The following is a 49,595-nucleotide window of genomic DNA, read 5'->3' as shown; positions in this document are numbered from 1 at the left end:
CGGTTACATTCCGAACCCGGAAGCTAAGCCTTTCAGCGCCGATGGTACTGCATGGGGGACCGTGTGGGAGAGTAGGACGCCGCCGAACAAATTTTGATGAAATGCCCTGGTGGGAACTCCGGTTCCTGCCAGGGCATTTCTGCGTTCCCGGACCTTTTTCTCTATGCGAGCCGCTCCAGTTGGTCGCGGGTCACCCGCCCCAGCAGCGGCGCACCGCGCACCAGCCGTGCCACCTCGTCCACCGCGTAGACCCCGAGCCGGCGGGCCTCGCTGCCCTGCGCGCCCGCGATGTGCGGGGTGACCAGTACATTCCGTAGCTGGAGCAGGCGATGTCCGGCGGGCAGTGGTTCGGGGTCGGTGACGTCGAGAAAGGCGTCCAGGCGGCCCGAGGCGCATTCGCGGGTGAGGGCTTCCGTGTCGATGAGCGAGCCGCGTGCCGTATTGACGACCGTGCCGCCGTCGGGGATGAGGGCGAGGTGTTCCGCGTCCAACAGATGGTGTGTCTCGGGCAATTGCGGGGCGTGCACGCTGACGATGCCGGACTCTCGGCACAGGTCCGCCAGACCGACGGATTTCGCACCCAGGCTCGCCGCCTCGGTCTCGGAGACGTACGGGTCGTGCAGGAGGAGTTGATATCCGACGCAGGAGGCGCGGAGTCGGGCCATGACGCGGCGGCCTATGCGGGAGGCGCCGATGATGCCGATGGTGCGGCCGTCGGAGCCCTGGCGATCGCGGAAGGCGGGCCATCCGGACTCGTAGGACGCCGCTGTCGAGAGGGCCTTCTTCGTGGCCAAGGTGATGGCGGCGAGGCTGAAGTCGACGACCGGGCCGGCATTGGCGCCGGCGGCGGAGGAGACGGCGATGCCGCGCTCCCACACCCCCGCGGTCACCAATTCCTTTATCGATCCGGCCGCATGGACGACTGCCCGCAGCCGGGGCGCGCTTTCCAGCACGTCTTCCGTCAGGGTGGGGCATCCCCAGCCGGTGATGAGGATATCGGCGCCTTCCAGGGCCGCACGGGCCTGTGGTGTGTCGAGTGGTCCGACGAGTGTGCCGAGGACCGGAGCGGCGAGCTCCGCGAGCCTGGCCCGTAGATCCGGGGGGAGGACCGCCGCGGCTTCGTCCGCCCCCATGGCTATGACTACGACCATCCCCCGTATACCGTTCACGCGCTCTCCCATGCCCCTGCGGCAATCCGGGAAAACTGATTTGCCCTGGCCATGGGCGCAGGTTGACCATCAGCAGATGGAGCATCTGATCCGAACCGTGCGGCCCGACGAGTGGGAGAAGGTCAAGGAGTTGCGCCTGATCGCGCTCTGCGATCCGGTCGCGCCTATCGCCTTTCTCAGTACCTACGACGAGGCCGTCGCCCAGCCGGACGAGTTCTGGCAGAGCCGGGCGCTTTCGACGTCCTTCATAGCCGAAGGGCCCGACGGCACATGGGCGGGAAACGTGACCGTCCTGGTGGAACGGCCCGGTGCCGACGGCGTTTTCGGCGCTCCCGCGGTCGTGCCGCAGACGCATCTGGTCGGGGTCTTCGTTCGCCCTGAGCACCGTGGGACGGGGCTGACGGAGGCTCTCTTCCGGGCGGCGCTCGACTGGTCGTGGGAACTCTCGGAGCCCCGTATCGCTCGCGCTCGGCTCTATGTGCACGAACGGAACGCGCGTGCCCAGGGGTTGTACCGGAAGCTCGGCTTCGAGCGGACGGGTGTCACCGTGCCGATGGAGGGCGATCCGTCCTCGCTGGAGTACGAGATGGCGATCGCCCGGCCCGCTGTCTGACGCCGTAGGGCGGATGGGTGCGTGGCCGTGTCAGGGGCTCGTCCGCAAGGGGCGGCCCCAGCGGGCGCGTGCCTGTTCCTCCGAGCGCAGGAGGGCGAAGGCCGGCAGGCCCAAGGACTCGCCCTCCGCCAGGAGGCCGGGCAGGGAGGGCGCCGGCGCCACTGCCGCGACGTCGTCAAGGACGAACGTCAGTGGTGGGTCGAGCCGACCGGCAGATGACCCTCCGGCCATGCCCCGGCCGAGCTCGACCACGCTTGCGACGAGTGCGGTCAGCAGGGGCATCGCACCCGGGCGGGTGCGAGGATCCTCAATCGCCTCACCCACCACGTACAGGGTTCCCCCTTCTGCGATGAATGATTCCCACGCGAGCGCATCGGCTCGATTGGGATTGCAGGCGTCCCGAATATGGATGGACGAAAGGGAATTGAGAGCTCGACTCGTCAATTCCTGGGCCATATCGCGACGTTCCGGGTGGCCCGTCAGGGCCGACTCCAGTTCACCCGCCGCTCCGCCGGCCGCCTTGGGGTGCGTGCGGAGGATCCGTACGGGCTCGTGCGCCCCCGTTCCCTGGGCCCAGCGGTGCACTTGGCGGAACGGGCGGCCGTCCACGGCCGCCGCGTGCAGCCAGCAGCGCAGCATGGTCTCCGCGGTGTCGGCCGTCGCCGAGTCAAGGGCGCTCAGCGGGCGCACGGGCGCGAGCAGCGCGGCCGCGCGCGTGGCCGCCGTGTCGCGGACCTCGCAGCCGGTGGTGGGGGACCAGCGGAGGCGGCCGGGGGTGTCGAGGAGGTGGCTCGGATCGAAGACGTGGACCGGGCCGAGCTTGGCGCGGGAGTCCTTGGTGTCGGCCCACAGCCCCGGGTCGCTGGTGGTCACCAGCACGGGCCCGGCCGCCTCGAGGATCGCGCGCGCCGCCGCACCGCGCCGGTCGGTGCTGTGGACGACGCGGGACGGCGGGGCGTCCGCTGCCGGAGCGGGAGGTTCCGCGGGGTGCTGTAGCCGTTCCGTGGGCTGAGGCGGCACGACGGCCGGAGCCGGTGCGGGCTCGACTGCCGCCGGGGAAGCGGCCTGAGGGCTCGCAGGTGCCTCTGCCGGGGCCGGTGTGACCGTCTGTGTCCCCGCCGTCGCCTCCGCCCGCCGTCGCGCCCGTACGGCCCGCCAGCGGGTCCACGTGCCGAGCACGAAGACGCCCAGCACGACGAGTGCCAGCAACTCGCCGATGAGGAGCCCCCAGAAGAGCCCGTAGCCCGAGAGCGCGGCCGGAGGGGTGTCCGGCCAGGCGGCCGCGAGGTCGTGCGGCTCGGTGGCCAGGTGGCGCAGGGCCACGGGCGTACGGTCCAGGCTGACGCCGTCCGGCCAGTCGCCGTGAGCGGCCAGGCCGGCGAGGCCCGTGGTCACCCACACCAGCAGTGTCAGGCCGAGCAATAACGCGATGACACCGACCAACAGGCCGTCCGGAATGCCGCGTTCGGGTCTGCGCTCGCCGGTGGGGCGGGATCCGCTCATCGGTCAGGCCACCGTCGACTCGGAGCCGTACGCCCCGTCGGCCAGCTGGGCCTCCATGGCCGCGGCCGCGCGTTCGGCGGCCGCCGCCTCCGCCGCGAGTTCGCGGGCCAGGTAGTCCTCGCCGTTCTCGGTCATCGCGCGGTCGGTGAAGACCAGCGGCCGCTCGGCGTCGGTGATCAGGTGCTTGACCACCTGGACATTGCCGTTGACGTCCCACACGGCGATGCCGGGCGTCAGCGTGGGGATGATCTCGACGGCCCACCGTGGCAGGCCGAGGACCCTGCCGGTGGCGCGGGCCTCGTCGGCCTTCTGCGCGTAGATCGTGCGGGTCGAGGCCATCTTCAGGATCGCGGCGGCCTCCCGCGCGGCCGCGCCGTCGACCACGTCCGACAGGTGGTGCACCACCGCCACGAACGACAGGCCGAGCCGTCGGCCGAACTTCAGCAGGCGCTGGAACAGCTGGGCCACGAAGGGCGAGTTGATGATGTGCCAGGCCTCTTCGACCAGGAAGATGCGCTTCTTGCGGTCCGGGCGGATCCAGGTGTGCTCCAGCCACACGCCCACGATGGCCATCAGGATGGGCATGGCGATGGAGTTGCGGTCGATGTGCGAGAGGTCGAAGACGATCAGCGGTGCGTCGAGGTCGATGCCCGCCGTCGTCGGCCCGTCGAACATGCCGCGGAGGTCACCGTCGACCAGCCGGTCCAGCACGAGCGCGACGTCCAGGCCCCACGCGCGCACATCGTCTATGTCGACATTCATCGACTCCGCGGACTCCGCCTCCGGGTGGCGCAGTTGCTCGACGATGTCGGTCAGCACGGGTTGACGGTCGAGGATCGTCTCGTTGACGTAAGCGTGCGCCACCTTGAGCGCGAAACCGGACCGCTCGTCCAGGCCGCGGCCCAGGGCCACTTCGATGATCGTGCGCAGCAGGGCGAGCTGTCCGGTCGTGGTGATCGAGGGGTCCAGCGGGTTCAGCCGGATGCCGCCGTTGAGGGCGGCCGTCGGGTCGAGCCGGATGGGCGTTATCCCCAGCTGCTGGGCGATGAGGTTCCACTCGCCGACGCCGTCCTCGCCCTGTGCGTCGAGGACGACGACCTGGCGGTCGCGGAAGCGGAGCTGGCGCAGGACGTACGTCTTCTCCAGCGCCGACTTGCCGTTGCCGGACTCGCCGAGCACCAGCCAGTGCGGGGCCGGCAGCTGCTGTCCGTACAGCTGGAAGGGGTCGTAGATATAGCCCTTGCCGGAGTACACCTCACGGCCGATGACGACGCCGGAGTCACCGAGCCCCGGGGCGGCGGTCGGCAGATAGACGGCCTGGGCCTGCCCGGTGGAGGTCCGCACGGGCAGCCGGGTGGTCTCCACCTTCCCGAACAGGAAGCTGGTGAACGCCTCGGTGAGTGCGGCCAGTGGGTCGAGCACGGCGGTTGCCCCTATCGTCGGATGCCGGTCGCGAACGGCAGCGTGTTGACGAAGGCCCGGTGGTGCTCGCGGTCGCACGAATTGCGCGGAGCGCGAGAACGGGCCTGCGCAGCACTGCTGTTTCCCGTCGGCTGAGCGCCAGCGGCAAGTGCCTCGGTGAGTGCGGCCAGTGGGTCGAGCACGGCGGTTGCCCCTATCGTCGGATGCCGGTCGCGAACGGCAGCGTGTTGACGAAAGCGCGGTGGTGCTCGCGGTCGCACCACTCCAGCTTGAGGTAGCTCTTGCCTGCCGACGCTCTTATCGTCCGCTTGTCGCGCGCGAGTGCCTCCGGTGAGCGCGATGACACGGTGATGTATCCGACGAGGTTGACGCCCGCCGCGCCGCTCGCGAGGTCCTCGCCGCGCTGGTCGACGCGGGAGTGGTGGGCGACGTCGCGCGGGTCGACGACCCGGTTCATCTTGGCGGCGCGCGAGGCGTCCGCGTCGTCGTTCGTCTTCTCCGTCAGCATCCGCTCGATGGCCACGTCCGTCGGCTCCAGGTCCATGCAGACGGCGACGGTCCGGATGACGTCCGGGGTGTGCACCAGCAGGGGCGCGAGGAAGTTGACGCCCACCGGCGTCATCGGCCATTCCTTCACCCAGGCGGTGGAGTGACACCAGGGTGCCCGGGTTGACGACTCGCGCGTCTTCGCCTGGAGGTACGTCGGCTCCATGGCGTCCAGTTCGGCGGGCCACGCGTTGCGCTGCGTCATCGCCTGGATGTGGTCGATGGGGTGGTCCGGGTCGTACATCGAGTGCACCAGTGATGCCAGCCGCCCCTGGCCGAGCGGCTGGCGCACCCGGATGTCCGCCTCGGCGAGGCGGGCGCAGATGTCCGTGAGTTCGCGCGCCATGACGACGGCGAGCCCGCCGTCCCGGTCCAGCCGCCGCGCGCCGCCCTCGTGCCGGGAGGCGCGCGCGATGGTCTGTGCCTCGGCGGCCAGGTCGCGGGTGTAGTGCATGCAGGCGACGAGATAGGCGCGGTGCTGCTCGGAGGAGGTCGAGACCATCGACTGCAGCTGGTCGTAGGAGTCCTTGAGCCACTTGGGAGACTTCTCGTCGCCCCGGCGCTCGACGTCCTTGGCGTGCGCGTCGGGGTCGGCGGGCAGCGTACGGGCCAGCATCTGGATGCGTGTCACATAGCCGTCGCCGTTCGCCACGTGCTTGAGCAGCGTGCCGAACCGGTCGACCAGCGCCTCCTGGTCCTCCGAGTCGCGCAGCCCGACGCCCGGTCCCTCGATCTCGATCGCTGCGGTGACCGTCCGGCGGTCGGCGTGCAGCAGCACGGCGATCTCGTCCGGCCCGAACGGCGCCGCAAGCCAGCTGATCCGCCCGATCCCCGGCGGCGGCCCGACCTCGACCTCGCGCCCGTCCAGGCGCGTACCGGCCTCGGCGGCGGAGGAGCGGTAGGTGGCGCCGCGGCGCAGCGTGCGCTTGTACGTGCGGTTGATCTCGAACCACTTGTAGAACGTGCGCTGTTTGTACGGGACGTACACGGCCGACAGCGCGAGCGCCGGGAAGCCGCTGAGCGTGAGGATCCGCAGCGGGAGGATGGGCACCAGGAGGCCGCACATCATGCCGAGGAACGCGCCGGCGATGATCAGGGCGATCTCGCCGGTCTCCCGGTTCTTCCCGACGACCGCGTTGGGACGGGCGCGGCCGATCAGATACGTACGGCGGGCCGCGATCGGCTGGGACTGTGCCTGGATCGTCAACTCCGCTCACCTCCTGGGGCATTGCTGCGGTTCTGCGCGCGAGGCGCCGGTACGGCGGAAGGGGCGCTTCCGTTGCCGGTCTTACCGCCTTCCGGGCGGGCGGGCGCGCGGGTGCTGTGGGCGGCGACGCCGCCGGAGACGGAGTTGCCGGGGCGGGCCTGGGCGCCGCCGTTGCCGCCGCCCCCGCCGTTGCCGCGGGTGCTGTGCGTGGTGATGCCCTGCTTGACCAGCGCGGCGGGTGAGGAGATCACGGCGGCCGCCTGCCGGGAGGCCGCGTCCTTGCTGGCGTTGCGCGTGTGGACGATCTCGTCACCGAAGCCGGGGACGAACCGGTAGATCATCGCGCTGGCGAAGATGGCGAGGATGATGATGGCGAGCCCGGAGACGACCGCCGAGAAGGAGTTCGGGCCCTTTCCGGAGGACAGGGCTCCGGCCAGCCCCAGCACCACGACGATGATCGGTTTCACCAGGATCACCGCGATCATGATGCCCGCCCAGCGGCGCACGTGGCCCCACATGTTCTTGTCGACCAGACCGGCGTAGACGGCGGTGCCGAGCAGGGCGCCGACGTAGAGCAGGGCGGCCCGGATCACCAGCTCCAGCCAGAGCACGCCGGCGGCGAGCACGGACACGAGCGAGACCACGATCAGCATGATCGGGCCGCCGCCGATGTGGTCGCCCTTCTGGAGCGCGTCGGCGAAGGCGCCGAAGAAGGTGTCGTTGTTCGAGCCGCTGCCGGTGGCGATGACATCGGTGACGGCGTCGGTGGCCGATACGAGGGTGTAGAGGATCAACGGCGTGAACGCGGAAGCGAGCACCGTCAGCCACAGGAACCCCACGGCCTCCGTGAACGCCTCCGTGAACGGCACGCCGCGCACGGCTCGCTTGGCGACGGCCAGCAGCCAGAGGACCAGCGTGAGGATGCTGGACGCGGCGAAGACGACGGCGTACTGCTGGAGGAAGGTGGCGTTGGTGAAGTCGACATTGCCGGTGGCGTGCACGGCGCCGGACAGCTTCTTGATGATCCAGGAGGCGGCGTCGGCGCAGCCCTTGGCGAGGGAGCTGAGGGGGTCTGCGGAGGATTGGGGGTCGGGGGTGGTGGACCCGCCGTCCTGCTTGCCGCCCTCGCAGTATTGCTTCGCCATGCCCGAGATCAGGTCGCACGGGCTCTTGCTGTGGCTGGCGCCGGGGGAGGGCAGTGTCGAAGGGGCGGTCGACGGCGGCGTGGAAGGTGGGGTGGACGGGTTCGGGGCCGAGGGCGAAGGCGGAGCTGCCGTCGCCCTCGCAGCGAGGGTGAACAGGGCCACTTGGGCGGAGACCAGCACAGCCGTGACGGAGAGGCCGCGAAGGCGACGGCTACCTGGCATAAGTGAACCCTCCGTACCCGTTGACCGCGTTCGTGATCTCCTCGGCTCCCGCGGCGGGCACGTCACCGCTTACGGGAGCCGGGCCCTGCTTCTGATCGGATGACGCGATCTTCCAGTCGCTGCCCACCCAGCGGAGCTTCTGGGTCATGGTGAACCACGTCTGGGTGACCGGCTTGGTCGATCCCTGGCCGGCCAGGCCCACCAGACCCGTGCACCAGACCGCGACCGTCGCCTCGTCGTCGCTGTACGCGGTGGCCTTCGTGCCGACGGGGACCGTACGGGACACGAAGGTCAGCCCCTTGGGCGCCGAACCATCGGCGCTCAGACCGACGTTCTTGAAGAAGTCGGCGCTGTACGCCTTGTCCAGGTCCCGCTGGAGAGCGGGCGCCGCGTCGGGGGTGTGGATGCTGTCGACGATCGCGTGGCGGGTGTCCGTCTTGAACATTCCGTCGCCGCCGAGCGCGACCGCGTAATTCGAAGCCGCCGACTGCGCCCCCTGCTCCGTACGCGCGAACCCCGACGCGATCCCCGTCGCCCCGTCCTTGCCCGTCACGGGTTTCACGCCGGTGGGAGCCGTCGGCTGGGCGCTCGCCTTGCCGCCCGCCGAGTCCGAGTCGTCCGACGAGGAGCCGCCGCCTCTGTTCGCGAAGGCGATCGCCGCGATGAGGAGGACGACGACGCCGACGACGGTGATCAGGTTCCGGCTGGAGAGGCCGCCGCCACGGCCGCCCCTGCCACGGCCGCCGCCGCGCGGGCGCCGGTTCGGGCCGTACGGGTCGCCCTCGTCGCCCTCCGGGAGGCGGGTGCGCGTCAGGTGGCGGTCGTAGTCGGCGCCTTCGCCGTACTCGCCGCCCGGACGGCCGGGGTCCTGGCCGTAGCCGTCGTCACCGAGACTCATCGCGCGCACGTCCCCTCATACGTCTTCGCCGCTGTGGCACCCGCATATGACGGTAGCGGCGCGAAGCGATTCTGGGGGGAGGAGTACGAGGGGGTGTGAGGGGGCATCAGGTGGCAGCCTCGGTGCGGGGGGACTCGGGGACGAGAGGGTCTGCGCGGGGGTGATGCGCGGCGGGACTCATGGGATCGGTGGGCCGGTTGGGGCTGACGGTGATGAGGTGGCCGGAGGGTGGGGCCGGTTCGTCAAGAGGGCCGCGCGGTACGGCCGGATCGCGTGGGTCAGATGGCCATGCCGTAGACAATGGTGAAGAGAGTGCCGAGCGAGCCGATGATGAATACGCCGGTGAGTCCGGCCACGATCAGCCCCTTGCCCTGTTCGGCGCTGAAGGTGTCCCGCAGGGCCGTCGCCCCGATGCGCTGTTTCGCCGCGCCCCAGATCGCGATGGCGAGGCAGAGCAGGATGGCCGCGGCCATCACGACCTCGACCAGAACGCGCGCCTCGTTGCCCAGGCTGCCGAACGGCCCCCATTTCGGGGCAATTCCGCCAATGATGGTGTTGATGTCACCCTTGTCGCCGGCCGCCAAAAACATTTGTAACTCACCGCCCCTTATGGGTAGTTGTCAACTCCTCCACCGCCTGGCAAAGGTCAGGACCTATCTTCGCCGAAGATGCCGCTCCGGCATGTCGACTTGGCGCCATTTTTTGCCGGAACCCGTACGCGTTCACCGATGCCGGTGCGACCCGCGGCGCGAGGCGTTGTCAGTGGGGAGCTCTATGGTGACTCTATGTATCACGCGTGTGGACGGCGAGCAATGATCGGCGAGGTGGGGGCCCATGCGGATGTTCGAGCGGCGGTGCGTTCGGTCGGTACGCTGGAGCCCGCGCCGCCTGGTTGACCACCGGGCCTCGTGGCTGTGGGGCCTGATCGCCGTGTGCGTCGCCCTCACCGCCTGTGTCCGGCGCTCCGGGGGCGTCGAGAACAAGGGTGGTACGGGTGCTGGTAGCCGATCGGTACCGGCTGGGAGAGCTCCTCGGCCGCGGCGGCATGGGCGAAGTCTGGGAAGCCCGGGACGAAGTGCTCGGCCGTCAGGTCGCGGTGAAGCTGCTGCTGGGCGACGGGGCCGACGAGTCGGCGGCGTCGCGGTTCCGGCTGGAGGCGCAGACGGCCGCCCGCCTGAATCACCCCCAAGTGGTCGGGGTGTACGACTTCGGGGCCTGGGACGGGCGTTTCTATCTGGTCATGGAGCTGGTCCGGGGCCCGAGCCTGGCCCAGGAGCTCGCCGCGCGCGGCACCCTGGATCCCGCCCGCGTCGCCCGCATCGCCGCCCAGGCGGCCTCCGGGCTGGCGGCCGCGCACCGGCAGGGAGTCGTCCACCGGGACGTCAAGCCCGGCAATCTGATGCTCGACGCCGACGACACGCTGAAGATCGGCGACTTCGGCATCGCCCGCTTCGTGGACGAGACGTCCACGGCCCTGACCAGGGTCGGCCAGATCGTCGGCACGAGCACCTACCTCGCCCCCGAGCGCGCGCTCGGCCGGATGGCCGGGCCCGCCTCCGATGTGTACGCGCTGGGCTGTGTGCTCTATCAGCTCCTCGCGGGGCAGCCGCCGTTCTGGGCGGACAGCCCGACGGCGCTGCTCTATCTCCACGTCGACGCGGCGCCCGTGCCGCCGGGCCGGCACCGGGCCGATCTGCCGCCCGCCTTCGAGTCCTTCCTGCTGCGCATGCTGGCCAAGCAGCCGGAGGAGCGGCCTTCGGCGGAGGAGGTGGCGGAGTGGTTCGCGGGAGCGGCGTGGCACGGCGCCCCTGCGGCTGCCCCTGCGGCTGCCCCTGCGGCTGCCCCTGCGGCTGCGCCGCGGCCGGTCGCCGCGCCGCCGCCCCCGATGCCGGTCGCCGCCGCCCCCGTACGACCGTCGGCGCCCGCACCCGCACCCGCACCCGCGCCCGCACCCGCGCCCGCGGCTCCGGCTCCCGCGACGACGCGGCGTGGCCGCAAGGACGTACGGAAACCGAAGGTGTTGGTCATCGCGTCGGCCGGGGCGGCGGCGTTCGTGGTGGCGGCCGTGATCGGCGCCTGGGCGTTCGGTTCCGGCGGAGAAGGGGGCACGCCGCCACAGGGCCCGGGCCCGGGTGTCCAGCAGGTCCTCCCGGCGGACGTGACCGCTTCGCCCTCGGGCGAGGCGCACAAGGGCGGCCACGGCAAGAAGAAGCCGCGCCACGGCGGCGAATCCGACGACTGACGGGCCGGCCGTCCCCGCCGGAGCGCCGGGGCGTGGAGCGCGCCCGCTCCACGCCCTCGCCTACTCCACGCCTTCCACGAAGTGGTCGAACTCGCCCGCCTTGACGCCCAGGACGAAGGCGTCCCACTTCGCGTCGGTGGTCACCACCACCTCGTCCGGCCGGTGGTTCTCCCGGATGTAGACATTCCCGTCGTCACCGAATGCGACCTCCAGATATTCCGTTTCGTCACCCTCGGTCGCCGGAATCCAGTTGAGCTCTGCCACGGTGCCCCCTCAAGGGATGTACGGCTGAATGCCGTTGCTCACGATAGGGGAATGCCGGGCCGCTCGCCGTGCCGTCCTGCCCCTCCGTTCGATTTCTGTCGCCCGCTGTATACGCTGCCCTGAAAGGGGAGGGAGGGGCACAGTGGCGTTGACGGATGAGATTGGCGCGATTCATGCGGTGCGGGGGCGGCCGACCGCGCTGATCGGCGAGTTCCGGCGTACCGCGGTCCTCGTGCCGCTGGACGGACAGGGCGGGCTGTGGACCGCGGAGTTCGGCGGGGTGCTGTGGATCCACGCTTTCACGGACGAGGACGCGCTGGCCCGGTTCGCCGTGGCCCGGGGCGAGGCGGCGCGCGACTGGGAGTACCGGTCGGTGCTCGGCGCCCGGCTGCTGGACGTGGTCGTCCCCGCCGTCGGCGAACCGACGGGCGTGGCACTGGACGTGGGCGGCGAGCGGCCCATGATGTTCCCGCCGGTGGCGGGCATCGTGCCTGACCACGCGGCCGTCGACGGGGGAATACGGCGGCCGGGGGTGCGTCGCGGTGAGTGACGGCATAGACGCCCCCAAGGACGCGCTCGACAACATCACCAAGGGGCTCAACGGCGCCATCGAGGAGTTGAAGAAGTCCGGCGGCTCGCCCGGGGAGGCGGCCACCGGCCGCGGCTTCTCCGAGCTGACCCTCTCCGGCCTGGAGGCCGGGCACCAGGGCCTGGCGGACGCGTTCAAGACGTTCTGCCACCGCTGGGAGTGGGGCGTGCGGGCGCTGGTGCACGACGGCAGCCAGTTCGCGCAGCGCGTGGGGCTGGCCGCGGGCTACTACCACGAGGGCGACGCGTACATCTCGAATACCTTCAAGGTGACGGTCAACGCCGCCATGGGTAATCCGCACATGACCGAGGAGCAGGCGGAGAAGCAGTCCTGGGGGCAGACGCTCAAGGACAACCCATTCAACGACATCGCTCACGCCGACTACAGCGCGGAGTCCTTCAAGCAGGCCGGTCACCACACCGACGAGACGCTGACGCGGACCATCGCGGACCTCAAGGGCGGGGCACCGCAGACCGGAGAGCGTCACTGATGGCCGTCTGGGACGGTCTCGGCGACAAGATCGAGCACGCCGTCGACGCGGGTAAGAGGAATCTCGGCGAGGCCGTCGAATGGGGCGGCCACAAGCTGGGCGACGGCCTGGACGGCCTCGGGCTCCACCGTGCCGCCCACGCCGTCGACGACTGGTCCGACAGGACGGCTTCCGGCTTGGGCGCGGAGGTCGGTGAGAAGCAGCTGGGCGAGACCGACGATCCCAAGGCTCTCGTCCACGGCGACGCGAAACGCATCGAGGCCACGGCGGGCCACCTGCGGAGCTTCCGTACCGCCTTCGACACCGCGCACACCGGATTGCAGAAGGTCGATCCCTCGCGGTGGAAGGGCGAGGGATCGGACAACTTCGCGCGGAAATTCGCCGAGCACGCCCCGAAGTGGGCTCATGCGGCCGACTCCTGTCAGGACGCGGCGAGCGCCCTGTCCGCGTACGCGCACACCGTGACCTGGGCGCAGGCCCAGGCCGCGGAGGCCGTACGCCTCTACAAGAAGGGCAAGGACGCCGCCCAGAAGGCCAGGGACGACTACAACGAGAAAGCCGACGCGTACAACGCCAAGGTGAAGGCCGGCCAGGACCCGGGCCCGGTGCCGCCCCCGTGCACGGACCCGGGCCGGGCCGACCGTGAGGAGGCGCAGCGGGTCCTCACGGAGGCCCGCAAACAGCGCAACACCGCGGCCGCCGAAGCGCAGAAGAAGATCGGCAAAGCGGTCGAACTCGCGCCGAAACTGCCGAAGTTCTCCGACCGGTTCGCCGGTGATGCCAAGGACCTCTTCGACGGCGGTCAGGTCGAGGCGATGCACCTCCTGGGCGGCGCCGTCCGCTCGGTGACCGATATGACGCGGTTCGCCCGTACCCTCAACCCGCTCGACCCGTACAACCTCACCCACCCCGCCGCGTATATCGACGGCGTCGTCCAGACCGACGCCGGCCTTCTCTCGCTCGCCGCCCACCCCGGCCGCATCCCCGGCACGCTCCTCGGCGACGGCTGGGGCTCGGATCCCTCCGAGGCCCTGGGCCGTCTCGCGGGCAACATCACGATGGCCGTGGCGACGGGCGGTGGCAGCACCGCGGCCAACGCTGGCGAGCGGATGGCGATCGGGGCCGCGCGGCGCGGAGCGGCGGACGCCGCCGAGGCGGGAGCGGGGCAGGGCGCGAGGAGCGCCGCACGTGAGGCGGTGGAAGCCGAGCCGCAGCAGGCCAGCGTCGCGCCGGAGCAGAGGTGCGCGGGCGGCGACCCCATCGACATGGCCACCGGCCGGATGTTCCTGCCGCAGACCGATGTGTCCCTGCCCGCGGCCGGGCTGCCGCTGCTGTTCGAGCGGCGGGCGGAGTCGGGCTATCGCGCGGGCCGGTGGTTCGGTCCCTCGTGGTCGAGCACCGTCGACGAGCGCCTGGAGATCGACTCCGCGGGCGTGGTGTACGTGCGGGCCGACGGCATGCTGCTGAGCTATCCGCATCCGGTGCCGGGCGTTCCGACGCTCCCCGCCGAAGGCCCCCGGTGGCCGCTGGCGAACGCCGAGGACGGCGGCTACGTCATCACCGACCCGGCGTCCGGCCGGACGTGGCATTTCACTTCGTACAGCGACGGGCTCGCCCTGCTCCAGCAGGTCTCCGACCGCGCGGGCCACTGGATCACTTTCGAGTACGACCCCGACGGCACGCCTCTGGCCCTCGTCCACGACGGCGGCTACCGCGTCCGTCTCACCACCGCCTCCGGGCGTGTCACCGCGCTCCACCTGGTGACCGAAGGCGCGGAGACGGAGCTGATCCGCTACGGCTACACCGGTGGAAACCTGACGGAAGTCATCAACTCCTCAGGCCTGCCGCTGCGGTTCGATTACGACGAGCACGGCCGCATCACCGCGTGGACCGACCGCAATGCCAGCCGATACGTCTACGCGTACGACGACCGGGACCGCTGTGTCTTCCAGACCGGCGCCGAGGGTCATATGCGCTTCGCGCTGGAGTACGGCGAGCGCGACCCCGGCACGGGACTGCGGGTCACGTCCCTGACCGACTCTCTGGGGCACACGACGCGCTACGTCGTCGACGACGCTTCCCACGTCGTCGCCGAGATCGACCCGACCGGCGCCGCCACCCGCTCCCGCCGCGACCGGTACCATCGGCTGCTCTCCCACACGGATGCCCTCGACCGGACGACTGAGTTCCGTTACGACGAGGCGGGGCGGCTCCTCTCGGTGACCCGCCCGGACGGCCGCGTCGCGGCGGTCTCGTACGACGAGGCCGGGCACCCGGTGACCGTGACGGATGTGGACGGTTCCGTCCGGCACCAGACCTTCGACTCCGCCGGCCGCCGGACCTCCGCGACCGACCCTTCGGGCGCGGTCACCCACTACACGTACGACGAGGCCGGCCACCTGGCGGCGGTCACCGATGCCCTGGGCCACACGACCCGGATCACTTGCGACGCGGCGGGACTGCCCATCGAGGTGACGGACCCGCTCGGCGGGGTGACCACCTATCGCCGGGATGCCTTCGGCCGCGTGACGACCGTCATCGATCCGCTCAGCGCGACGACCCGCCTGGCGTGGACGGTGGAGGGCAGACTCGCGCGCCGTATCGCGGCGGACGGCGCGGAGGAGAGGTGGACGTACGACGGCGAGGGCAACTGCGTCACGCACACTGACGCCCTGGGCGGCGTCACCCGTTTCGAATACACCCACTTCGACCGCCTGGCGGCCCGGACGGGCCCGGACGGGGTGCGGTACGAGTTCACCCACGACTCACGCCTCCAGCTGACGGCCGTCACCAATCCGCAAGGGCTGACCTGGAGTTACGAGTTCGATCCGGCGGGACGGCTCGCGTCCGAGACCGACTTCGACGGCCGGACGCTACGGTACGCGCACGACGCGGCGGGACGGCTCGTCTCGCGTACGGATCCGCTGGGGCGGAACGTCGCGTACGAGCGTGACGTGCTGGGACGGGTGGTGACGAAGAACGCCGATGGCGCCGTGACGACGTACGCCCATGACGCCGCCGGCCGGCTCCTGGAGGCGGTGGGTCCGGACGCGACGCTCGTGTACGGCCGGGACCGGCTCGGGCGGATCAAGTCCGAGACCTGCGACGGCCGTACGCTGACCTTCGCCTACGACGAGCTCGGCCGCCGTACGAAGCGGGTCACTCCGACGGGCGCGGTCAGCACGTGGGCGTACGACGCCGCGGGCCGCCGCACGTCCATGAGCGCGTCCGGCCACGTCATCACGATGGAACACGACGCCGTGGGCCGCGAGATCGCCCGCCACTTCGGCGACGGGCTCACTCTGGCGCAGGCGTGGGACCCGGCAGGCCGGCTGAGTGCCCAGTCGCTGCCCGGGGCCGTGTCCCGTACGTACTCCTACCGCCGCGACGGGGCCGTCACCTCGATCGACGACCGCACGTTCGCACTGGATGCGGTGGGCCGGGTCACGGCGGTGGACGCTCCTGGCTGGAGCGAGCGGTACGCGTACGACGAGGCCGGCAACCAGACGTCCGCCGACTGGCCGGGCCCCGGCCAGGAGGCGGTGGGCCCCCGCGCGTACACGGGCACGCGCATCACCCGTGCGGGCGGCGTCCGTTACGAACACGACGCGGCGGGCCGGGTCGTCCTCCGCCGCCGCACCCGCTTGTCGCGGAAGCCGGACGTGTGGCGGTACGAGTGGGACGCGGAGGACCGTCTGACGTCGGTGGTCACTCCGGACGGGGCGCGGTGGCGCTATCTGTACGACCCGCTGGGCCGTCGCATCGCGAAACGACGCCTCGGCGCGGCGGGCGCGATTCTCGAAGAGATCCGCTTCACGTGGGACGGGGCGACGCTCGCCGAACAGACCACGATCTCTGCCGAGTTCCCCAACCCGGTCACGTTGACGTGGGACCACGACGGCCTCCACCCGATCGCCCAGACCGAACGAATATCGGCGGCGGACGCGCCTCAACGGGAGGTGGATTCCCGCTTCTTCGCCATCGTCACGGACCTGATCGGCACCCCGACGGAACTCGTCGACGAGTCGGGAGAGGTGACGTGGCGCGCCCGCGCAACTCTCTGGGGCACGACGTCCTGGCCGACGACGAGCACGGCCTACACGCCGCTCCGCTTCCCGGGCCAATACTTCGACCCGGAGACGGGGCTCCACTACAATTTCCACCGGCATTACGACCCGGAGACGGCGCGGTATCTGTCGGCGGATCCTCTGGGGCTGGCGCCGGCGCCTAATCCTGTGGCGTATGTCCACAACCCGGTTAGTTGGGCGGATCCGCTGGGGTTGGCGCCGGGTGGGTGCCCCAAGAAGATCCCGATTTATCGGGGTACCGGTTTCTACAGGGAAAATGGTATTGCGTCAGAAACCGACATGCTGATGAGTCAAGCCGCCCAGGATGCCTACATGGAGACCGGATCTGTTGATGCGGCGCTTCAAGCATCGCGAGAAGCCCACGCTGCGGCGCTAGCAGAGTGGGGCGGTATGGAGGATCTGGTTCAAGCGCATGCAGAATTTGGGACCGAGTTTCAGGATGCGTACGGGTCCAGGTCGATCATGTCTTTCACAACCGACCCCGACCGGGCAAAGTATTTTGCCAACGGCGGAATGGTGTACACGGCGAGAATTAATCCAGGTGACGGTTTTTGGCAAACACTGCCAACATCGACAGAGCAAGAAATTCTGATACCACACATGATCAAGGTGACGCCATGGGCGGGGTAGCGATCGAGGTCGGCAGGCGGAGTGTGACGTACTTCCCTTCCGGGGACCTGATCAACCCGCGAGAGGAAGTCGGAAACTTTGACGAGATGGAGGACCGCCTTCTTGCCGATCACCCGAGGATGCGCCGTTTCCTTATCCGGCTGAGGCCGAACTGGCCTCTCGCATGCTTCTATCTCCACTGGAGCGACGGTACGGATTTGAGTCTGATCGACGCGCGAGTGAGCTCCCGTACAGTCACGGACGAAGACTTCCTGAACGCCGTCGTAGGCGAAGCTCATGGAATGACGTGTCTGGAGTGCAAGGCGCAGCATCGAGTGGTGACGCGCGCTTTTGGGTTTGGAATGTTCTCTGATGAGGCGAGACGAGCACAGTCGCATTCCCATATGGACTACTGTCCCGTTTGCCGGAAACGGTGGGACGCCCGAGTGCTTGAAATTATCAACGGTCGCCAAGGGGGTGCCTGCGAGGCGTAGGCGCGGCAAAGATGAGTAGGGGAAGTTTGTTGCAGAGAATCGGGGACAGTGGACTGGTGCTGTCGGATGTTCCGGCGCCGCGCGACGTCCCCACGGTTCTCGATGCCTGGCGCATCATGGCAAATGTCTCGGCGGAGCCAGTCAAGAGAGTGCGCCAAGCTGCCCCAGACGCTTTGGCGGAAGTGGACTATCAGTGGCTGCGGTACGCCCGTCGAACAGCATTGTTTGCTGATGACCATTCATTGCTGATCACTGTCGCTGGCCCCGGGAGCGCAGAATATGGCTGGTTTCCTGTGCGATGGGTGGAAGGGGCCGAGCTGGCTTCGAACCTGGTCGACCATGGGTCGCCGGAACTCATTGCAATGTCGATGGACGGGCGGCGTATCTGTGGGGTGACGACAGAAGAGTACGACTACTGGGTCATGGTCCACGAGTTCTCCGATCAGCATTGATTGGAATGAATCGGGCTCGGTGGGTCGTTGTCCGGGGACAGGAGGGTGAGGAGTCCTGATGCCGCACCTTCTGGGCCAACTCAGTCGGCGGCGTGTTCCGCAGCGCGGATGACCTCCGCCAGTTCAGGATGGATCAGGACTCGCTGGCGGGTGGCCATTGGCCGCATATACCTCATGTGCACCTAGAGATATTTGAGAACCCGGGCGATAAGAAATCCTTCGTCAATAATCACGTTCCTTTGATTGAGTGATCGCGAGTGAGGCAGGTAAATGATCAGAGTTGGAGTTGTCGGGCGCATCGCTTCAGGGGACGAGCAGGGTAGGTACGTCCTCATCAAGGAGCTTCCGGACGTGCCGCCCAGCTATCTCATTCTCACTGCTGCGGACAGTGACTTCCAGACGGCTGGAGGTGACTCATGGGTCGAAGACGAAGCCTCCTTGCAGCAATTCTTCGACGAGGCCCGATGGGTCGTTGCATGGCGCCAGGAGGGCGAGGAAAAGCAGAGTTAGGGTGCTCTTGTGAAAGGTGAGGCGGGTGAATGTGGAACGGGTGAATGTATCTGCTTTCCATGGGAAGCCCCAGAAATACGTGGCTCAACTGGGCATCAGCACGGAGCAGGTCGAAACTCAATGGGGCGCCCATGAACTAGAGGAATCAAGCCGGAAGAGGTGCGCGGCGCACTGATAGACAAGCCGGGCTGACGTGAGGAAACTCTCGGAAAGGGGAGTCGCGCCGGGCAGGGATGGGGGCTTCGCGAGTACACCGACAGAGGCCATGAGACCGGTCGCATGCTTCGATGGCACCCAGGCGGTGGGCACCACGGAGAGGGAGCATGCTGGCGAGTGAAAGGTTGGGAAGGCGACTTGGGAGGTGTCATCCAATGAATGCAGAACAACGACTTCGCGGATTCTACCGAAATCTCGCTCGTGCGCTCGAACTCTTGGCGGCAGATGCCGAAGAGCAGGTCGCGTATGTATCTGAACTGGGGGTTGGAGTCGACGAATTGGCTCTGGAGTTTGATGACTTGTTTCGCCATGCTCATGGACTTGTGGCATCCGAGCTTATTCCTGGCGCGGTGATTGAAGCGCTCCGGACTGTTGACGTGGAGCTCCGGAACATGACGGATTCTTCCGACTCCCTATGGGAAGAGGACGCTGTCCGAGCAGCACCGGAGTGGCGTTCGCTGAGATCGGCGGCACGTAATGCCGGGATCGATGTCCGATCTATGGGCGTAGAATCCTGATTCGCCGTTCCGGCGGTTAGCTTTGCCTCCTTGGAAGTTCTCCGCAGCTGGCGGGAGAGTGTGTGCGGCCCAAATCTTCACCAACGGTCCAGACAGTCCCTGGCTCAACATCGCTTGGAGCTAGGTGAGGGCGCGGCTTCTCCTGCTCTCCGAGGAGAGGTAATGCTCAGAGGGGCGTGCGGGGTGCTGAGGTCAGCATTAATGGGGGGCCATGGACCAGGGTGAGTTGAGAAGAATGGTCCGGGATGCCGTAGCTGCTGGAGTGCTCGACCCGGCGACAACGATGAAGTTCGGACAGGAATGCTCCGTTGAGAGCGGCCCGGTAGCTACGTCGTCCTTGTTTCATATGTACAGGAGAAGGCTCAGGAAAGCCCGGGACGATGACTCGCTCCAACGGGAGACGTTGAAGCTGGTGGAATTCCTGCAAGGGTATACGGAAGAATTTCTATCCATGATCAGCGTCAGGCCTGCTGCGGGCGGATTTTATTTGATCCTGGCAGATTCGGCCGAGTCGCGGGCGCTGTTCTGGATGAAGATGTTCGACCAGGACTACTAGTTCGGCAACGGCTTGTCGGGCCCGATCTCAAGGCAATCGCCGGCCTTCGTGCGCAGCCGCAGTGCCTCCGAGCCGAAGAACGCCAGCATGCTCTCGATCGGGTCCGGCCGGTCGGCCTCAACGGTCATGGGCGGGGCCCTCCCCGTGCGGACACGTGCGTGCGTCACAACTCGCCGGGATCAAGACCACGGGGTTCATCCGCGCCAAGCGCGAGCTCGCCGCCGCCGGTTACTACCACGAGTGGCGCGTACAGGGGTGCGGCGGGCGGTGGACGACCGAGCAACTCCTCTCCGGCGTGCCGTTGACCGCCGAGGAAGCCGCCGCCGTGCGGGCCGGGCGACCGAGTGCCCAAAATCCGGTGGTCGGTCGGCCGGGGTGCCGGTCCGTCGGCCGTTACCAAGAAGAAGACACGAGGGGGAAGACTCCCCAACCTCCCCAACCTCCCCAACCCGTCCCGCCGGAGCCGGAGCCGGATCGGGATCCGGAGCCCGATCCCGTACCCCCGCCCGCGCCAAAACCCCGAGCCGCGAAGCCCGACCGCCCACCTTGCATACCCCCGCCCTTCGTCGCGCAAGGCGCCCACGCCCTCACCTCCGTCTCCCGCACCGACCGGCAGCTGCGCCTGTCCGGCGTGGACATCGCCCGGCTCGCCCCGCTCGCGGGGGAGTGGTTCCAGCGCGGAGCGGGTCTCGCGGAGGTGCGGGAAGCGCTGACCGGCGGGTTGCCCGATCACGTCCACTCCGCCGCCGGGCTCATCCGGAATCGATTGCTCCGCAAGATGCCGGACGCCCCCACGTTCGCGGAACAACGTGCCGCCGAACAGCGCTTCGCGCCACCACCCGTACAGCCACACGCGCCCGCTCCACCCGCTCATGACACCTCGGGAGCCGTGGCGGCCGCCCGCCGTGGCGCGGCCGCCGTACGAGCCGCGCTGTGTGGCGGGGGGCCCGAGATGGCTCCGGCTTAGCGCTTGCGGCTCGCCCGGCGATGTGGTGCGGAAGTTCCCAGAACACGTATGTGCGTGGCGAGTTGGACAGTAGGGTGATCTGTGCGCACTGCGGTGCGCCTCCCCTCATGGATCGTCCCCGGTCCCCCGCCCTCGGGGCCCGGCCCGAACCTGAGGATGGTTGCCGACCGGGATCTCGGCAGCCGGTCTGAGGGGAGGCGCCCATGGGGCGTCGCGGGAAGCCGAAGCCATCCGTACGGCAGCGCGTCGAGGACCTTCTGGTCCGTATCGCGCGAACGCTGGGGAGGTGGCTCAAGGGCTGACCTGAGCCCCGGAACACGAGGCTCAGGCCGTTAGCCCCTGGCTTTCGGCGTGGGCTCCCGCCTACGGATTCGGCGGCGTCCGTTACGAACACGACGCGGCGGGCCGGGTCACCTGCCGCCGCCGGACGCGCTTGTCGCGCAAGCCGGATGTATGGCGGTACGAGTGGGACGCGGAGGACCGCCTGACGTCGGTGGTCACTCCGGACGGGGCGCGGTGGCGCTATCTGTACGACCCGCTGGGGCGGCGCATCGCGAAGCGGCGCCTCGGTGCGGCGGGCGCGATTCTCGAAGAGATCCGCTTCACGTGGGACGGGGCGACGCTCGCCGAACAGACCACGATCTCTGCCGAGTTCCCCAACCCGGTCACGTTGACGTGGGACCACGACGGCCTCCACCCGATCGCCCAGACCGAACGAATATCGGCGGCGGACGCGCCTCAACGGGAGGTGGATTCCCGCTTCTTCGCCATCGTCACGGACCTGATCGGCACCCCGACGGAACTCGTCGACGAGTCGGGAGAGGTGACGTGGCGCGCCCGCGCAACTCTCTGGGGCACGACGTCCTGGCCGACGACGAGCACGGCCTACACGCCGCTCCGCTTCCCGGGCCAATACTTCGACCCGGAGACGGGGCTCCACTACAATTTCCACCGGCATTACGACCCGGAGACGGCGCGGTATCTGTCGGCGGATCCTCTGGGGCTGGCGCCGGCGCCTAATCCTGTGGCGTATGTCCACAACCCGGTTAGTTGGGCGGATCCGCTGGGGCTGGCGCCGTGCCCGCCCGAGCAGAAGGTTGTGAACCTGCCGGAAGTGGCGGCGCCTAAGCCCCTCAAACCTGCCCAGGCCATGGGAACGTGGGAGGAGTTTCTCGGCGAAGGGCCGTACACAAATCTTCACCCTAGGACTGGCGAGCCGGATCCGAACCGGCTGGTATCAGCTGACGGTCACCGTAGTATCCGCATGGGCGATCACGAGATGAACAGCAAGCCCACGAAATTCCACTTCCACATGGAAACGTGGGACTTCGTGGCACCGACTAATGAGTGGATCGTGGAGAATACCATGGTCAGAGTACCGCTGGGGCTTAAGTAGTGCGTATCGAAATCACGGACGTCCTGGACGTCGAGGCAGGGAAAGTGTGGTTCGCCTGCGCGGCAGGCGAGGCATGGGGTATCTGGAAGGGGGAGGGGGCCCCGAGCGTTGGCAGCCATGATGTCGAATTCGAAATCGATGAGGAGTCCCCCCGTTGGGTGCATTCGCCTCCTGGTCAAGGGGAGATCGTTGCGAATGTATCGGGTGATGCGGGTTGGATTTCAGTCTCAGGGATCGTGGAGAGGGTGGACGACGACTCGATGGTGACCCTGAGGATTCAAACCGACCTGGTAATGATCGAGATGGCGGATGCTGGTGGCGATCTTGCGGAGGGCGAAACCATCACGTTCAAACTGAAGAGTCTCGACCTCTACCCTTACCAGCTATGACAGCGATATGTGAAGGCTGCCTGAGCCTTGGATGACTCCGAGGTTCGCGCTCTTGATGCCGCCGAGGAACGACGTCCACGCCGCTGGCGTGACGAGGAGTGCGGGGCCGTCGGGGTTCTTGCTGTCGCGTATGGGTATGGCGTTCGGTATGTTGTCGGCGATCTCTACGCATTCGCCGCCGTTGTTGCTGCTGTAACTGCTCTTTCGCCAGTTGGCGGCAACCTCCACGCAGTCTCCGCCGTTGGGGCCACTGTAGGTGCTCTTCCTCCAACTGGACGCAACCTCTACGCAATTGCCGCCGTTGGTGCTGTAGCTGCTCTTCTGCCACATCGCGGCGAAGTTGCTTGCACGAGTCATGGTCCTAGCTCCTTCAGATGCGAACGGATCAAGGCGGCGGAGTCTTCGGGGGACAGGGCGACAGCTCGGAGCAGGTCATAGACATACGCTGCTTCGGTCACCTCGGATGTGTCCGCTGTGGTCCGGCCTTGCGAAAATCCGTCCACGTGAAGCACATCCGTCCCTTCGTCGAAGCTCAAGAGTGTGTACGGTCCAGCCATGGCGGCATGTGCGGGCACGGTGCGGGGGATCACCTGGATAACGGTGCGTGGCCTCTGTCCTGCCGCGAGCAGTCTCGCAAACTGCGCCCGCATGACGTCTCGTCCGCCGATGAAGCGGAGGAACGCGTGCTCGTCGATGACGAACCAGCACCGGATGTCGCCTTCAAGCAGGGCCTGCCGGGACATTCGGGCTGCTACCAGGCCATCCAGATTGTCGGGCCTCACGGCTTCGAACATAGCGCGCACATAATCCTCGGTCTGCAACAAGCCCGGGACGATGTGAACCTGAAACGACCGGATGGCCTTCGCCTCCTGCTCCAACTCCACATACCGAACAAACCACTTCGGATACGCGTACCGCATGACGAGCGGATGCAGCCGCCCGAAGTGACCGTCCGTGGCGAACGCCGCGTCGAGGCCCGCCGCCAGTTCCTTCGACGGCACCCTCTTCGCGTGCTCCACGTAGCTGATCATCGCCTGCGTCGAGAGCGCTTCCTTGGCCGTCTTCTCCTGTGACCAGCCGGCCTTCGTGCGCAGCCGCAGTGCCTCCGAGCCGAAGAACGCCAGCATGCTCTCGGTCGGGTCCGGCCGGTCGGCCTCAACGGTCATGAGCGGGGACCCTTCCTGGTGTGGAGGCGCGCGTACGACAACTCTCGTGGCCATACACCGGAGTTGCCCGCCCCGTGAAGGCGGAACACACGAAGGGTCGAACAAAAGGCGGTCGCCTTGACAAGCGGGCGCAACCCTCATATGCGGGTAAACCCCGACCTCGTTACCCATTCGGGTGATGTGGGTCAACTGGCCCTGTCCAGGCCGAAATTGTGCCTTACGGTGACCGCAGACGGGTTGCCTCGCGCCGATGTGAGGCGACCCCTGGCGGTGCTGAGAACACCAATCCAGGGGTCTGCACCCAGTAGGGAATAGGCCCCCACCAAGTGTTCCGACATGCTATCGCTCCCGCACGCTCCTTCACGCAGATTGCCAACGAGATCATTCGCAGCCCGAAGCTCTCTTCGGACGCCGTACGGCTGCTCATCTGGCAGTTGTCCCTGCCGCCCGGCGTCGACCTCCCGTTGTGGCAGGTCGCGGACCGGGCCGGGATCAAGCCCACCCGGTTCATCCGCGCGAAGCGCGAGCTCGCCGCCGCCGGGTACTACCACGAGTGGCGCGAGCAGGGGCCGGGCGGGCGGTGGGCCACCGAGCAGCTCGTCTCCGGCGTGCCGCTGACCGCCGAGGAAGCCGCCGCCGTGCGGGCCGGGCAGCCGGGTCCTGGGATTCCGGTCGTCGGTGAGCCGGGTGGCCGGTCCGTCGGCCGTTACCAAGAAGAAGACACAGAGAAGAACACTCACCAACCTCCCCAACCCGCCCCGCCTGAGCCGGAACCTGGGCCAGAGTCCGAGTCAGAGTCCGAGCCAGAGCCCCTGCCCCCGCCGACTCCCCGAGCCAGCCCGCCCGACGGCCCGGCCCCCGTACCCCCGCCCTTCGTCGCGCAAGGCGCCCACGCCCTGACCGCCGTCTCCCGCACCGAACGGCAGCTGCGGCTGTCCGGCACGGACGTCGCCCGCCTCGCGCCGCTCGCTGGGGAGTGGTTCCAGCGGGGAGCCTGCCTGGCGGAAGTCCGGGAAGCGTTGACCGGCGGGCTGCCCGCTCACGTCCATTCCGCCGCCGGGATTATCCGGAACCGGCTGCTCCGCAAGATGCCCGACGCTCCCACTTTCGCCGAGCAGCGCGCCGTCGAAAGGCGCTTCGCGCCTCCCGTGCGGCCACCCGTACAGCCGAGCAAGCCCGCCCATGACGCGTCGGGCGCCATCGCCGCCGCCCGCCGTGGCGCGGCCGCCGTACGGGCGGCGATGCGCGGGCCGGGCACGCTGCCCGGGACGGCCCCGGCTTGACCGGTGTGCCTCCAGCGCGGTGCCGGTCGCGCCGATGCTCCCCAAGTCAAAGGAAATTGACGGATACACGGCGGGCCCTTGGGGGAGGATTGCGGGGTGCGGAAGGTCTGGGTGGGCGTGGGTGTCGGGATCGGAATGGTCCTGTGTTTCATCGGGCTGCTCGTCGTCGGCGTGTACACGGCCGCCGCCAACCTCGTGGGTGGTGGCGGAGGGGGCACGGTGGGGCTGGCGAAGGGTGCCGTCCCGGCGCAGTATCAGCAATTGGTGAAGGACTGGGGCAATCTCTGTCCCGCCCTCAACCCCGCGATCCTCGCCGCGCAGATCTATTCGGAGAGCGGCTGGGACCCCAAGGCCGTGAGTCCCGCGAACGCGCAGGGGATAGCGCAGTTCATTCCCGAGACGTGGGCGAGCCACGCGATCGACGCCAACAAGGACGGCAAGCGGGACATCTGGGACCCCCAGGACGCCATCCCGTCGGCCGCCGTCTACGACTGCGAGCTCTCCAAGGACGTCCAGAGCGTGCCGGGCGATCTCTCGGACAACATGCTGGCGTCGTACAACGCCGGTGCGTACGCGGTCATCCAGCACCACGGCGTGCCGCCGTACAACGAGACCCAGGGCTATGTGAAGTCCATCCGGACCCTGGAGAAGAGCTTCGCCAGGCCCATCAGCCCGGTCGCGCCCTCGCAGCAGGCGGCCGGCGCCATCTACTACGCGCAGGACAAGCTCGGCACGCCCTATCTGTGGGGCGGCGACGGCACCGCCGCGGACGGGGGGCGCTTCGACTGCTCGGGGCTCACCAAGGCCGCGTACGAATCGGTGGGCATCACCCTGCCGCGCGTCGCCAACGACCAGTGGAACGCGGGCGCGCACCCCAAGCGGAACGAGCTGCTCCCCGGGGACCTGGTCTTCTTCGCGCACGATCTGACGGACCCTCGCAGCATCCACCACGTGGGGCTCTACGTGGGCGGCGGATACATGATCAACGCTCCGCACACCGGGGCCCTGATCCGCTTCGACAAGATCGACACACCGGACTACATCGGGGCGACCCGGGTCACCGAAGATGGCGCGAAAGCGCTCCCCAAGGTCAAGGGGGTCTGAAGTCCCGACCCCGGACTGCAACGATGGGTCACCCTTCGATAACGTCCAGGTGATCTTTGAGTGGAGAGTGGAACGCCCGGCCGGAGTGGCGCGTTCCATGAGAGTGGGAAAGCAGCGCCCCCGTCGGCGGGCGCAACGGACCACGGGGGTCGGCAGCTGGACGTAGCACGAGGCGACAGATAAGGGGCCACGACACATGGCTGGACTCGCGGTGGGGCACCTCGTGTCGGAGGCCGGGGGCGGGCCGGGCCCCGACAACAGCTTGCTCTACGACATCAACGGCATCGCCAGGTCCGCTCCCAACTGGCTGGATCGCGCCGTGGAGTTCATCGGCGAGTACGGCATCGTCCTGGGCCTCGCCGTGCTGATGGTCTGCGCCTGGTGGAGCGTCCGCAAGCGGGAGGACGCGCCTGCCGCCGTGGCCGGGCTGCTGTGGGCGCCCCTGGCCGCCGGGATCGCGCTGCTCGTCAACATCCCGATCCGGGACTTCGTCAAGCGGCCCAGACCCTTCGTCGACCACACCGGGCTGGACGTCCTCGTCAAGGGCAAGACCGACTACTCCTTCGTCAGCGACCACGCGACGCTCACGATGGCCATCGGGGTGGGCCTCTTCGTCGCCAACCGGAAGTACGGCCTGATCGGCATCGGGCTCGCCTTCCTCGAAGGCTTCTGCCGCGTCTATATGGGCGTGCACTATCCGACGGACGTCATCGGCGGGCTCGCGCTCGGCACGGCGGTGGCGCTGCTGCTGGCTCCGCTGGCTCTGATGCTTCTTACTCCGGCGGTGCGGTTTCTTGCGGGGTCGCGGGTGGGGTGGTTGGTGCGGGCTGGTGGGGCGGTGGCTCCTGTGGTTGCCCCTGCGGCGGGGCGGCCGGAGCGGCCGTTGCCGCGGGACAACGATCTGGCGGCGTAGCGGTAGGGGCGCCTGCGGCGGGCTTTTTCCCCAGCCCCGCCCCTTCCCGAAACTGGGGCGCGTGCCCCAGACCCCCGGCTGCGGGTCCGTTGCCTCCCCCAGCTACCTCCCCCAGACTCCGTCCGGGGGTGCCCCCAGAGGTGCCCCCAACGGGCTGAAAAGAAAAAGCATGGCGCGCCCGGGAGCCTGGGGCTCCGCCCCAGACCCCGAAGCACGCTTCGCGCGCTGTCCTCAAACGCCGGACGGGCTGGGTTCCGAGGCCCCCCTCGCGTGGGACGTCGCATCCTCGCGCGCCAGGGAGCGCGCCCGGCGGGCCGGGCCTCGCCAGCCGCAGGTGCAGTGGGCGCTGCAGAAGGAACCCGTCTCGCTGGTGCTGGTGGAGTGTGCCGCGGAGAGGGGCGCGGCGGCTGTGTCGGACACGTGACCACGCTACCCCGGCCGTGACGGTGGTCACCGGGGGTCGTTGACAGTTACGGGTTCCACAGCGTGCTGGCAGGGGGCTGACGGTCATGGTGGTGCGAGGGCGCGGGCGCGTGACGGCGGGTGGCGTGGCCCTCGGCCTGCTGGTGTCCGGCTGCGCGGCCCAGGAGCGGCCGGAGCTGCGGGACGATCTCAGGAGCCTGAGCGGCAAGGCCCGGCAGGCGGACGACCCCGGCTGGGCCCGTGCGGCGCTGCGCAGCGCCGCACGGGCGCTCGCCGAGGCGGGCGGCGCCAAGGTGCGTACGTCGATGGAGACCGTCAGCGGCGGCACCCGGCTGACCATCCACGGCGCGGGCGGCTACGACTTCGCCCGGCCCGCCGGTGAGTTGACCGTGCTGGTGCCCGCAGACGCGGCGGGCGCCACCGAACACCGGGCCGTCACCGAGGTGTTCGTACCCGGCGCGCTCTTCATGAAGAACCGCGGGGCGGGCGTCCCCGACGACAAGTGGGTGCGGCTGTCGACGCCGGCCTTCGCCGACGGCAATCTGCTCACCAACGGCGCCACGGACCCGCTCGCGGCGGCCGAACTGCTGGGCGGCGCGCGCGAGGTGACGTACATGAGGGACGAACAGGTGGACGGGGTCCGCGTGCGGCACTACTGGGGCACCATCGACCTCGGCCAGGCCGCGCGCGCCGCGCCCGAGCGGGACCGCGACGCGCTGGCCGTGGCGGCGAGAGGTTTCTCCAGCGGCACGGTGCGGTTCGACGCGTATCTGGACCGGCAGGGCCTGCTGCGCAGGCTCTCCCACCGGTTCGGCGTCGTGCGGGGCGGGCCGGCGGCGCCGATGACGGTCGTCTCGACCCTCGATCTCTACGACTTCGGCAGCAAGTTCGATGTGGCACTCCCGGCTTCCGCCGATATCTATGCGGGGACCGTGGGTTCGCCGCGGAAATAACGCGGCACGGCGTGGTTGGCCATGGAAATGGTCCTTCTGTGCCATGCGCGCCATGTGTACCGATCACTACGCTGGTAAGCCGAAGAACCAAAAACCCGAGGACCAGAACCCGAGGAGGTGAATCACGTGGTTTCGCGACGCGGTTCGTCGGGTGGGCCGGATCCCGTGGCCCTCATCGAGATCGATCTCTACGGTGATTTGATGATCGCGGCCTCGAGCGCCGACGAGGACCGCCTGAGCCCCGACCGCATCGACGAGGTCCTGAAGGTCGTCCGGGCGGCGGAGACGCGGGGCGAGTAGCCGCCCGCGGCCCGGTCCGCGGCCCGCCGCCGGGCGCTACGTGCGGAGCAGCCGCGCGATCGCCGCGCTCGCCTCCGCCACTTTCGCGTCGATCTCGTCGCCGCCCTTCACCGCGGCGGCGGCCACGCAGTGGCGCAGGTGCTCCTGGAGCAGCTGGAGGGCGAAGGACTGGAGAGCCTTCGTGCTCGCCGACACCTGGGTGAGTATGTCGATGCAGTAGACGTCTTCCTCGACCATGCGCTGGAGGCCGCGGATCTGGCCCTCGATCCGGCGCAGGCGCTTGAGGTGCTGGTCCTTCTGGTCGCTGTAGCCGTGCGGACCGTGGCCGTGCCCCTGCCCGGGCGACGGCGAGGCGTCCGCGACGGGCGGCTCGCCGTGGCAGGACGTGGCGCCGGTCGTGCCGGCTCCGGCTTCCGTGGTGGTCATGGCGTCCTCCGTCGTCCCTTCCCGGAGCGCGGATCCGGGGTGCGCCGGGCGCTGGTCCGCTCCCTGGGCGAAGTGGTGCCGCCCCTGTCGGGTGCGTATACCCCACTCACATACCCCCGGCAGGTATATGGTACAGAATTCGGTGGCCGAAGGCGGTACCTGCCTTCGTGAGCACTGTGCTCGATGGGCGACACTGAGGGAATGCCAGTTAGCCGTGGCTGGATGATGCGCCTAGCATCAACGAGACCGAATCCGCTGCACCCCGAGGATCCCACGTGCGCTTTCGTCTGACCCCCAGGGAGACGAGCTTCTACGACATGTTCGCCGCGTCCGCGGACAACATCGTCACGGGCTCCAAGCTCCTCATGGAACTGCTCGGAGCGGACACGTCCGCCCGAGCCGAGATCGCCGAGCGGATGCGGGCAGCGGAGCACGCGGGGGACGACGCGACGCACGCGATCTTCCACCAGCTGAACTCCTCCTTCATCACGCCGTTCGACCGCGAGGACATCTACACCCTCGCCGGCTCGCTCGACGACATCATGGACTTCATGGAGGAGGCCGTCGACCTGGTCGTGCTCTACCAGGTCGAGGAGCTTCCGAAGGGCGTCGAGCAGCAGATCGAGGTCCTCGCGCGGGCCGCCGAGCTCACCGCCGAGGCCATGCCCAACCTCCGGACCATGACAAACCTCACGGAGTACTGGATCGAGGTGAACCGCCTCGAGAACCAGGCGGACCAGATCCACCGCAAGCTGCTGGCTCAGCTCTTCAACGGCAAGTACGACGCCATCGAGGTGCTGAAGCTCAAGCAGATCGTGGACGTGCTGGAGGAGGCCGCCGACGCGTTCGAGCACGTCGCCAACACGGTCGAGACCATCGCGGTCAAGGAGTCCTGACCCCCGGTGGACACCTTCGCTCTCGTCGTGACCATCGGGGTCGCGCTCGGCTTCACCTATACGAACGGCTTCCACGACTCCGCGAACGCCATCGCGACCTCGGTCTCCACGCGGGCGCTGACCCCGCGGGCGGCCCTCGCGATGGCGGCGGTGATGAACCTCGCCGGTGCCTTCCTGGGCAGTGGCGTCGCCAAGACCGTCAGCGAGGGTCTGATCGCCACGCCGGAGGGCCAGAAGGGGATGGGCATCCTCTTCGCGGCGCTGGTCGGCGCGATCGCCTGGAACCTCATCACGTGGTACTTCGGGCTTCCGTCGTCCTCCTCGCACGCCCTGTTCGGCGGCATGGTGGGCGCGGCGCTCGCGGGCGGCACCACGGTGATCTGGTCGGGTGTGGTCGAGAAGGTCGTCATCCCGATGTTCCTCTCGCCCTTCGTCGGCCTGATCCTCGGCTATCTGGTGATGGTCGCGATCATGTGGATGTTCCGTAAGTCCAACCCGCACAAGGCCAAGCGCGGCTTCCGTATCGCGCAGACCGTCTCGGCGGCGGGCATGGCCCTCGGCCACGGTCTGCAGGACGCGCAGAAGACCATGGGCATCGTGGTGATGGCCCTGGTCATCGGCGATGTCGAGGGCAAGGGCGACGCGATCCCGCTGTGGGTCAAGCTCGCCTGCGCGCTGACGCTGTCCGCGGGTACGTACGCCGGTGGCTGGCGCATCATGCGCACGCTCGGGCGCCGGATCATCGAGCTGGACCCGCCGCAGGGCTTCGCCGCCGAGACGACGGCCGCGTCCGTGATGTACACGTCGTCGTTCATGTTCCAGGCGCCGATCTCCACCACGCACGTCATCACCTCCGCGATCATGGGCGTGGGCTCCACGAAGGGGTCGCGCGCGGTGCGCTGGGGCGTCGCCAAGAACATCGTGATGGGCTGGTTCATCACGATGCCGGCCGCGGCGATCGTGGCCGCGCTCAGCTACTGGATCGTGCGGCTGGCCTTCGGCTGACCTTTCCCACCCGCCCGCCCATGACCCGAGAGGGCTTTCCGGGGCTCCGCCCCGGACCCCCGACGGCGCGCGGGCGTCACATACAGACGGGCCCGCCCCCTGCTACCGACAGGGGGCGGGCCCTTCGCCTTGCGGCGGCACCGCCAAGCAGCGCCGTAAGGCGGTCTCTGTCCGAACCTCTATCCGAAGCGGCCCGAGATGTAGTCCTCGGTGGCCTGGACGGAGGGGTTCGAGAAGATGCGCGCCGTCTCGTCGATCTCGACCAGCTTGCCCGGCTGGCCGACGCCCGCGAGGTTGAAGAAGGCCGTACGGTCCGACACGCGCGCCGCCTGCTGCATGTTGTGCGTGACGATGACGATCGTGAACCGCTCCTTCAGCTCGCCGATCAGGTCCTCGATGGCGAGCGTGGAGATCGGGTCGAGCGCCGAGCAGGGCTCGTCCATCAGCAGCACCTGCGGCTCGACCGCGATGGCCCGCGCGATGCACAGGCGCTGCTGCTGACCGCCGGAGAGGCCCGCTCCCGGCTTGTTCAGCCGGTCCTTGACCTCCTTCCAGAGGTTGGCGCCCTTCAGCGACTTCTCCACGATCGCGTCCAGCTCGGCCTTGCGGACCCGGCCGCCGTTGAGGCGGATGCCCGCGGCCACGTTCTCGTAGATCGACATGGTCGGGAAGGGGTTCGGGCGCTGGAAGACCATGCCGACCGTGCGGCGTACGGAGACGGGGTCGACGCCCGGCCCGTAGAGGTTCTCGTCGTCGAGCATCACCTTGCCCTCGACGCGGCCGCCCGGGGTGACCTCGTGCATGCGGTTGAGGGTGCGCAGGAAGGTGGACTTGCCGCAGCCGGAGGGGCCGATGAAGGCGGTCACGGAGCGGGGCTCGACGGTCATCGAGATGTCCTCGATGGCCTTGTGGTTGCCGTAGTAGGCGTTGAGGCCGCCGACGTCGATGCGCTTGGCCATGGGAATCACTGCTTCTTTCGTGAGCCGCCGGTCAGCGGCCGGTCTGCGGGGCCTTCCAGCGGGCGATGCCGCGGGCCACCAGGTTGAGGATCATGACGAAGGCGATGAGGACCAGGGCCGCGGCCCAGGCGCGGTCGTAGCTGGCCTCGTTGCCCGCGGCCCACTGCTCGTAGATGTAGTACGGCAGGGAGGACTGGGCGCCGTCGAAGGGGTTGTTGTTGATCACCTGGGAGCCGAAGACCAGGAGGACGATGGGGGCGCTCTCGCCCGCGATGCGGGCGATCGCGAGGGTCACGCCGGTGGCGATGCCGCCGATGGCCGTGGGCAGGACGACCTTGAGGATCGTGCGCCACTTCGGCACGCCGAGGGCGAGGGACGCCTCGCGGAGCTCGTTCGGCACGAGCTTGAGCATCTCCTCGGTGGAGCGGACGACCACCGGCATCATCAGGATCGCCAGGGCCATCGACCCGGCGAAGCCGGAGTAGCCGAAGTCCAGCATGAGGATCCAGAAGCTCAGCACGAACAGGCCCGCGACGATCGACGGGACGCCCGTCATCACGTCCACGAAGAAGGTGACCACCTTGGCGAGCCGCCCGCGCCCGTACTCCACGAGATAGACGGCGGTCAGCAGGCCGACCGGCGCCGCGATGGCGGTGGCGATGCCCACCTGCTCCAGGGTGCCGATGATCGCGTGGTAGACGCCGCCGCCGGGCTGGATCGTCAGCACGCCGGCCATCGAGTGGGTGAGGAAGGTGCCGTCGAGGACCTTCGAGCCGCGGCTGACCGTCTCCCAGCCCAGGGAGACCAGCGGGACGACGGCGACCAGGAAGCAGACCCACACCAGGCTGGTGGCCAGGCGGTCCTTGGCCTGCCGGCGGCCCTCGACGCGGGCGGCGAGGCCGTACATCCCGGCGACGAAGAGGAGCGCGGCGATCAGGCCCCACTGGATCCGGCTGCTCAGACCGGCGCCGAGGCCGATCGCGATGCCGACGGCGGCCGCGGCGACCGCGACGGCGGGCGGTGCCCAGCGCGGCAGGCGCGGCTGGCGCAGGCGCGTACGGGGCAGCGGGGCCTGGTCGGCGGTCCGCGGCTGGTCGATGGTCACGTCGCTCATTCCGAATACTCCTTGCGACGCGCGATGATCATCCGGGCCGCGCCGTTCACCAGCAGGGTCAGCAGGAACAGGACCAGGCCGGACGCGATCAGGGCGTCCTTGCCGATCTCGCCCGACTCCTTGAAGCTGCTCGCGATGTTCTGCGCGAACGTGCCGCCGCCCGGGTCGAGCAGGCTCTTGCCGATGACGAAGCTGGGGGAGAGCACGGTCGCGACGGCCATGGTCTCGCCGAGCGCGCGGCCCAGGCCGAGCATCGAGGCGCTGATGACGCCGGACCGGCCGAAGGGGAGCACCGCCATCCGGATCACTTCCCAGCGGGTGGCGCCGAGCGCCAGCGCCGCCTCCTCGTGCATCTTCGGGGCCTGGAGGAAGACCTCGCGGCTGACGCTGGTGACGATCGGCAGGATCATGATCGCCAGCAGGATGCCGATGGTGAAGAGCGAGCGGGCGGCGCCGTCGTGGTAGGCGAGGACTCCGGTCCAGCCGAAGTAGTCGTCGAGCCAGCTGTAGAGCCCGCCGAGGTGCGGCACCAGGAAGAGGGCGCCCCACAGGCCGTACACGATGGACGGGACGGCGGCGAGCAGGTCGATCACGTACGCGACCGGGGTGGCGAGCCTGCGCGGCGCGTAGTGGGAGATGAAGAGCGCGACGCCGATGGCGACGGGGACCGCGATGACCATCGCGATCAGCGAGCTGACGATCGTGCCGAAGGCCAGGACCGCGATGCCGAAGACCGGCGGGGTGGCGTTGGCGTTCCACTCGAAGGTGGTGAAGAAGTTGCCGTGGTCGTGCGAGAGGGCGCTTGTGGCCCGGACGGTGAGGAAGACCGCGATGGCGGCCATGATCACCAGCAGCAGGATTCCCGAGCCCCGGGAGAGGGCGAGGAAGACGCGGTCACCGGCGCGGGCGGCCGGCTTCGGCTGCCCGTCGGGGGCCGCGGGGCCGGGTGGGCCCGCTGCGGTCGTGCTGGATATGTCCATGGGGTTGTCTCCGGTCTGCGGAGGCGGCCGGAATCCGGCCCGCTCTCCTGGCGGCGGTGCACCGGACGGTGCGGCCGGACGCCCGCTGGGGGTCCGGCCGCACGCGGGTCACGAGAGGTTCGCGATGTTCTCGCGGACCTTCTTCGCGATCTCGGCGGGCAGCGGGGCGTACCCCATGCCCTTGAGGACGGACTGGCCGTCCTCGCTCGCGATGTAGGTCAGGAAGGACTTGGTGGCGGCGAGGGTGTCGGCCTTGTTGCCCTTGTCGCCGACGATCTCGTAGGTCACCAGGGTGATCGGGTAGGCGCCCTCGGCCTTGGTGTTGTAGTTGAGCTTGAGCGCGAGGTCCTGGCCAGTGCCGGTGATCTTCGCCTCGGCGATGGCCTTGGAGGCGTTGTCCGAGGTGGCCTCGACCGGGGCGGCGGCGCCGGTGTTGAGCTTCACCGTCTTGATCGAGTTGGCGGTGGCGTAGGACAGCTCGAAGTAGGAGATGGCGCCCTCGGTCTGCTTGACCTGCGAGGAGACACCGGCGGAGCCGTCGGCGGACTGGCCGCCCTTGGCGGCCCATGCCTTGGCGGGCGCGTAGGGCCACGACTTGTCGGCGGCGGCCTTGAGGTACTTCGTGAAGTTGTCCGTGGTGCCGGACTCGTCCGAGCGGTGGAACGCCTGGATCTTGGTGCTGGGAAGCTTGGCGTCCTTGTTGAGCTTGGCGATCGCCGGGTCGTCCCACTTCTCGATCTTGCCGTCGAAGATCTTGGCGAGGGTGTCCGCGTCCAGGACGAGGTTGTCCACGCCCGAGAGGTGGTAGCCGATCGCGATCGGGCCGCCGACCATCGGGAGGTCGATGCCCTGGCCGCCCTTGACGACCTCCTTGGACTTGGCCACCTCCTCCGGCTTCAGCGCCGAGTCGGAGCCGGCGAAGGCCGTCTTGCCCTGGAGGAACTCCTGGATGCCCGCGCCCGAGCCGGTGGGCTTGTAGTTGATCTGGATGTCCTTGCAGGCCGCCATGAAGTTCTTGACCCAGAGGTCCATGGCGTTCTTCTGCGCGGACGAGCCCGAGGCCAGCAGCTGGCCCTTGCCGTCGCACTTGATGTTGCCCGCGGCCTTGGTGGCGCCACCGGTGCCGGTGTCGCTGCCGCTGTTGTTGTCCGAACCGCACGCCGTGAGGACCAGGGCGCCGGAGACGGCGATGGCGCCGAAGGCGACGGCGCGGAGCCGGTTCTTGCGCTGAAGCTTCACTTTTGGGGAGTTCCTTCCGGGAGCCGCCGCTGGGGCGGCGTGCGAGAGGTTGTCGGTGCGGTTCAGCCGTTCCGCTGCGGTCCCGAATGCCCGGGACCCGCACCCTCTACGACCGAAATTAGGCAGAACAGGTGAAGCGGTCGATGGGTGAGAGTGAACGGAGGGTGAACCTCACCGGTCAGGGTGGTAGCCGGTCGGGCGGCTGGTTTGTCGGCCAGTGTGACGCAGATCTCTGTCCGTTTTCCGGTCGCCGTGACAGCATCCGTTTCTCACGTGACGCTATGTCAGACCTGAGGGCGGAAGCCGCGGAGGTGGCCTGTGAGGTGGCACGGCAGGGGTACGGGCAGTGGGGACACGGAGACACCCGGCGGCGGCCGCCTGATCGTGACGGCCGCCCTGGTCTGCGCGGCGGCCGTGGCGGGGGCCACGTTCCTGCCGGGCACGGCGTACGCGGACCCCAGCCCTCCACCGCGCGGCCTGGAGGAGGTCCACAAGGAGGTGGAGGGCCTCTACCGGCAGGCGGAGGCCGCCACCGACGCGTACAACGCGGCAGGTGAGGAGCAGCGCCTCCAGGAGAAGTCCATCGCCGAGCTCGCCCGGTCCGCGGCCGCCGCGCAGGAGCGCATGAACCGGCTCAAGGACCAGGTCGGCGCCCTGGCCCGCGCCCGCTACCGCGACGGCAGCATGCCGCCCCAGGCGCGCCTCTTCCTCTCCTCCTCGCCCCGGACCTTCCTCGACGGCCTCGCGCTCGCCCACAAGGGCGAGGCCGCCACCCGGGGCGTGATCGCCCAGCAGGCGGCCACCCGGAAGACGCTGGACGGCTACGCCAAGGCCGCCGGTGAACGCTGGAAGACGCTGGACGGCGAGCGGAAGAAGAAGGAGTCCGCGAAGAAGGAGATCGAGGCGAAGCTGGCCGCCGCCAAGGAGCTGGAATCGCGGCTCGAGACGAAGGAAAAGGAACGGCTGCGAAAACTGGAGGAGGACCGCGCCCGCGAGGACCAGCGGAAATGGCTCGCCTCCCAGCCGGCGAAGGGCGTGACCGCCAAGGAGGCCCTCCAGGACTCCGGCGCCGCGGCCTCCGACGAGGCAAAGCGGGCGGTCGCCTTCGCGACGGCCCAGATAGGCAAGGACTACGTGTGGGGCGCGGAGGGACCCGACACGTACGACTGCTCCGGCCTCACCCTCAAGGCGTGGACCGCGGCCGGGCGGGCCATCCCGCGTACTTCGCAGGAACAGTGGCGTCAGCTGCCCCGGGTGGACGTGAAGGACATGCGGCCGGGCGATTTGATCATCTACTTCGCGGACGCGAGTCATGTGGGCGTGTACGTGGGGGACGGGACGATCGTGCATGCGCCGCGGCCTGGGCGGCAGGTGACGCTTGCGGGGGCGGGGACGATGCCGATTCTTGGGGTCGTGCGGCCTGGGTGACGGTCGTGGTCGCCTGCGGCGGCTTTTCTTTTTTCCCCAGCCCCGCCCCTTCCCGAAACTGGGGCTTCGCCCCAGACCCCGCAACACGGCTTCGCCGCGTTGTCCTCAATCGCCGGACGGGCTGGATTTGGCTGATGTGGGTGCGCAATTTCAGCCCGTTGGGGACCCCCAAGGGCGCTGGGGCCCGGGGTCTCCCCCCACGCGGCGGAGCCGCACATCAGACGCAGCCGGGAAGGGGCGGGGCTGGGGAAAAAAGCCCGCCGCAGGCAGCCCGCAGGGCGCGGCGCCATGTGACCCCCGCCACCCCAAGGGGTGACGTTTCTCATTGCGTGTTTCTCCCCTCACGCGCCAAATGCCGCACAGGCAACCGCATATGACAGCGGCGAGTGGCCCCGTTCCATTCCGTTCGAACGGATCGGCCGCTAGGGTCGCGTTCGGCGCTCACCGATCGGTGGGCGCCATGTTCTCGGGGGGAACGGAAGGAAGCCGTCACCATGTCCGTACCCGCGCCGAGGCTCGCCGAGGCGGCCCCGCTCGACGCCGGGCTGACCCTGCTGGTGATCGAGAGCGACCCCGGGGGCTCGCTGTCCATGCCCGAGATGGCCGAGATGTCGGGTCCGGCGGGCAAGCCGGTCCGTATCCGTACCGCCCGCAACCTCACCGAGGCCGAGCGGCTGCTCACCGACGACGTGCACTGCATCCTTCTCGACCTCGCCCTCCCCGCCGCCGAGCGGGTCTGCGAACCGGCCTGCGTCACCGCCGGCTGCGCCGGCGACGCCGAGTCGCACGCGGCCGAGCCCCGCGACGAGCTGGACACCCTGCGCCAGGTGCTGCGCCTCGCGCCCCGGCACGCCGTCCTCGCGCTCACCGCGGAGACCGACGCCGAGCGGGCCGCCGAGGCCGTACGCGTGGGGGCGCAGGACTACCTCTTCCGTGACGAGCTCGACGGGCGGGTGCTCAGCCGGGCCATCCGCTACGCCGTCGAGCGCAAGCGCGCGGACCTCGCCCAGCACCAGCTCACCGAGTCCCGGCTGCGCGCCCAGGAGAACGCCCGGCTGGAGCGCGGCCTGCTGCCGACCCCGCTGCTGGCCGGTTCGGACCTGCGGTTCGCCGCCCGCTACCGCCCGGGCCGCAGCCGCGCGCTGCTCGGCGGCGACTTCTACGACACCGTGCGGACGCCCGACGGCACCGTCCACGCGATGATCGGCGACGTCAGCGGCCACGGCCCGGACGAGGCCGCGCTCGGCGTCGAACTCCGCATAGCGTGGCGGGCCTTGACGCTCGCCGGGCTGTGCGGTGACGAGCTGCTGTCCACCCTCCAGCAGGTGCTGGAGCACGAGCGGGCGGACGAGGAGACCTTCGCGACGCTGTGTGCCGTCGACATATCGCCCGACGGCCGCCGCGCGGGCCTGAGCCTGGCGGGCCACCCCGCGCCGCTGCTCGTACGCCCCGGCCAGGCCCCGCGCCTGCTGCCGCAGGACAGCGGCGGCCCCGCGCTCGGCCTGCTCCGGCGCGCCCGCTGGCCGCGCCGGCAGATCGAACTGGGCGGCAGCTGGAGCCTGATGATGTACACCGACGGCCTGATCGAGGGCAGGATCGGCGAAGGCGCGCGGCGCCTGGGCCAGGAGGGCATCGTCGAGCTGGTCACCCGTCAGGTCAAGGACGGCCTGACCGGGGAGGCGCTGCTGGACGCGGCGGTGACGGAGGTGCGGGCGCTGAACGGCGGCGAGTTGACGGACGACCTGGCGGTCCTCCTGCTGGACCGCGGCTGAGGCCCGTACGCCGCCGCCCGCGGATCAGTACCTGCCGCCGCCGCGCGGCCCCTTCTTCGGCCAGCTCCGGCGGCCGTTGATCCGCTTGAGCGTCGCCCGTACTTCCACGTAATAGACGATGGTGGCGATGAGGGCGGCCAGGATCAGGAGGAAGCCGAGGCCGCCGAAGATGCCCGCCAGCGCGGCCCAGCCGCCGCCCAGATAGCGCGCCGACGGCAGCCCGGAGACGAGCGCCGCCAGCGCCATGACGGTGATCCAGAAGCGCTTCGTCTGCTTGTCGGCCGCGCGGAAGGCGTCCTCGCGGGTGGTCGCCGCGTCGACGACCGCCGCCAGCGCGAACAGGCACAGCACCCTGGGGAGCCATTCCGCGAGCCAGCCGATGGCGCTGCCGAACCCGTCAACCAACACGTGGCTCACCTCAAGGTCGTTCCATTACGGGCGCTTGCGCCCGCCACGGTACCGGGAGAACGGTCCGGGCACGCGGCACACCGCCCCGGACCGCTCCCTCCCGCCTACTGCTTACTGGTCGTCGGACTTGGCGTCCGTCTTCTTGGGGGCTGCCGCGGTCTTGCGGGCGGCGGCCGGCTTGCGCGCCGCGGCGGGCTTGGCGTCGGCGTCCTGCGCACCGGCCTCGGACTTGTCCTCGGTCTTGGCGTCGGTCTTGGCGTCCGGCTTGGCGTCGCTCTCCGGCTCGATGGCGACGGCGATGTCGGCGACCTCGTCGGCGGCCTCGCCGCGCCAGGTCTTCACGGCGACGCGGCCGCGCTCGGCCAGCTTCTCGTACTGCTCGCCGGCCTTCGCCGCGTACCCCACGGCCTGGCCGACGCCCTGGAGCAGCAGGTCCTGCGCGGACTGGCCGAACTTCTTCGCGTCGGTGTCGAAGGTGTTGACGATCTCGGTGAACTTGGCGGTCACCGTCGCCTGCGTCTCCTTGGCCCGCTGGGTCACCTTCTGCTGAAGGGCCTTGGGGTCGGTGTTCCGCAGCTGCTCGAAGCGCTGGGGGGCCTCGGCGACGACCTGTCCGATCACCTCGAAGGTGAGGTCGGCGGCTCCGGCCGCGGCGTACGCGGTGTCGGTCGCGGCCTTGCGGAAATCCTGGGTGGTGGCCATGGCGATGGTCTCCCGGTCAGCTCGAAGATTTGCTGTCGTCGTCCGTCGCGAGCCCGTTCTCCTTACGGAAGGACTCGTAGATCTGGAGCAGCACCTGCTTCTGCTGCTCGTTGATCGCGGGGTCGGCGAGGATCACACTGCGGACCTCCGCGTCGCCCCGGTCCCGCTCGTCGAGAATCCCGGCCTGCACGTACAAGGTCTCGGCGGAGATCCGCAGCGCCCTCGCGAGCTGCTGGAGGATCTCGGCACTCGGCTTGCGCAGGCCGCGCTCGATCTGGCTGAGATAAGGATTGGACACCCCCGCGGCATCGGCGAGCTGCCGCAGCGTCAGCTGCGCGTTGCGCCGCTGCTCCCGCAGATACTCACCGAGATTGCCGACGTTGAGTGATCCCATGCGCTCGATGCTGCCCCACGTTGCTAACTTTTGCAAGCGACTGCTTGCAAAAGTGTCTGCGGGTGGGGGTGGCCGGGCCCCGCGTGCAGTCCATGATCAACCACCTCCGGTCGGGGGCGTGAGAACGGTGAGGGTCGCCGGGTTCGACGGAGTCCGACGGCGGAAGCGATCCGGACGTGGCTCGCCCGGACGGTGAACAGACCGGCTCCGTACCCCGGCTCCCGCCGCCGGCGGCCGAGTCGGCGGCGGGTCTCGATCCGCAGGTCGCCGGTGGTCACCCGGCGGATGGGCCGGTCGTCAGCAGCTCGTGCGGCTGGCCGAGGGTGATCGCGCCCGCCGCGTCGAGCCGGGCCAGCTGGGCGTCCGTCAGCTCGACCGCCAGGGCGCCCAGGTTGTCCTCCAACTGGGCGGGGGTGCGGGCGCCGAGCAGCGTGCTCGCCACGCCCGGCTTCCGCGGCGTCCAGGCCGGCGCCACCTGGGCCGGGGTGTGCCCCAGCTCGCCGGCCACCTCCCGGACCACCCCGGCCACGCCGAGGCTGCGTTCGGTGAGGGCCCATGGATCACTGACGGCCGCGGCGGAGGGCCGACAACCTGCCGATACGTGGCGCTGACCTGCTGGACCGGGAGAGCGGGCCCCGGCCGCGGTTCCGTCCGGCCGGCCGGAGGGCGTGGCCGCACACCGTGCAGAGCAGGCCCAGGGCCAGCACGGCCCAGGAGTAGGTGAGCAGGCTCGCGACCTGGAGCAGGAGGCCCAGGCCCCACAGCCGGGGGTTGCGCACGACGCGGCGCAGCGGCCGGCCGGGCACGCGGTTGCGGAGGAACGCGTACATCCCCAGCGGGCCGATGCCCAGGACTGCCACGACGGCCAGGCCGAAGACGAGCAGGATCAGTGAACCGTACGTCAAGACATCCCCCCAGGTTGTCCTGTACGGGACGCTACGCCCGGCCAGGGGCGTCCTGCTCACCGGGGCGGCGTCGGCCTTCGGTCGCCGTACCCACCTTTTTGTGGGTACTTGGCAGCGCGCCCCGGCCGGGCGAAGCTCGTGGTGAGCGATCGGCGGGGCGCGCGGACCGGTGGACAGGAGGGGGAATCAGGAGGCCGTCCGGGCCTCGGCAAGTCGCTCCAGGCGGCGGTGGCCCCACTCGGAGAGCGGGGCGAGCGCCTCGGAGAGCTCTCTGCCGAAGCCGGTCAGGGAGTACACGGTCTTCAACGGCAGCACGTCGTGCACTTCCCGGTGCACCAGCCCGTCCGTCTCCATCTCGCGGAGAGCCTGGGTCAGCACCTTCTCGCTGAGGCCCGGCAGTTGGCGGCGCAGCTCTCCGGGGCGTTGCGGACCGGATTCCAGCAGCCAGAGCAGGGTGTTCTTCCACTTGCCGTCGATCACGGCGATCGCGGCGGTCACTCCACAGACGTCCAGATCCTGGGCACGACTGCGCGTCATCTCTGCCCCTTTTCTCATCTATCGCGGTTTTCACAAGGGAGTCGAACCATGTCCATGCACTCAGAACACTCCGGACAGTCTGCCGTCACCGTGCTCGGCCTCGGGCCGATGGGCCGGACCCTGGCCGGTGCCTTCCTCGACGCGGGGCTGCGGACCACTGTCTGGAACCGGACGCCCGGCAGGGACGGCGAGCTCATCGCGCGGGGCGCGGTCGGCGCGCGGTCGGCGGAGGAGGCGGTCGCCGCGAGCGAGCTGATCGTGGTCTGCGTGGTGGACTACGACGCGGCGGACTCCGTCCTGCGGCGCGACGCGGTCGCCGAGGCGCTCAAGGGGCGCACGGTCGTGAACCTGACCGCCGACACCCCGGACCGGGCCCGGAGCACGGCGGAATGGGCGGCCGCGCACGGCATTTCGTACCTCGACGGCGCGATCATGACGCCGACCACGACCATCGGGACGCCTGACGCGGTGTTCATCCACGCCGGCCCGGAGGAACTCCACCGCAAGCACAGGCCGGTGCTGGAGGCGCTGGGCGGCACGCACACCCACCTCGGTGAGGACATCGGCCGGGCCGCGGCGTACGACATCGCGCTGCTGGACATCTTCTGGACCGCGATGGCGGGCTACGCGCACGCCGTGGCCGTGGCGCGGGCGGAAGGCATCACCGCAGGGGAACTGGCGCCGTTCGCCGGGGGCATCGCGGCGATCCTCCCGCCGCTCTTCGCGCAGGACGCGGCGGACCTGGACAGCGGCAACTTCTCCGGCAAGGTCAATCCGATCACCTCGGCGGCGGCGTCCATGGCCCATATCGTCCACACCTCCGAGGCCCACGGCATCGACGCGAGCACGATGCGCGCGGCCGAGGGCATGGTCCGCCGGGCCATCGGACTGGGCCACGGCGCGGACGGGTTCGCCCGGATCCCCGAGGTCCTCGGCCGCCGCTGAGGGAAGTGGCGGCACCCCTCGTGCGCGCTCACACCGCCTTCGCGCCGGAGGCCAGTGCCCGCTCCGCCGCCTCGAGGATGTTCGTGAAGGTGCGGGTGAGGATGGGGCGTACGGCGCGGCGGGTGAGGGCGGGGCCGATGAGCGGGAGCGGGATCTCGGCCCGGGTGGTCCAGCGGACGTGGGTGCCGGCGTCGGTCTCGGTGAAGGTCATGCGGCCGAGCTCGTGCCGCGCCGGCGGGATGCTGCGGTCGACGACGTACTCCGTGGCGTACGGGGCGTCGTAGACGGTGATGCGTTCCCGGAACCAGCCGATCAGCCAGAGGTGGCTGCGCACCGCGCCGACGCCGTACGGCGCGGACTCGCCCCGCCGGGTCAGGCGGCAGCGCACCACCAGGGGTGACTTCGTGTAGTTGGTGGTCGTGGTGAGCCAGGCGAAGACGTCCTCGATCGGGGCGTCGATGACACGGTCGACCGTCACGGTTTCCACGGCTGTTGGCCTCCTCTGTCGAGTGGGAGCACCGTCTCGGCGCGGTGCAGCTTGTCCGGGTTGCGCATGCCGTAGAGGCCCGTGATCCGTCCGTCGTGGATCTCGAAGGCGACGAGCCAGTCGAGTTCGCCGTCGGTGACGAACCGGGCGGCGGGCATGCCGTTGTACGTGGCGTGCTCGACGCGCGTCGCCGCGGTCGTGCTGCGGAGCACGCCGATGACGAACCGGGCGACGTCGGCGCTGCCGGTGACCGGGCGGCGGGCGGCGACGACCTTCCCGCCGCCGTCGGAGATCTGCACGACATCGGGCGCCAGCAGGTCCATCAGCGCCTGGACCTCACCGGTCGTCGCCGCGCGCAGGAACCGCTCGACGATCTCCCGGGTCGCGCCGGAGTCGGGCTCGAAGCGGCGCCGCCGCGCGTGGACGTGCCGCCGGGCCCGGTGGGCGATCTGCCGGACGGTGACCTCGGTCTTGCCGATCGAGGCGGCGATCTCGCCGTGGGTGTAGCCGAACACGTCGTGCAGCACGAACACCGCGCGCTCGGCCGGGCCCAGCGTCTCCAGGACGAGCATCATGGCCATCGACACCGACTCGGCCAGGATCGCGTCCTCGCTGACCTCGGGCGCGGTGCGGATCGGCTCGGGCAGCCAGCTGCCGACGTACTCCTCGCGCCGCGCCTTCACCGCCCGCAGGTGGTTGAGCGCCTGCCGGGTCACGATGCGGACGAGGTAGGCCCGCGGGTGCTCGACCGTGGCCGGGTCGACCGCGCTCCACCGCAGATAGCTCTCCTGGAGCACGTCCTCGGCGTCGGCGGCGCTGCCCAGCATCTCGTAGGCGATGGTGAACAGCAGCGGACGGTGCTCGCTGAAGGCGTCGTCCTCGCTCATGGCTGATACCGGTCCTCTCCTCGTACGGCCGTCGAGCCGTACGCCCATCGAGACACGCCGCACCGGTGAACCGTGACAGGGTGCGGCTGTGGTTCACGTCACACGGCCGGAGGGGTTCGCCCAGGGCCCGGCTCGTCACATTCCCGTCCCGCCGGGAGTCATCGCTGTGGAGTCACAGAACAGCCGACGAGATTTGGAGCAGCCATGACGTCGACCATCCTGGTCACCGGCGGCACGGGCACCCTGGGTGGCCATGTCGTGCCCCTGCTGCGGGCGGCCGGCCGTGAGGTGCGGGTGCTCAGCCGGAGCGCGCGCGAGTCCGCGGACGGCATCGAGTACGTGACCGGCGACCTGCTCAAGGACGAGGGCATCGAGGCCGCGGTGGCCGGTGCCGAGATTGTCATGCACCTCGCGGGCGGCCCCAAGGGCGACGACGAGGCGACCCGGAACCTGGTGCGGGCCGCGATGGGTGCCCGCGTGCGGCACCTGGTCTACATCTCGGTCATCGGGGCGGACCGGATCCCGCTGGGCTACTTCCGGTCCAAGCTGGGCGCCGAGCGGGCCGTGGCCGGATCGGGTCTGCCCTGGACCACGCTGCGCGCCGCCCAGTTCCACGACCTGGCCCTGACCGTGGCGGGGAAGATGGCGAAGATGCCGGTCGTGCCCGCGCCGGGCGGACTCCGCTGGCAGCCGGTCGACTCCCGCGAGGTGGCGGCCCGGCTCGTGCAGCTGGCCCTCGGCGAGCCGGCGGGCCTGGTGCCGGACCTGGCCGGGCCCGCGGTGTACGGGTTCGCCGAGCTGACCCACGGATATCTGCGGGCGTGCGGCAAGAAGCGGCCGACGTTGCCGGTCCGCATGCCCGGGAAGATCGGCCGCGCCTATCGCGCCGGGGAGAACCTGACGCTCGAAGGGGCGGTCGTGGGCAGGCGGACGTGGGAGGACTTCCTGGCGGAACGCGTCGGCTGACGCGTGGGCTGACGCCTGGTCCGAGGCCTCCGCGCGGCCTACGACCTCGGCCCGATGTGCGGCGCGGACCGCATCGGTAGCGTCACCGGCCATGAAGATCAAGACACCGCCCCGCAGCCCTGAGCAGCGCAGAGCCGACGTGCTGGCGCGCCTGGAGAGCGAATTGGACATCTGGGTCGCCTCGGCCGCCGGGGACGGGACGCCGTGCCTGGTCCCGCTGTGGTTCGTGTGGCACGAGGAGGCGCTCTGGCTCTCCACCCTCCTCACCAACCCCACCGGGCGCAACCTCCGCGACAGCGGCCGGGCCCGCCTCGCGCTCGGGCACACACGGGACGTCGTCCTCCTCGACGGCGCGGTGGAGACCTTCACCGCGGCCGGTGTCCCGGCCGCGGCGGCGGCGGCGTTCGAGCGGCGCACGGGCTGGGACCCGCGCGCGAGCGGCAAGCCGTACGCGTACTTCCGGGTGCGCCCCGAGGCGGTGCAGGCGTGGCACGAGACACACGAGCTGAAGGGGCGTCACCTGATGTGCGACGGCGAGTGGGTGGCCTGAGGGGGCCGCGGGATCAGGGGCGTCTGCCCGAGACCACCGTGGCGTGGAGCTCCTCGTCGTGGGCCACCTCGGCGACCAGGCCCGCGCGGGTGAACCAGGCCGCCGTGGCGGCGGCCTGGCGTTCGCTCGTCTCGACCAGCAGATGGCCGCCGGGTGCGAGCCAGTCGACGGCCTCCGCGGCCACGCGGCGCTGGACGGCCAGGCCGTCCGAGCCGCCGTCGAGGGCGACTTGGGGCTCGTGGTCGCGGGCCTCGGGTGGCAGGAACTCGATCTGCCCGGTGGGGACGTACGGCGCGTTGGCCACCAGGACGCCGACGCGGCCCTTCAGCGTGGCGGGCAGCGGGGCGTAGAGGTCGCCCTCGTGGACCGGGACGCCCGCCGCGAGGTTGCGACGGGCGCAGCGCACGGCGGCGGGGTCGATGTCGGCGGCGTGCAACTCCGCGCCCGGCAGGGCCGCGAGGAGCGCGGCGCCGACCGCGCCGGAGCCGCAGCACAGGTCGACGACCACGGGGGAGGGGCCGCCGGCCAGGGCGGCGGCCTGCCGGACGAGGTGTTCCGTACGCCGTCGGGGCACGAAGACGCCCGGGTCCACGGCTATGCGCAGGCCGCAGAACTCGGCCCAGCCGAGGACGTGTTCCAGGGGGAGGCCGACGACCCGCTGGTCGACCATGCGGGCGGCGTCGTCCGGCGTGCGGGCCGTGGCGAGGATCAGCCGGGCCTCGTCCTCGGCGAAGACACAGCCCGCGGCGCGCAGCCGGGTGACGACGGCGGAGGGTGAAACGAGTGACGTAAGAGCAGACATGAGAGCCTTCCGGGAATCCGAAGGGCGCTCTCGCGGTTCACCCGCGCGGGGCGGACCGTACGGCCACGAGGGGAGAGCACCCGACCTGAACAGCGGTAATGGGTCTCACCTCCTCGGTTGCGTACTGCCTGAGCCGCTCACACTACCCGACGGGCCCGGACGCGTCCCCTCCCGCGATCAGCCTGTGGACGGAGGCCGCCATGTTCGCGGCGAAGGCGTCCCGGACGGCGGGCTCCAGCAGCTCCAGGGAGAGATACGGATTGAGGTCTTCCAGTTCCACCAGGAGGAGTTCACCGCCGGGCGCGCGGCAGGCGTCCACGCGCTGGATGCCGTGGTCGATGTCGTTCCAGTCGACGAACCGCTGCGCGAATTCCAGGTCGGCGGCGGAGGGTTCGTACGCCTCCAGCTCCCAGCGCCGGTCGGGCCGCGGCGCGTAAAGGGCGTACTGGAAATCCCGGTCGATGAAGTAGAACGACACCTCGTAGGCGAAGGGGATCCGCGGCTGCACCAGCACGTCCCCGTAAGGGAGTTCCGCGAGCCGCTCCCGGGGGGCGAATTCCAGGCCTATGGAATCCGCGCCGAGCTTCGGCTTGACCACGTATTCGTCCGCCTCCGGCAGACGGCCGATGTCCCGCGGGTCGTCGATGGTCGGGATGACGGGAAAACCGGCGGCTGTCAGCTCCAGCAGATACCGCTTGCCGACCATGTCGGCCTTGCCGGAAAGCTGGTTGTAGACCCGCACCCCCTGCTTCTCCGCGAGTGCGCGGAAATCGTCGTACGCGGCCTGGTAGTGCAGCACGGGCCCGCTGTTACGGACCACGACGGCGTCGAAGCCCTCCATCAGGGCGGCCGCGTCCAGGGGGTGGCACAGGGCGATGTCGAATTCCGCGCGCAGCCGGGAGGAGAGGAAGATGTCCTCGTCGCAGTACCGGCGCCCTCGGGCTTCGTAGGCGAGGTCGGTGACGTAGAGAAGGCGGCGGCGGGGTTCGGCGGGCATGTGGTTTCTCCTGGTGGGTGGGGCTGCTCGCCAAATTACACGGGGTGGGGTGGCGGTGGTTTTTCCCCAGCCCCGCCCCTTCCCGCACTGGGGCGCGTGCCTCAGGCCCCCGGGTGCGGGTTGCTTGCGCCTGCGGCGCTTTGTTCCCCTACCCCGCCCCTTCCCGGCTGCGTCTGATGTGCGGCTCCGCCGCGCGGGGGGAGACCCCGGACCCCAACCCGGCTTCGCCGGGTGTCCTCAAACGCCGGACGGGCTGATTTGGCTGATGTGGGTGCGCAATCTCAGCCCGTTGGGGGCACCTCTGGGGGCACCCCCGGACGGAGTCTGGGGGAGGTAGCTGGGGGAGTTTGAGGACAGCGCGCGAAGCGTGTTGCGGGGTCTGGGGCGAAGCCCCAGTTTCGGGAAGGGGCGGGGTAGGGGAACAAAGCGCCGCAGGCGGCAAGCAACCCGCACCCTGTTCACGCCCCATAAGGCCGAACCGCCCGAGCCTCGCGCAGCGAAAGCGCCCACCACGCCAGCTGATCGAGCATGACCTTCGCCGCCCCCGCCGCCGCGTTCCCCGCCTCCGCGTCGACGTGCGTGCCGTCCTCGTCGAACTTGCCCCAGGGGCTGTGGAAACTGACCGTCTCGCGGATCGTCACCGCGTGCAGCTCCGAGAAGACCGGGCGCAGGTGGGCGACGGAGCGCAGGCCGCCGGAGAGGCCGCCGTAGGAGATGAAGGCCACCGGCTTGGCGCGCCACTGCGAGTAGTGCCAGTCGATGAGGTTCTTCAAGGATGCCGGGTAGCTGTGGTTGTACTCCGGCGTCACGATCACGAAGGCGTCGGCCTGCTCCAGCCGCGGCGTCACCGCGCCCAGCGCCGCGGCGTCCTCCGGGGACAGCTCCCTGGAGAGGTGCATCGGCAGCGGGTGGTCGGCGAGGTCGATGATGTCGACCTCGACGTCGGAGCGCTCCGCGAGCCGCGCCTCGAACCACTTGGAGATGGTGGTCGCGAAGCGGCCCTCGCGAGTGGAGGCGATGACGACGGCGAGGCGGTAGGTGTTCTCGGCCATGGGGTCCCCCGAGGATTCGTGCCGGTGCGGTACCGGCGGGCTGTTGATCAGAAGCTTGGTACCTCAAGTTCACTTGAGGTCAAGCGCGATCTTTTCCGGGGCCGTCAGAAGATGTCGGGGCACCAGGGCCGGCGCGCCGTGCGCAGCAACGGATCGGCCAGGGCCACCGCACCCGCCCGCTCCTCGCCGATCCGCCCCAGCGCGGCGAGCCGCGAGGCCGACTCGTCACCGAGGGCCAGCGCGCCCAACTCCCCGACACCCAGCGTGAGATCCGCCGCCCGGCGCGTGGGCGTACAGCGCGCGCCCTCCGGCCCCGCCTCCAGCAGGAACCGCCCGCCCGCCAGGCCGTCGGGGTCGGTCACGTCCAGGACGAGCGTGCCGGAGGCGGCGTACGTACGGGCCTCCAGCAGCACCGGTATGTCGAGGGGCCGCACCCACAGATAGTCGGCGTGGGTGACGACGCGCGCCGCGCGCGGGTCGGGCAGCAGCAGGGGGAGTACGTCGTCGGGGGCGCGGTGGCCGGTGCGGACCCGGGTGATCCAGTCGACCGACAACAGGAAGTGCCACAGCGCCCGTTCGGCGGCCGGGGTCACGGCGATGAGCTCCTGGACGGTGGCCGGGCACTGCGGGAGCTTGCCCTCCCAGACGTCCTCCGCGGTGTACATGAGCAGGCCGTCGACACTGCCTTCCGGGGAGCGGTACAGCACGGAGAACGGTTCCTCCCAGGGCCTGCCGTCCGGGAGCTCGCCGGTCTTCCTCAGCCACCAGCGCTCGGAGCGGTCGACGGCGCCGTGTTGCCTGGCGCGCAGGCGTTCATGCAGGCCGGGGCCGTGTTCACGGACCTCGGCGAGGTCGGCGAAGCGCACCTGCCCGCCGTCGGCGGGGCCCGAGTAACGCCGGTCGAGGCCCGTACGCGCCACCTCGACCTCCCAGTCCGTGACCCAGGTGGCCGGGCCGAAGCCGTAGCGGCCGTAGATCGGGTACTCCGCCGCGATCAGGGTGGCGACGGCGTCCCCGCGCTCCTTGGCCGCGCGCAGATCACCCGCCATCATCCGGCTGAGCAGCCCGCGCCTGCGGTGGGTGGGCGACACGGTCACATTGCTGACCGCGTCAGCCACGACGTCCGCACCACCGGGGAGGGTGAGCCGCTGGTCGAAGCTGCGGAACGTGGCGACGCAGCGGCCGTCCTCGAACGCGCCTTGTGCGCGGCCGGTGTTGACGAGGGGGGTGCGGAACTCGATCTCTTCCTTGGGGACTTCAGGAGTCGAGAGGAAGGCGGTGTGCAGGGCTCTGCACCAGTGGGGGAGGTCTTCTTCGGTGACGGGTCGGATGTGGGGCGTCATGGGGGGGGGACGGTAGGGGGTGGCGGGTTTGGGGGCACGTGGTTTTTGGGCTGGGTGCGGGTGGGCGCCTGCGGCGGGCTTTTTCCCCTACCCCGCCCCTTCCCGAAACTGGGGCTCCGCCCCAGACCCCGAGCTGCGGGCCGGTTCGCCGCCC

The 49,595-nt window shown here is 69.7% G+C and carries 51 protein-coding genes, 1 rRNA gene and 1 pseudogene; 25 read left to right on the top strand and 28 right to left on the bottom strand.

Annotated elements, in window-relative coordinates; all coding sequences use genetic code 11:
• Window positions 1–88 (top strand): 5S ribosomal RNA (gene rrf, locus ACFY1P_RS32500); the annotation flags it as partial.
• A gap of 73 nt (window positions 89–161) precedes the next feature.
• Here rrf and ACFY1P_RS32495 read toward each other — a convergent pair.
• The gene (locus ACFY1P_RS32495; protein WP_390752647.1) at window positions 162–1,133 is read right to left on the bottom strand and encodes a hydroxyacid dehydrogenase; all 972 of its coding nucleotides are present in this window, start codon (window positions 1,131–1,133) and stop codon (window positions 162–164) included.
• A gap of 112 nt (window positions 1,134–1,245) precedes the next feature.
• On the opposite strand from ACFY1P_RS32495, the gene ACFY1P_RS32490 reads away from it, so the two are divergent.
• On the top strand, window positions 1,246–1,782 hold the full coding sequence (locus ACFY1P_RS32490; protein ID WP_361525600.1) for a GNAT family N-acetyltransferase: 537 nt from the start codon (window positions 1,246–1,248) through the stop codon (window positions 1,780–1,782).
• A 30-nt stretch (window positions 1,783–1,812) separates the two neighbouring features.
• On the opposite strand, the gene ACFY1P_RS32485 is transcribed toward ACFY1P_RS32490, so the two are convergent.
• From ACFY1P_RS32485 to ACFY1P_RS32460, 6 genes are all read right to left on the bottom strand, one after another.
• On the bottom strand, window positions 1,813–3,285 hold the full coding sequence (locus ACFY1P_RS32485; RefSeq protein WP_390752646.1) for a type VI secretion protein: 1,473 nt from the start codon (window positions 3,283–3,285) through the stop codon (window positions 1,813–1,815).
• 3 nt (window positions 3,286–3,288) lie between these two features.
• The gene (locus tag ACFY1P_RS32480; RefSeq protein ID WP_361525595.1) at window positions 3,289–4,707 is read right to left on the bottom strand and encodes an ATP-binding protein; all 1,419 of its coding nucleotides are present in this window, start codon (window positions 4,705–4,707) and stop codon (window positions 3,289–3,291) included.
• A gap of 193 nt (window positions 4,708–4,900) precedes the next feature.
• Complete coding sequence (locus ACFY1P_RS32475) at window positions 4,901–6,454, bottom strand: SCO6880 family protein (protein ID WP_361525606.1); 1,554 nt, start codon at window positions 6,452–6,454, stop codon at window positions 4,901–4,903.
• Window positions 6,455–6,456: 2 nt separating this feature from the next.
• Entirely contained in the window at window positions 6,457–7,827 is a 1,371-nt protein-coding gene (locus tag ACFY1P_RS32470; protein WP_390752645.1) for a hypothetical protein, read from the bottom strand.
• Window positions 7,817–8,725 (bottom strand): hypothetical protein, encoded by a 909-nt coding sequence (locus ACFY1P_RS32465; RefSeq protein WP_390752644.1) that lies wholly within the window; start codon window positions 8,723–8,725, stop codon window positions 7,817–7,819. Before ACFY1P_RS32465 ends, ACFY1P_RS32470 begins: the two co-directional genes overlap by 11 nt.
• Window positions 8,726–9,003: 278 nt before the next feature.
• A complete protein-coding gene (locus ACFY1P_RS32460) occupies window positions 9,004–9,315 on the bottom strand; it encodes a hypothetical protein (protein ID WP_116213239.1) in 312 nt (103 codons plus the stop codon).
• Window positions 9,316–9,719: 404 nt separating this feature from the next.
• On the opposite strand from ACFY1P_RS32460, the gene ACFY1P_RS32455 reads away from it, so the two are divergent.
• The gene (locus ACFY1P_RS32455; RefSeq protein ID WP_390752643.1) at window positions 9,720–10,967 is read left to right on the top strand and encodes a serine/threonine-protein kinase; all 1,248 of its coding nucleotides are present in this window, start codon (window positions 9,720–9,722) and stop codon (window positions 10,965–10,967) included.
• Between the two features lie 60 nt (window positions 10,968–11,027).
• Here ACFY1P_RS32455 and ACFY1P_RS32450 read toward each other — a convergent pair whose 3' ends face one another.
• Window positions 11,028–11,231: a DUF397 domain-containing protein gene (locus ACFY1P_RS32450; RefSeq protein WP_361525583.1), complete on the bottom strand. Its 204-nt coding sequence runs from the start codon at window positions 11,229–11,231 to the stop codon at window positions 11,028–11,030.
• Window positions 11,232–11,373: 142 nt separating this feature from the next.
• Here ACFY1P_RS32450 and ACFY1P_RS32445 point away from each other — a divergent pair, with 142 nt between their 5' ends.
• From ACFY1P_RS32445 to ACFY1P_RS32415, 7 genes are all read left to right on the top strand, one after another.
• Window positions 11,374–11,781, top strand: a complete 408-nt coding sequence (locus ACFY1P_RS32445) for an SseB family protein (protein WP_390752642.1) — start codon at window positions 11,374–11,376, stop codon at window positions 11,779–11,781.
• On the top strand, window positions 11,774–12,310 hold the full coding sequence (locus tag ACFY1P_RS32440) for a hypothetical protein (protein ID WP_390752641.1): 537 nt from the start codon (window positions 11,774–11,776) through the stop codon (window positions 12,308–12,310). The genes ACFY1P_RS32445 and ACFY1P_RS32440 overlap by 8 nt, the downstream gene beginning before the upstream one ends.
• Window positions 12,310–17,028, top strand: coding sequence for a putative T7SS-secreted protein (locus ACFY1P_RS32435; protein ID WP_390752640.1), 4,719 nt, complete (start codon window positions 12,310–12,312; stop codon window positions 17,026–17,028). Before ACFY1P_RS32440 ends, ACFY1P_RS32435 begins: the two co-directional genes overlap by 1 nt.
• A 529-nt stretch (window positions 17,029–17,557) precedes the next feature.
• Window positions 17,558–17,953 (top strand): hypothetical protein, encoded by a 396-nt coding sequence (locus ACFY1P_RS32430; RefSeq protein ID WP_390752639.1) that lies wholly within the window; start codon window positions 17,558–17,560, stop codon window positions 17,951–17,953.
• A 270-nt stretch (window positions 17,954–18,223) separates the two neighbouring features.
• Window positions 18,224–18,463, top strand: coding sequence for a hypothetical protein (locus tag ACFY1P_RS32425; protein ID WP_390752638.1), 240 nt, complete (start codon window positions 18,224–18,226; stop codon window positions 18,461–18,463).
• Window positions 18,464–18,834: 371 nt separating this feature from the next.
• Window positions 18,835–19,197 (top strand): hypothetical protein, encoded by a 363-nt coding sequence (locus ACFY1P_RS32420; RefSeq protein ID WP_390752637.1) that lies wholly within the window; start codon window positions 18,835–18,837, stop codon window positions 19,195–19,197.
• Between the two features lie 211 nt (window positions 19,198–19,408).
• Complete coding sequence (locus ACFY1P_RS32415; protein ID WP_390752636.1) at window positions 19,409–19,753, top strand: hypothetical protein; 345 nt, start codon at window positions 19,409–19,411, stop codon at window positions 19,751–19,753.
• Here the strand turns inward: ACFY1P_RS32415 and ACFY1P_RS32410 are convergent.
• The gene (locus ACFY1P_RS32410) at window positions 19,750–19,881 is read right to left on the bottom strand and encodes a hypothetical protein (protein ID WP_390752635.1); all 132 of its coding nucleotides are present in this window, start codon (window positions 19,879–19,881) and stop codon (window positions 19,750–19,752) included. The two genes, ACFY1P_RS32415 and ACFY1P_RS32410, sit on opposite strands and share 4 nt — an antisense overlap.
• Window positions 19,882–19,907: 26 nt before the next feature.
• Between ACFY1P_RS32410 and ACFY1P_RS32405 the strand changes: the two genes are divergently transcribed.
• The 3 genes and pseudogenes from ACFY1P_RS32405 to ACFY1P_RS32395 all read left to right on the top strand — a co-directional run bounded on the left by ACFY1P_RS32405 (window position 19,908) and on the right by ACFY1P_RS32395 (window position 22,505).
• Window positions 19,908–20,720 carry a hypothetical protein gene (locus ACFY1P_RS32405; protein WP_390752634.1) on the top strand — a complete coding sequence of 271 codons (813 nt, stop codon included), beginning with the start codon at window positions 19,908–19,910 and terminating at the stop codon, window positions 20,718–20,720.
• 373 nt (window positions 20,721–21,093) lie between these two features.
• Window positions 21,094–21,802: pseudogene (locus ACFY1P_RS32400) on the top strand (RHS repeat-associated core domain-containing protein); the annotation flags it as partial.
• A 313-nt stretch (window positions 21,803–22,115) separates the two neighbouring features.
• Complete coding sequence (locus ACFY1P_RS32395) at window positions 22,116–22,505, top strand: hypothetical protein (RefSeq protein WP_390752633.1); 390 nt, start codon at window positions 22,116–22,118, stop codon at window positions 22,503–22,505.
• Here ACFY1P_RS32395 and ACFY1P_RS32390 read toward each other — a convergent pair.
• Window positions 22,500–22,862, bottom strand: coding sequence for a DUF397 domain-containing protein (locus ACFY1P_RS32390; protein ID WP_390752632.1), 363 nt, complete (start codon window positions 22,860–22,862; stop codon window positions 22,500–22,502). The genes ACFY1P_RS32395 and ACFY1P_RS32390 overlap by 6 nt on opposite strands.
• Entirely contained in the window at window positions 22,859–23,671 is an 813-nt protein-coding gene (locus tag ACFY1P_RS32385) for a helix-turn-helix domain-containing protein (RefSeq protein WP_390752631.1), read from the bottom strand. Before ACFY1P_RS32385 ends, ACFY1P_RS32390 begins: the two co-directional genes overlap by 4 nt.
• A 326-nt stretch (window positions 23,672–23,997) precedes the next feature.
• Between ACFY1P_RS32385 and ACFY1P_RS32380 the strand changes: the two genes are divergently transcribed.
• From ACFY1P_RS32380 to ACFY1P_RS32360, 5 genes are all read left to right on the top strand, one after another.
• Window positions 23,998–24,954 (top strand): hypothetical protein, encoded by a 957-nt coding sequence (locus tag ACFY1P_RS32380; protein ID WP_390752630.1) that lies wholly within the window; start codon window positions 23,998–24,000, stop codon window positions 24,952–24,954.
• Window positions 24,955–25,050: 96 nt separating this feature from the next.
• The gene (locus ACFY1P_RS32375) at window positions 25,051–26,058 is read left to right on the top strand and encodes a bifunctional lytic transglycosylase/C40 family peptidase (protein ID WP_361525560.1); all 1,008 of its coding nucleotides are present in this window, start codon (window positions 25,051–25,053) and stop codon (window positions 26,056–26,058) included.
• A gap of 196 nt (window positions 26,059–26,254) precedes the next feature.
• On the top strand, window positions 26,255–26,971 hold the full coding sequence (locus tag ACFY1P_RS32370; RefSeq protein WP_361525557.1) for a phosphatase PAP2 family protein: 717 nt from the start codon (window positions 26,255–26,257) through the stop codon (window positions 26,969–26,971).
• Window positions 26,972–27,504: 533 nt separating this feature from the next.
• Entirely contained in the window at window positions 27,505–28,347 is an 843-nt protein-coding gene (locus ACFY1P_RS32365) for a hypothetical protein (protein ID WP_390752629.1), read from the top strand.
• 126 nt (window positions 28,348–28,473) lie between these two features.
• The gene (locus tag ACFY1P_RS32360) at window positions 28,474–28,647 is read left to right on the top strand and encodes a hypothetical protein (protein ID WP_361525549.1); all 174 of its coding nucleotides are present in this window, start codon (window positions 28,474–28,476) and stop codon (window positions 28,645–28,647) included.
• Window positions 28,648–28,683: 36 nt separating this feature from the next.
• On the opposite strand, the gene ACFY1P_RS32355 is transcribed toward ACFY1P_RS32360, so the two are convergent.
• Entirely contained in the window at window positions 28,684–29,073 is a 390-nt protein-coding gene (locus ACFY1P_RS32355; RefSeq protein WP_361525547.1) for a metal-sensitive transcriptional regulator, read from the bottom strand.
• A gap of 275 nt (window positions 29,074–29,348) precedes the next feature.
• Between ACFY1P_RS32355 and ACFY1P_RS32350 the strand changes: the two genes are divergently transcribed.
• Together ACFY1P_RS32350 and ACFY1P_RS32345 are read left to right on the top strand one after the other, a co-directional pair.
• Window positions 29,349–29,969: a DUF47 domain-containing protein gene (locus ACFY1P_RS32350; RefSeq protein WP_030367109.1), complete on the top strand. Its 621-nt coding sequence runs from the start codon at window positions 29,349–29,351 to the stop codon at window positions 29,967–29,969.
• A 6-nt stretch (window positions 29,970–29,975) separates the two neighbouring features.
• Window positions 29,976–30,974 (top strand): inorganic phosphate transporter, encoded by a 999-nt coding sequence (locus tag ACFY1P_RS32345; RefSeq protein WP_361525544.1) that lies wholly within the window; start codon window positions 29,976–29,978, stop codon window positions 30,972–30,974.
• A 179-nt stretch (window positions 30,975–31,153) separates the two neighbouring features.
• Here ACFY1P_RS32345 and pstB read toward each other — a convergent pair whose 3' ends face one another.
• The 4 genes from pstB to pstS form a co-directional block, all read right to left on the bottom strand.
• Window positions 31,154–31,933, bottom strand: coding sequence for a phosphate ABC transporter ATP-binding protein PstB (gene pstB, locus ACFY1P_RS32340; RefSeq protein WP_361525541.1), 780 nt, complete (start codon window positions 31,931–31,933; stop codon window positions 31,154–31,156).
• Between the two features lie 31 nt (window positions 31,934–31,964).
• Window positions 31,965–33,047, bottom strand: a complete 1,083-nt coding sequence (gene pstA / locus ACFY1P_RS32335) for a phosphate ABC transporter permease PstA (RefSeq protein ID WP_390752628.1) — start codon at window positions 33,045–33,047, stop codon at window positions 31,965–31,967.
• Window positions 33,044–34,027 carry a phosphate ABC transporter permease subunit PstC gene (gene pstC / locus ACFY1P_RS32330; protein ID WP_361525535.1) on the bottom strand — a complete coding sequence of 328 codons (984 nt, stop codon included), beginning with the start codon at window positions 34,025–34,027 and terminating at the stop codon, window positions 33,044–33,046. The genes pstA and pstC overlap by 4 nt, the downstream gene beginning before the upstream one ends.
• A gap of 108 nt (window positions 34,028–34,135) precedes the next feature.
• The gene (gene pstS, locus ACFY1P_RS32325; protein WP_361525532.1) at window positions 34,136–35,266 is read right to left on the bottom strand and encodes a phosphate ABC transporter substrate-binding protein PstS; all 1,131 of its coding nucleotides are present in this window, start codon (window positions 35,264–35,266) and stop codon (window positions 34,136–34,138) included.
• Between the two features lie 318 nt (window positions 35,267–35,584).
• Between pstS and ACFY1P_RS32320 the strand changes: the two genes are divergently transcribed.
• Both ACFY1P_RS32320 and ACFY1P_RS32315 read left to right on the top strand, forming a co-directional pair.
• Window positions 35,585–36,694 carry an NlpC/P60 family protein gene (locus ACFY1P_RS32320; RefSeq protein WP_390752627.1) on the top strand — a complete coding sequence of 370 codons (1,110 nt, stop codon included), beginning with the start codon at window positions 35,585–35,587 and terminating at the stop codon, window positions 36,692–36,694.
• Between the two features lie 494 nt (window positions 36,695–37,188).
• The gene (locus ACFY1P_RS32315) at window positions 37,189–38,466 is read left to right on the top strand and encodes a PP2C family protein-serine/threonine phosphatase (protein ID WP_390752626.1); all 1,278 of its coding nucleotides are present in this window, start codon (window positions 37,189–37,191) and stop codon (window positions 38,464–38,466) included.
• A 24-nt stretch (window positions 38,467–38,490) separates the two neighbouring features.
• Here ACFY1P_RS32315 and ACFY1P_RS32310 read toward each other — a convergent pair whose 3' ends face one another.
• The 6 genes from ACFY1P_RS32310 to ACFY1P_RS32285 form a co-directional block, all read right to left on the bottom strand.
• On the bottom strand, window positions 38,491–38,874 hold the full coding sequence (locus ACFY1P_RS32310; RefSeq protein WP_361525523.1) for a DUF2516 family protein: 384 nt from the start codon (window positions 38,872–38,874) through the stop codon (window positions 38,491–38,493).
• Window positions 38,875–38,985: 111 nt separating this feature from the next.
• Window positions 38,986–39,576: a hypothetical protein gene (locus tag ACFY1P_RS32305; protein ID WP_361525520.1), complete on the bottom strand. Its 591-nt coding sequence runs from the start codon at window positions 39,574–39,576 to the stop codon at window positions 38,986–38,988.
• 16 nt (window positions 39,577–39,592) lie between these two features.
• Window positions 39,593–39,970, bottom strand: coding sequence for a helix-turn-helix transcriptional regulator (locus ACFY1P_RS32300; RefSeq protein WP_361525517.1), 378 nt, complete (start codon window positions 39,968–39,970; stop codon window positions 39,593–39,595).
• Window positions 39,971–40,244: 274 nt separating this feature from the next.
• Window positions 40,245–40,499 (bottom strand): aldo/keto reductase, encoded by a 255-nt coding sequence (locus ACFY1P_RS32295; protein WP_390752625.1) that lies wholly within the window; start codon window positions 40,497–40,499, stop codon window positions 40,245–40,247.
• Between the two features lie 31 nt (window positions 40,500–40,530).
• Window positions 40,531–40,875, bottom strand: coding sequence for a hypothetical protein (locus ACFY1P_RS32290; RefSeq protein WP_361533333.1), 345 nt, complete (start codon window positions 40,873–40,875; stop codon window positions 40,531–40,533).
• A 186-nt stretch (window positions 40,876–41,061) separates the two neighbouring features.
• Complete coding sequence (locus ACFY1P_RS32285; protein ID WP_361533330.1) at window positions 41,062–41,412, bottom strand: helix-turn-helix domain-containing protein; 351 nt, start codon at window positions 41,410–41,412, stop codon at window positions 41,062–41,064.
• A gap of 48 nt (window positions 41,413–41,460) precedes the next feature.
• On the opposite strand from ACFY1P_RS32285, the gene ACFY1P_RS32280 reads away from it, so the two are divergent.
• On the top strand, window positions 41,461–42,357 hold the full coding sequence (locus ACFY1P_RS32280; RefSeq protein WP_361533327.1) for an NAD(P)-binding domain-containing protein: 897 nt from the start codon (window positions 41,461–41,463) through the stop codon (window positions 42,355–42,357).
• A gap of 28 nt (window positions 42,358–42,385) precedes the next feature.
• Here ACFY1P_RS32280 and ACFY1P_RS32275 read toward each other — a convergent pair whose 3' ends face one another.
• Both ACFY1P_RS32275 and ACFY1P_RS32270 read right to left on the bottom strand, forming a co-directional pair.
• Window positions 42,386–42,844 carry an SRPBCC family protein gene (locus tag ACFY1P_RS32275; protein WP_361533324.1) on the bottom strand — a complete coding sequence of 153 codons (459 nt, stop codon included), beginning with the start codon at window positions 42,842–42,844 and terminating at the stop codon, window positions 42,386–42,388.
• Window positions 42,832–43,731 (bottom strand): RNA polymerase sigma-70 factor, encoded by a 900-nt coding sequence (locus ACFY1P_RS32270; RefSeq protein WP_390752624.1) that lies wholly within the window; start codon window positions 43,729–43,731, stop codon window positions 42,832–42,834. Before ACFY1P_RS32270 ends, ACFY1P_RS32275 begins: the two co-directional genes overlap by 13 nt.
• A gap of 204 nt (window positions 43,732–43,935) precedes the next feature.
• On the opposite strand from ACFY1P_RS32270, the gene ACFY1P_RS32265 reads away from it, so the two are divergent.
• Together ACFY1P_RS32265 and ACFY1P_RS32260 are read left to right on the top strand one after the other, a co-directional pair.
• Entirely contained in the window at window positions 43,936–44,697 is a 762-nt protein-coding gene (locus ACFY1P_RS32265; protein ID WP_361533318.1) for an NAD(P)H-binding protein, read from the top strand.
• Between the two features lie 91 nt (window positions 44,698–44,788).
• On the top strand, window positions 44,789–45,247 hold the full coding sequence (locus tag ACFY1P_RS32260; protein ID WP_390752623.1) for a pyridoxamine 5'-phosphate oxidase family protein: 459 nt from the start codon (window positions 44,789–44,791) through the stop codon (window positions 45,245–45,247).
• Window positions 45,248–45,260: 13 nt separating this feature from the next.
• Here the strand turns inward: ACFY1P_RS32260 and ACFY1P_RS32255 are convergent, their stop codons facing one another.
• The 4 genes from ACFY1P_RS32255 to ACFY1P_RS32240 all read right to left on the bottom strand — a co-directional run bounded on the left by ACFY1P_RS32255 (window position 45,261) and on the right by ACFY1P_RS32240 (window position 49,441).
• Window positions 45,261–46,049: a putative protein N(5)-glutamine methyltransferase gene (locus ACFY1P_RS32255; protein WP_361533312.1), complete on the bottom strand. Its 789-nt coding sequence runs from the start codon at window positions 46,047–46,049 to the stop codon at window positions 45,261–45,263.
• A gap of 142 nt (window positions 46,050–46,191) precedes the next feature.
• Window positions 46,192–47,046: a hypothetical protein gene (locus ACFY1P_RS32250; RefSeq protein WP_390752622.1), complete on the bottom strand. Its 855-nt coding sequence runs from the start codon at window positions 47,044–47,046 to the stop codon at window positions 46,192–46,194.
• Between the two features lie 458 nt (window positions 47,047–47,504).
• Complete coding sequence (locus ACFY1P_RS32245; RefSeq protein ID WP_361533306.1) at window positions 47,505–48,098, bottom strand: NAD(P)H-dependent oxidoreductase; 594 nt, start codon at window positions 48,096–48,098, stop codon at window positions 47,505–47,507.
• A gap of 104 nt (window positions 48,099–48,202) precedes the next feature.
• The gene (locus tag ACFY1P_RS32240; RefSeq protein WP_390752621.1) at window positions 48,203–49,441 is read right to left on the bottom strand and encodes a GNAT family N-acetyltransferase; all 1,239 of its coding nucleotides are present in this window, start codon (window positions 49,439–49,441) and stop codon (window positions 48,203–48,205) included.
• Between the last annotated feature and the right edge of the window lie 154 nt (window positions 49,442–49,595).

The sequence above is a fragment of the Streptomyces sp. NPDC001407 genome (assembly GCF_042895325.1).
In the GTDB taxonomy this organism is placed as follows: Bacteria; Actinomycetota; Actinomycetes; order Streptomycetales; family Streptomycetaceae; genus Streptomyces.
Note: the sequence above shows the minus strand (reverse complement) of the source record. Positions and strands in the feature narration are given on the sequence as shown.

Bases quoted from the DNA above. Each gene is read 5' to 3' on its own strand.
- ACFY1P_RS32495 (WP_390752647.1), bottom strand. From the start codon at position 1,133: ATGGGGGCGGACGAAGCCGCGGCGGTCCTCCCCCCGGATCTACGGGCC.
- ACFY1P_RS32490 (WP_361525600.1), top strand. From the start codon at position 1,246: ATGGAGCATCTGATCCGAACCGTGCGGCCCGACGAGTGGGAGAAGGTC.
- ACFY1P_RS32485 (WP_390752646.1), bottom strand. From the start codon at position 3,285: ATGAGCGGATCCCGCCCCACCGGCGAGCGCAGACCCGAACGCGGCATT.
- ACFY1P_RS32470 (WP_390752645.1), bottom strand. From the start codon at position 7,827: ATGCCAGGTAGCCGTCGCCTTCGCGGCCTCTCCGTCACGGCTGTGCTG.
- ACFY1P_RS32465 (WP_390752644.1), bottom strand. From the start codon at position 8,725: ATGAGTCTCGGTGACGACGGCTACGGCCAGGACCCCGGCCGTCCGGGC.
- ACFY1P_RS32460 (WP_116213239.1), bottom strand. From the start codon at position 9,315: ATGTTTTTGGCGGCCGGCGACAAGGGTGACATCAACACCATCATTGGC.
- ACFY1P_RS32435 (WP_390752640.1), top strand. From the start codon at position 12,310: ATGGCCGTCTGGGACGGTCTCGGCGACAAGATCGAGCACGCCGTCGAC.
- ACFY1P_RS32425 (WP_390752638.1), top strand. From the start codon at position 18,224: ATGATCAGAGTTGGAGTTGTCGGGCGCATCGCTTCAGGGGACGAGCAG.
- ACFY1P_RS32420 (WP_390752637.1), top strand. From the start codon at position 18,835: ATGAATGCAGAACAACGACTTCGCGGATTCTACCGAAATCTCGCTCGT.
- ACFY1P_RS32415 (WP_390752636.1), top strand. From the start codon at position 19,409: ATGGACCAGGGTGAGTTGAGAAGAATGGTCCGGGATGCCGTAGCTGCT.
- ACFY1P_RS32410 (WP_390752635.1), bottom strand. From the start codon at position 19,881: ATGACCGTTGAGGCCGACCGGCCGGACCCGATCGAGAGCATGCTGGCG.
- ACFY1P_RS32390 (WP_390752632.1), bottom strand. From the start codon at position 22,862: ATGACTCGTGCAAGCAACTTCGCCGCGATGTGGCAGAAGAGCAGCTAC.
- ACFY1P_RS32385 (WP_390752631.1), bottom strand. From the start codon at position 23,671: ATGACCGTTGAGGCCGACCGGCCGGACCCGACCGAGAGCATGCTGGCG.
- ACFY1P_RS32370 (WP_361525557.1), top strand. From the start codon at position 26,255: ATGGCTGGACTCGCGGTGGGGCACCTCGTGTCGGAGGCCGGGGGCGGG.
- ACFY1P_RS32355 (WP_361525547.1), bottom strand. From the start codon at position 29,073: ATGACCACCACGGAAGCCGGAGCCGGCACGACCGGCGCCACGTCCTGC.
- pstB (WP_361525541.1), bottom strand. From the start codon at position 31,933: ATGGCCAAGCGCATCGACGTCGGCGGCCTCAACGCCTACTACGGCAAC.
- pstA (WP_390752628.1), bottom strand. From the start codon at position 33,047: ATGAGCGACGTGACCATCGACCAGCCGCGGACCGCCGACCAGGCCCCG.
- pstC (WP_361525535.1), bottom strand. From the start codon at position 34,027: ATGGACATATCCAGCACGACCGCAGCGGGCCCACCCGGCCCCGCGGCC.
- ACFY1P_RS32315 (WP_390752626.1), top strand. From the start codon at position 37,189: ATGTCCGTACCCGCGCCGAGGCTCGCCGAGGCGGCCCCGCTCGACGCC.
- ACFY1P_RS32305 (WP_361525520.1), bottom strand. From the start codon at position 39,576: ATGGCCACCACCCAGGATTTCCGCAAGGCCGCGACCGACACCGCGTAC.
- ACFY1P_RS32300 (WP_361525517.1), bottom strand. From the start codon at position 39,970: ATGGGATCACTCAACGTCGGCAATCTCGGTGAGTATCTGCGGGAGCAG.
- ACFY1P_RS32285 (WP_361533330.1), bottom strand. From the start codon at position 41,412: ATGACGCGCAGTCGTGCCCAGGATCTGGACGTCTGTGGAGTGACCGCC.
- ACFY1P_RS32280 (WP_361533327.1), top strand. From the start codon at position 41,461: ATGTCCATGCACTCAGAACACTCCGGACAGTCTGCCGTCACCGTGCTC.
- ACFY1P_RS32270 (WP_390752624.1), bottom strand. From the start codon at position 43,731: ATGAGCGAGGACGACGCCTTCAGCGAGCACCGTCCGCTGCTGTTCACC.
- ACFY1P_RS32265 (WP_361533318.1), top strand. From the start codon at position 43,936: ATGACGTCGACCATCCTGGTCACCGGCGGCACGGGCACCCTGGGTGGC.
- ACFY1P_RS32260 (WP_390752623.1), top strand. From the start codon at position 44,789: ATGAAGATCAAGACACCGCCCCGCAGCCCTGAGCAGCGCAGAGCCGAC.
- ACFY1P_RS32255 (WP_361533312.1), bottom strand. From the start codon at position 46,049: ATGTCTGCTCTTACGTCACTCGTTTCACCCTCCGCCGTCGTCACCCGG.
- ACFY1P_RS32250 (WP_390752622.1), bottom strand. From the start codon at position 47,046: ATGCCCGCCGAACCCCGCCGCCGCCTTCTCTACGTCACCGACCTCGCC.
- ACFY1P_RS32245 (WP_361533306.1), bottom strand. From the start codon at position 48,098: ATGGCCGAGAACACCTACCGCCTCGCCGTCGTCATCGCCTCCACTCGC.
- ACFY1P_RS32240 (WP_390752621.1), bottom strand. From the start codon at position 49,441: ATGACGCCCCACATCCGACCCGTCACCGAAGAAGACCTCCCCCACTGG.